General features: G+C 62.2%; 50 protein-coding genes, 1 tRNA gene and 1 pseudogene (2 of these 52 cut by a window edge). 25 read left to right on the top strand and 27 right to left on the bottom strand.

Annotated elements, in window-relative coordinates:
- On the bottom strand, positions 1-373 hold the beginning of the coding sequence (locus tag AC3YMN_RS08205; protein WP_489889642.1) for a glycine betaine ABC transporter substrate-binding protein. 653 nt of this gene lie to the left of the window's left edge; 373 of the gene's 1,026 nt are visible here — the first part of the coding sequence; its start codon is at positions 371-373; its stop codon lies beyond the left edge, outside the window.
- A 225-nt stretch (positions 374-598) separates the two neighbouring features.
- On the opposite strand from AC3YMN_RS08205, the gene AC3YMN_RS08200 reads away from it, so the two are divergent.
- Both AC3YMN_RS08200 and AC3YMN_RS08195 read left to right on the top strand, forming a co-directional pair.
- Positions 599-1,804, top strand: coding sequence for an ABC transporter substrate-binding protein (locus AC3YMN_RS08200; RefSeq protein ID WP_127754768.1), 1,206 nt, complete (start codon positions 599-601; stop codon positions 1,802-1,804).
- 136 nt (positions 1,805-1,940) lie between these two features.
- Entirely contained in the window at positions 1,941-2,870 is a 930-nt protein-coding gene (locus AC3YMN_RS08195) for an oxidoreductase (protein ID WP_489889641.1), read from the top strand.
- A 12-nt stretch (positions 2,871-2,882) separates the two neighbouring features.
- Here AC3YMN_RS08195 and AC3YMN_RS08190 read toward each other — a convergent pair whose 3' ends face one another.
- The 6 genes from AC3YMN_RS08190 to AC3YMN_RS08165 form a co-directional block, all read right to left on the bottom strand.
- Positions 2,883-3,764: an EamA family transporter gene (locus tag AC3YMN_RS08190; RefSeq protein WP_489889640.1), complete on the bottom strand. Its 882-nt coding sequence runs from the start codon at positions 3,762-3,764 to the stop codon at positions 2,883-2,885.
- Positions 3,765-3,791: 27 nt separating this feature from the next.
- Positions 3,792-5,078, bottom strand: coding sequence for a branched-chain amino acid ABC transporter permease (locus AC3YMN_RS08185; protein ID WP_489889639.1), 1,287 nt, complete (start codon positions 5,076-5,078; stop codon positions 3,792-3,794).
- A complete protein-coding gene (locus tag AC3YMN_RS08180; RefSeq protein ID WP_489889638.1) occupies positions 5,075-6,079 on the bottom strand; it encodes a branched-chain amino acid ABC transporter permease in 1,005 nt (334 codons plus the stop codon). Before AC3YMN_RS08180 ends, AC3YMN_RS08185 begins: the two co-directional genes overlap by 4 nt.
- Positions 6,080-6,145: 66 nt before the next feature.
- Positions 6,146-6,850, bottom strand: coding sequence for an ABC transporter ATP-binding protein (locus AC3YMN_RS08175; protein WP_127754773.1), 705 nt, complete (start codon positions 6,848-6,850; stop codon positions 6,146-6,148).
- A gap of 53 nt (positions 6,851-6,903) precedes the next feature.
- Complete coding sequence (locus AC3YMN_RS08170) at positions 6,904-7,686, bottom strand: ABC transporter ATP-binding protein (protein WP_489889637.1); 783 nt, start codon at positions 7,684-7,686, stop codon at positions 6,904-6,906.
- 106 nt (positions 7,687-7,792) lie between these two features.
- The gene (locus AC3YMN_RS08165; RefSeq protein ID WP_489889636.1) at positions 7,793-8,155 is read right to left on the bottom strand and encodes a methylglyoxal synthase; all 363 of its coding nucleotides are present in this window, start codon (positions 8,153-8,155) and stop codon (positions 7,793-7,795) included.
- 145 nt (positions 8,156-8,300) lie between these two features.
- On the opposite strand from AC3YMN_RS08165, the gene AC3YMN_RS08160 reads away from it, so the two are divergent.
- Positions 8,301-9,617 (top strand): NAD(P)H-dependent oxidoreductase, encoded by a 1,317-nt coding sequence (locus AC3YMN_RS08160; protein WP_489889635.1) that lies wholly within the window; start codon positions 8,301-8,303, stop codon positions 9,615-9,617.
- Here AC3YMN_RS08160 and AC3YMN_RS08155 read toward each other — a convergent pair.
- The gene (locus tag AC3YMN_RS08155; RefSeq protein WP_489889634.1) at positions 9,614-10,582 is read right to left on the bottom strand and encodes a zinc-binding dehydrogenase; all 969 of its coding nucleotides are present in this window, start codon (positions 10,580-10,582) and stop codon (positions 9,614-9,616) included. The two genes, AC3YMN_RS08160 and AC3YMN_RS08155, sit on opposite strands and share 4 nt — an antisense overlap.
- Before the next feature lie 119 nt (positions 10,583-10,701).
- Here AC3YMN_RS08155 and AC3YMN_RS08150 point away from each other — a divergent pair, with 119 nt between their 5' ends.
- The 8 genes from AC3YMN_RS08150 to AC3YMN_RS08115 all read left to right on the top strand — a co-directional run bounded on the left by AC3YMN_RS08150 (position 10,702) and on the right by AC3YMN_RS08115 (position 19,194).
- Positions 10,702-11,517: a siderophore-interacting protein gene (locus AC3YMN_RS08150; RefSeq protein ID WP_489889633.1), complete on the top strand. Its 816-nt coding sequence runs from the start codon at positions 10,702-10,704 to the stop codon at positions 11,515-11,517.
- A gap of 69 nt (positions 11,518-11,586) precedes the next feature.
- A tRNA-Ala gene (locus AC3YMN_RS08145) sits at positions 11,587-11,662 on the top strand.
- 94 nt (positions 11,663-11,756) lie between these two features.
- The gene (locus AC3YMN_RS08140) at positions 11,757-13,469 is read left to right on the top strand and encodes a DUF6538 domain-containing protein (RefSeq protein ID WP_489889632.1); all 1,713 of its coding nucleotides are present in this window, start codon (positions 11,757-11,759) and stop codon (positions 13,467-13,469) included.
- Between the two features lie 121 nt (positions 13,470-13,590).
- On the top strand, positions 13,591-14,577 hold the full coding sequence (locus AC3YMN_RS08135) for a hypothetical protein (RefSeq protein ID WP_489889631.1): 987 nt from the start codon (positions 13,591-13,593) through the stop codon (positions 14,575-14,577).
- A 76-nt stretch (positions 14,578-14,653) separates the two neighbouring features.
- Positions 14,654-15,343 carry a DUF488 domain-containing protein gene (locus tag AC3YMN_RS08130; RefSeq protein ID WP_489889630.1) on the top strand — a complete coding sequence of 230 codons (690 nt, stop codon included), beginning with the start codon at positions 14,654-14,656 and terminating at the stop codon, positions 15,341-15,343.
- Positions 15,340-16,473 (top strand): site-specific integrase, encoded by a 1,134-nt coding sequence (locus AC3YMN_RS08125; RefSeq protein ID WP_489889629.1) that lies wholly within the window; start codon positions 15,340-15,342, stop codon positions 16,471-16,473. The genes AC3YMN_RS08130 and AC3YMN_RS08125 overlap by 4 nt, the downstream gene beginning before the upstream one ends.
- Positions 16,474-16,576: 103 nt before the next feature.
- Positions 16,577-17,734 (top strand): DNA methyltransferase, encoded by a 1,158-nt coding sequence (locus AC3YMN_RS08120; protein ID WP_489889628.1) that lies wholly within the window; start codon positions 16,577-16,579, stop codon positions 17,732-17,734.
- Positions 17,731-19,194, top strand: coding sequence for a DNA methyltransferase (locus tag AC3YMN_RS08115; protein ID WP_489889627.1), 1,464 nt, complete (start codon positions 17,731-17,733; stop codon positions 19,192-19,194). Before AC3YMN_RS08120 ends, AC3YMN_RS08115 begins: the two co-directional genes overlap by 4 nt.
- A gap of 11 nt (positions 19,195-19,205) precedes the next feature.
- Here AC3YMN_RS08115 and AC3YMN_RS08110 read toward each other — a convergent pair whose 3' ends face one another.
- From AC3YMN_RS08110 to AC3YMN_RS08100, 3 genes are all read right to left on the bottom strand, one after another.
- The gene (locus tag AC3YMN_RS08110) at positions 19,206-20,582 is read right to left on the bottom strand and encodes a phospholipase D family protein (protein WP_489889626.1); all 1,377 of its coding nucleotides are present in this window, start codon (positions 20,580-20,582) and stop codon (positions 19,206-19,208) included.
- A 660-nt stretch (positions 20,583-21,242) separates the two neighbouring features.
- On the bottom strand, positions 21,243-22,304 hold the full coding sequence (locus AC3YMN_RS08105; RefSeq protein ID WP_489889625.1) for an SDR family oxidoreductase: 1,062 nt from the start codon (positions 22,302-22,304) through the stop codon (positions 21,243-21,245).
- A gap of 797 nt (positions 22,305-23,101) precedes the next feature.
- The gene (locus AC3YMN_RS08100) at positions 23,102-23,980 is read right to left on the bottom strand and encodes an AraC family transcriptional regulator (protein WP_489889624.1); all 879 of its coding nucleotides are present in this window, start codon (positions 23,978-23,980) and stop codon (positions 23,102-23,104) included.
- A gap of 133 nt (positions 23,981-24,113) precedes the next feature.
- On the opposite strand from AC3YMN_RS08100, the gene AC3YMN_RS08095 reads away from it, so the two are divergent.
- The 5 genes from AC3YMN_RS08095 (at position 24,114) to AC3YMN_RS08075 (ending at position 29,725) form a co-directional block, all read left to right on the top strand.
- Complete coding sequence (locus AC3YMN_RS08095; protein ID WP_489889623.1) at positions 24,114-25,079, top strand: aldo/keto reductase; 966 nt, start codon at positions 24,114-24,116, stop codon at positions 25,077-25,079.
- A gap of 794 nt (positions 25,080-25,873) precedes the next feature.
- On the top strand, positions 25,874-26,971 hold the full coding sequence (locus AC3YMN_RS08090) for a methionine ABC transporter ATP-binding protein (RefSeq protein ID WP_489889622.1): 1,098 nt from the start codon (positions 25,874-25,876) through the stop codon (positions 26,969-26,971).
- The gene (locus AC3YMN_RS08085; protein WP_489889621.1) at positions 26,961-27,638 is read left to right on the top strand and encodes a methionine ABC transporter permease; all 678 of its coding nucleotides are present in this window, start codon (positions 26,961-26,963) and stop codon (positions 27,636-27,638) included. The genes AC3YMN_RS08090 and AC3YMN_RS08085 overlap by 11 nt, the downstream gene beginning before the upstream one ends.
- A gap of 20 nt (positions 27,639-27,658) precedes the next feature.
- A complete protein-coding gene (locus AC3YMN_RS08080) occupies positions 27,659-28,441 on the top strand; it encodes a MetQ/NlpA family ABC transporter substrate-binding protein (protein ID WP_489889620.1) in 783 nt (260 codons plus the stop codon).
- A 126-nt stretch (positions 28,442-28,567) separates the two neighbouring features.
- Positions 28,568-29,725, top strand: a complete 1,158-nt coding sequence (locus AC3YMN_RS08075) for an aminotransferase (RefSeq protein WP_489889619.1) — start codon at positions 28,568-28,570, stop codon at positions 29,723-29,725.
- 99 nt (positions 29,726-29,824) lie between these two features.
- Here the strand turns inward: AC3YMN_RS08075 and AC3YMN_RS08070 are convergent, their stop codons facing one another.
- Positions 29,825-30,529 (bottom strand): hypothetical protein, encoded by a 705-nt coding sequence (locus AC3YMN_RS08070; RefSeq protein ID WP_489889618.1) that lies wholly within the window; start codon positions 30,527-30,529, stop codon positions 29,825-29,827.
- A 304-nt stretch (positions 30,530-30,833) separates the two neighbouring features.
- Complete coding sequence (locus AC3YMN_RS08065) at positions 30,834-31,406, bottom strand: host attachment family protein (protein ID WP_489889617.1); 573 nt, start codon at positions 31,404-31,406, stop codon at positions 30,834-30,836.
- Positions 31,407-31,409: 3 nt separating this feature from the next.
- On the opposite strand from AC3YMN_RS08065, the gene AC3YMN_RS08060 reads away from it, so the two are divergent.
- Positions 31,410-31,817 carry a VOC family protein gene (locus AC3YMN_RS08060; RefSeq protein ID WP_489889616.1) on the top strand — a complete coding sequence of 136 codons (408 nt, stop codon included), beginning with the start codon at positions 31,410-31,412 and terminating at the stop codon, positions 31,815-31,817.
- Between the two features lie 34 nt (positions 31,818-31,851).
- Here the strand turns inward: AC3YMN_RS08060 and AC3YMN_RS08055 are convergent.
- A pseudogene (locus AC3YMN_RS08055) lies at positions 31,852-32,841 on the bottom strand (linear amide C-N hydrolase); the annotation flags it as partial.
- Between the two features lie 371 nt (positions 32,842-33,212).
- Here AC3YMN_RS08055 and AC3YMN_RS08050 point away from each other — a divergent pair.
- On the top strand, positions 33,213-35,630 hold the full coding sequence (locus AC3YMN_RS08050) for a bifunctional diguanylate cyclase/phosphodiesterase (RefSeq protein WP_489889615.1): 2,418 nt from the start codon (positions 33,213-33,215) through the stop codon (positions 35,628-35,630).
- A gap of 60 nt (positions 35,631-35,690) precedes the next feature.
- On the opposite strand, the gene AC3YMN_RS08045 is transcribed toward AC3YMN_RS08050, so the two are convergent.
- Positions 35,691-35,900, bottom strand: a complete 210-nt coding sequence (locus AC3YMN_RS08045; RefSeq protein ID WP_489889614.1) for a DUF4334 domain-containing protein — start codon at positions 35,898-35,900, stop codon at positions 35,691-35,693.
- Between the two features lie 244 nt (positions 35,901-36,144).
- Positions 36,145-37,224 (bottom strand): AI-2E family transporter, encoded by a 1,080-nt coding sequence (locus AC3YMN_RS08040; RefSeq protein WP_489889613.1) that lies wholly within the window; start codon positions 37,222-37,224, stop codon positions 36,145-36,147.
- A 186-nt stretch (positions 37,225-37,410) separates the two neighbouring features.
- On the opposite strand from AC3YMN_RS08040, the gene AC3YMN_RS08035 reads away from it, so the two are divergent.
- On the top strand, positions 37,411-37,989 hold the full coding sequence (locus AC3YMN_RS08035; RefSeq protein ID WP_489889612.1) for an alpha-ketoglutarate-dependent dioxygenase AlkB: 579 nt from the start codon (positions 37,411-37,413) through the stop codon (positions 37,987-37,989).
- Between the two features lie 49 nt (positions 37,990-38,038).
- On the opposite strand, the gene AC3YMN_RS08030 is transcribed toward AC3YMN_RS08035, so the two are convergent.
- From AC3YMN_RS08030 to AC3YMN_RS08020, 3 genes are read right to left on the bottom strand one after another with little or no spacing between them, the layout of a single operon-like run.
- Positions 38,039-41,197 (bottom strand): multidrug efflux RND transporter permease subunit, encoded by a 3,159-nt coding sequence (locus AC3YMN_RS08030; RefSeq protein WP_489889611.1) that lies wholly within the window; start codon positions 41,195-41,197, stop codon positions 38,039-38,041.
- 8 nt (positions 41,198-41,205) lie between these two features.
- Positions 41,206-42,387, bottom strand: a complete 1,182-nt coding sequence (locus AC3YMN_RS08025; protein ID WP_164854919.1) for an efflux RND transporter periplasmic adaptor subunit — start codon at positions 42,385-42,387, stop codon at positions 41,206-41,208.
- A gap of 40 nt (positions 42,388-42,427) precedes the next feature.
- Positions 42,428-42,991, bottom strand: coding sequence for a TetR/AcrR family transcriptional regulator (locus AC3YMN_RS08020; protein WP_127754854.1), 564 nt, complete (start codon positions 42,989-42,991; stop codon positions 42,428-42,430).
- Positions 42,992-43,331: 340 nt separating this feature from the next.
- Between AC3YMN_RS08020 and AC3YMN_RS08015 the strand changes: the two genes are divergently transcribed.
- The 5 genes from AC3YMN_RS08015 to AC3YMN_RS07995 all read left to right on the top strand — a co-directional run bounded on the left by AC3YMN_RS08015 (position 43,332) and on the right by AC3YMN_RS07995 (position 49,180).
- Positions 43,332-43,526 (top strand): YtcA family lipoprotein, encoded by a 195-nt coding sequence (locus AC3YMN_RS08015; protein WP_489889610.1) that lies wholly within the window; start codon positions 43,332-43,334, stop codon positions 43,524-43,526.
- The gene (mdtN, locus tag AC3YMN_RS08010; RefSeq protein WP_172121602.1) at positions 43,526-44,572 is read left to right on the top strand and encodes a multidrug transporter subunit MdtN; all 1,047 of its coding nucleotides are present in this window, start codon (positions 43,526-43,528) and stop codon (positions 44,570-44,572) included. Before AC3YMN_RS08015 ends, mdtN begins: the two co-directional genes overlap by 1 nt.
- A 19-nt stretch (positions 44,573-44,591) precedes the next feature.
- Complete coding sequence (locus tag AC3YMN_RS08005) at positions 44,592-46,556, top strand: FUSC family protein (protein WP_489889609.1); 1,965 nt, start codon at positions 44,592-44,594, stop codon at positions 46,554-46,556.
- A complete protein-coding gene (locus AC3YMN_RS08000) occupies positions 46,556-48,088 on the top strand; it encodes a TolC family protein (RefSeq protein ID WP_489889608.1) in 1,533 nt (510 codons plus the stop codon). The genes AC3YMN_RS08005 and AC3YMN_RS08000 overlap by 1 nt, the downstream gene beginning before the upstream one ends.
- 159 nt (positions 48,089-48,247) lie before the next feature.
- Entirely contained in the window at positions 48,248-49,180 is a 933-nt protein-coding gene (locus tag AC3YMN_RS07995) for a manganese catalase family protein (RefSeq protein WP_127754859.1), read from the top strand.
- A gap of 39 nt (positions 49,181-49,219) precedes the next feature.
- On the opposite strand, the gene gst is transcribed toward AC3YMN_RS07995, so the two are convergent.
- Complete coding sequence (gst, locus tag AC3YMN_RS07990; RefSeq protein WP_172121605.1) at positions 49,220-49,921, bottom strand: glutathione transferase, Atu5508 family; 702 nt, start codon at positions 49,919-49,921, stop codon at positions 49,220-49,222.
- A 73-nt stretch (positions 49,922-49,994) separates the two neighbouring features.
- Positions 49,995-50,897, bottom strand: a complete 903-nt coding sequence (locus tag AC3YMN_RS07985) for a LysR family transcriptional regulator (RefSeq protein WP_489889607.1) — start codon at positions 50,895-50,897, stop codon at positions 49,995-49,997.
- Positions 50,898-50,988: 91 nt separating this feature from the next.
- Between AC3YMN_RS07985 and AC3YMN_RS07980 the strand changes: the two genes are divergently transcribed.
- On the top strand, positions 50,989-51,867 hold the full coding sequence (locus AC3YMN_RS07980) for an aldo/keto reductase family oxidoreductase (protein WP_489889606.1): 879 nt from the start codon (positions 50,989-50,991) through the stop codon (positions 51,865-51,867).
- Between the two features lie 60 nt (positions 51,868-51,927).
- Here AC3YMN_RS07980 and AC3YMN_RS07975 read toward each other — a convergent pair whose 3' ends face one another.
- The 6 genes from AC3YMN_RS07975 to AC3YMN_RS07950 all read right to left on the bottom strand — a co-directional run.
- The gene (locus AC3YMN_RS07975; protein ID WP_127754863.1) at positions 51,928-52,668 is read right to left on the bottom strand and encodes a ribonuclease activity regulator RraA; all 741 of its coding nucleotides are present in this window, start codon (positions 52,666-52,668) and stop codon (positions 51,928-51,930) included.
- Positions 52,669-52,696: 28 nt separating this feature from the next.
- Positions 52,697-53,857, bottom strand: coding sequence for a mandelate racemase/muconate lactonizing enzyme family protein (locus AC3YMN_RS07970; RefSeq protein ID WP_489889605.1), 1,161 nt, complete (start codon positions 53,855-53,857; stop codon positions 52,697-52,699).
- An 18-nt stretch (positions 53,858-53,875) separates the two neighbouring features.
- Positions 53,876-54,973 carry an ABC transporter ATP-binding protein gene (locus AC3YMN_RS07965; RefSeq protein ID WP_489889604.1) on the bottom strand — a complete coding sequence of 366 codons (1,098 nt, stop codon included), beginning with the start codon at positions 54,971-54,973 and terminating at the stop codon, positions 53,876-53,878.
- Between the two features lie 11 nt (positions 54,974-54,984).
- Positions 54,985-55,779, bottom strand: coding sequence for a carbohydrate ABC transporter permease (locus tag AC3YMN_RS07960; RefSeq protein ID WP_210258578.1), 795 nt, complete (start codon positions 55,777-55,779; stop codon positions 54,985-54,987).
- Positions 55,780-55,889: 110 nt separating this feature from the next.
- Entirely contained in the window at positions 55,890-56,849 is a 960-nt protein-coding gene (locus AC3YMN_RS07955) for a carbohydrate ABC transporter permease (protein WP_489889603.1), read from the bottom strand.
- Between the two features lie 80 nt (positions 56,850-56,929).
- Positions 56,930-57,072 carry the end of an ABC transporter substrate-binding protein gene (locus AC3YMN_RS07950; RefSeq protein ID WP_489889602.1) on the bottom strand. The gene runs 1,342 nt beyond the window's last position, so 143 of the gene's 1,485 nt are visible here — the last part of the coding sequence; its start codon lies beyond the right edge, outside the window; it ends in the stop codon at positions 56,930-56,932.

The raw sequence follows: 57,072 nt of genomic DNA, 5'->3' as shown, positions 1-57,072 counted from the left end.
CGCGCAGCTTTTGCGCCTCCAATCCGGTGTTCCACACTTCGGCGATGCGCGTGACCCACATCTCGGGCGCAATGGCCGGCTGCCCGGTTGAACCCATGGACGAGCCCACATTGGCCATGTCGCCGGGCAGCACCTGGGTTTGGCAGCCAAAGGCGTCGCGCAACACCCGCGCATGGATTTCGGCCAGCAGCGCCGCCGAAGGCCAGCTCATGCGGGCAATGGTCATGGGCTGGCTGCCGCAGGTTGATGGCGCTGGTGCCTGGGCGGATGCGGTCCCGCCTGGGGTCTCAAGCGTTGTGACCTGCGCTAATGCGGGATTGGTGCCCAACACCACCGTCGCCGCCAGGAGCGCACTCGTCCACCACTGTTTCATGCTGCTGTTTCTCCTGCGGCGCCCGCTTTTCTATGCGCAAGGGCCGCGCGTTAAGCAACACTTCGCAGGGGCTTGCCGCTTCACCAATTGCGGATGACTCGGGGCGGGCAGATGTGCAACAGTCGCGCCCGAGGGGCATGCTTTGTGCCCCCGATTGTCGTTGTTCCACCACAAAAAGCCGCCACCAAGGCTGCTGGGCGGCGCAACCCAAGCAGAGGGATCACAATGCAGAATTTCAAGAAGACCCTGACCCTGGCCGTGGCCGCTTCGACGCTCCTCGTTGCAGCGCCTGCCATTGCTCAGGAAACCGGCGCCAAGATCGGTTTCGTCGGCGGGTTCACGGGACCCATCGAAAGCCTGACCCCGCCAATTTTTGCCGGCGCCGAACTCGTGGTCAAGCAGGTCAACGAACAAGGCGGCATCCTGGACGGTGAACTGTCCCTCGTTTCGGCGGACGGCGCTTGCGACGCCACCGCTGCTGCCGGCGCCGCCGACCGCCTGATCAACACGGAAAACGTCGTTGGTGTCGTGGGCGCGTTGTGCACCGGCGAAACCATCGGCGCCTTCAATGGCTCGGGCCTGTCGGGCAATGTCGTGTTTATCTCGCCCGCGTCCTCCGCGCCGGCGCTGACCACGCTCGAGGACAACGACCTCGTGTTCCGCACCACCCCGTCGGACGCCATGCAGGGCGTCAAGATGGCCGACCTGCTGATTAGCAAGGGCATCAATGACATCGCCATCACCTATGTGAACAATGACTACGGCAAGGGCCTGGCCGACGCGCTTGCGGCCGCCTATACCGCCGCGGGCGGCACCGTTGCTGCCAACCTCGCCCATGAAGAAGGCAAGGCCGACTATCGCGCCGAGCTGGGCAATCTCGTCGCCTCGCAGAACCTCGTCGTGCTGGCCTATGCCAATGCTTCGGGCAACACCATCCTGCGCCAGGCCGTGGAATCGGGCAACTTTACGCTCTTCGTGGGCGGCGACGGCATGGTTGGCGACGACCTGCTGACCGGCATAGATGCCGGCTCGGTCGAGGGCATGATCGCCACCCGCGCCGGTGCTCCGGCCGGCGAAGCCACCACCACCTATGTGGACCTGGCGACCGCGGCAGGCCTCGAAGCCAACGCCACCTATGCTCCCCAGGCTTACGACGCCGCCTTCCTTTTGGCGCTCGCCATTGAAAAGAACGGCTCCACCGACCGCGAAGGCCTCGTGGGCGCGCTGCGCGAAGTGGCCTCCGCTCCTGGCGAAAAGATCCTCCCCGGCGAATGGGAAAAGGCCAAGGCGCTGATCGCCGAAGGCAAGGACATCGACTATGAAGGCGCCGGCGGCGCGCTCGATTTCGACGAAGCGGGCGACGTGGACGGCATCATCGTTGAACTGGCCGTCGAGAACGGCGCGTTCGTCGAAAAGGGCGAGATCGAGTAAGCTCGGTTTTCAGCGCTCCTTCCGAAGGCCCGGGATCACCCCCGGGCCTTTTTCTTTGGGAACCTGCCGACATCAAGCGGTTTCCTGTTGGCGAGACTGGCGCGCTTCCTGCCGCCCTGACCCCGGAGCACTCACGATGCAGATCAGCAGCGAAGCCGATATTCCGAGCCAAACGGGCAAGGTCGCCCTTGTCACCGGCGCCACGGGCGGTCTGGGGCTCGAAACCGCGCGCATGCTGGCCGGTGCCGGCGCGACGGTGATCATCGCAGGCCGCAACGGGGAAAAAGGCGCCGCGGCCATCCGCACCATCGCTGCCACGTCCCCCCGCGGCAAACTCGATTTCGAGCTGCTGGATCTGGCGGACCTTGCCAGCGTTGCCGCCTGCGCGGCACGGGTGCTAGCCCAATATGCCCGGCTCGATATTCTCATCAACAATGCCGGCGTGATGATGCCGCCCGAGCGGCAGACCACGGCGGACGGATTCGAACTGCAGTTCGGCACCAATCACCTCGGCCATTTCGCGCTGACCGGTCACCTGCTGCCGCTGTTGCTGAAAACCGATGGCGCGCGCGTTGTGGCGGTGTCCAGCAACGCCGCCCGGCACGCCAAGATGAATTTTGATGACCTGCAAAGCGAGCAGAACTACCAGCCCATGGCCGCTTACGGGCAATCCAAGCTGGCCAATCTTCTGTGGGCGCGCCATCTGCAAAAGCTGAGCGATAGCGAGGGCTGGAGCCTGCACCTTACGGTGGCTCATCCCGGCTTTGCCAATACCGGCCTCTTCGCCAATGTCACCGGCAAGCGCGGCATCGGCCGGGTCACGGGTCTCTTTACCGGCATTTTGAGCCAGTCGGCAGCCGCCGGTGCGCTCCCCAGCGTGGCCGCAGCGGTGGAAACCGATCTGCCGCCCCTGGCGTTTGTGGGCCCGGCGGGGCTGGGCGGCTGGCGCGGCAAGCCGGCGCTGGTGCAATGGCCCAAGCTTGCTGAAGACGAGGAAGCGGCCGAGCGCCTGTGGGCTGAATCGCAGAATGCCACCAATGTGGTCTATGGCTCGGGCACGCTCTAGGCGCGGGCGCCCCTAGCTGTTGAGCAGCAACAGCAGCAGCCCCACGACCAGCACCGCCATGCCCATGAGGTCCCGCCGCTCGGGCACGGCCCGGCTGGTAACCCAGGCAAAGGCTTGCGCAAACAAGATTTCCACCAAGGCCAGGGTGCGCACATTGGCGGCGCTCGTCAGCGCAAAGCCGATAAACCAGAACTGGGAAGCGGCGGCACCGGCAAAACCGGCCGGCAGCGACTTGCGCCAGGCACCGGCGACCTTGCGCAAGGTGGCGCGGTCAAACAGCAGCATCCAGCCCACCAGCAGCGCCGATTGCAGCCCCAGGCCTAGCACCAGCACGACGCTGGAGCGTAGCACCGGCGAGCCTGATGGCAGCTCGAGGATCGCGGCGCGGAACCCCACGGCGGAAAGCGCAAAGAACGCGGCGGCCAAAATCCCGGTCAGCACCGATTTGGGGCCCGCCGCTTGCGCCGCACCCAGCCGCGACAACAGCAGCACGCCGACGGTCGCGACGACAATCCCGAGCAGCGCCAGGGGCGGCAGCACTTCACCCAGGAGCAGCAGGCCCGCCAGCGCCACCAGCACTGGCTCGGTCTTGATGATGGCGGTGGTAACGGCAAAGGAGCGGCTTTTCATCGTCCACAGCATCAGCGCCGTGGCAAGAATCTGCGACAGCCCCGCGCCGAGGGCGAACAGCACGGCCCAGCCGCCGATCGCGGGCAGCGGCTCGCCTGTCCCCAGCGCCACGAGCAGCAGGAACAGGATGGCAAAGGGCAGGCCATAAAGGAAGCGCACATAGGTGGCTCCCATCGTGCCCAGCGTGCCGGTCAGGCCCCGCTGCACGCCATTGCGCACGGTCTGCAGGGCCGCAGCCGTCAGCGTCGCTGCAATCCAGAACACGCCGCTTCTCCCCTCGTCGCCGCCCGCCTAGGCGTCGCGGCGCACGGTTTCGGGGATCAGGCCCTTGGGCGCAAAGCGCAGGGCAACGGTGATCACGAGGCCAAGCACGAAGACGCGCATCTGCGCCGAACGCGACTCGATATCGGGGATGGCGCCCCAGCCGACCGAGCTCGACCAATAGCTGACAAAGTCGAACACGGCGCGCGCCAGGGGTTCGCTCACGACCCAGATGAGCCAGATCAGCACGGCGCCAAACAGCGCCCCCCAATTGTTGCCGGCGCCCCCCACGATCACCATCACCCAGATGAGGAAGGTGTGGTTGATGGGCTGGTAGGAGGAGGGATCAAAGATCTGCACGAAGGAGACGAGCATGGCCCCGCCAATGCCCATCAGCACCGAGCCCAGGATGAAGATCTCGAGCTGGCGCCCGGTGACATCCTTGCCCATGGAGGCGGCGGCAATATAGTTGTCGCGGATGGCGCGCATCATCCGGCCCCAGGGCCCGGCATAGGCGCGCGACACCAGCCACATGACGACGGCGAGCACGAGCAGCGCCAGCAGCAGGAAGCCACCGCGCGCCAGTAGCAGCGCCGACGTGCCGTCCCAGCCCTCAGCCTGGTAATATTGCGGCAGCGGCACCGGCCACGGAATGGGCGAGACGGTCAATGTGCCGCGCGTCAGCCAGTCCATGTTCTTGATCAGCGCGCGGATGATCTCGGAAATGCCGATGGTGGCGATGGCCAGGTAATCCGAGCGCAGGCCAAGGCAGATCTTGCCGATCACAAAGGCCACGCCCGCCGCCAGCACGCCACCAAAAGCCCAGCCGAGCACGGGATTGAGCCCTAGCCCGCCGACAAAGCCGTTGCCGGTCGCCTCGATATAGGCGGCGGCCGGATCGATCTGGCTGCGGTAAACGCAATAGGCCACGAACCAGGCGAGGACGATCAGCACCGTCTTGGCGCGACCCCTCACGCCCAGATGGTGCGACTGCTGCGCCCCGATGACGAGCAGCGCGCCCGCGGCAAAGGCGAGGAGCGCGCGCCCCAGCAGCATCGGCCCTTCGGAGGCCCAGAACGCCGGATCATGGGGATAGGAGATAAAGGTGACGGCAGCGCCCCCCAGCATCAGGAAGCCCATGATGCCGAAATTAAAGAGCCCGCCATAGCCCCACTGGATATTGAGCCCCAGCGCAATCAGCGCGTAGGCGGCCGCTTCCACGAGGCGGCTCGAGGTGAAGGGCGCACCCAGCACCCAGCCGACCAGCAGGATGAGGACAAAGAGCCCGCCAAACAGCGCAGCCGAACGCGCGATCATGAGGAAGCTCCCTTGAAGATACCGGTGGGGCGCACCAGCAGCGTAACCACGAGGATCACGAAGGCCACGGTCAGCTTGTATTCGGTGGGCACCAGCGCCAGCGTGGCGGGCAGCTGCAGCCAGTCGGGCAGGATGGCGTTGAGCGGGCGCAGCACCATGGTCCAGTTGAAAACGGCGAGCGTTTCGGCAAAGCCGATCAGCAAGCCCCCGGCAATGGCGCCGTAGGCCTGGCCCAGCCCGCCCACAATGGCGGCGGCAAAGATGGGCAGGATGATGTTGAAGGCGAGGTCGGGCTTGAGCGTCACATCGAGCGCCAGCATGGTGCCGGCCATGGTCGCCAGCGCCCCTGCTATCACCCAGGTCACCCGCACAACGAGCGCGGTGTTGATGCCCGAAACCTGCGCGAGATCCGCATTGTCGGCCATGGCGCGCATCGCCTTGCCGAGGCGCGAGCGAGTGAGGAACAGGTGCAGCGCAATCACCGAAATGGCAGTGACGACAATCATCAGCGCCTGCGGCTCGGTGATCACCAGCGGCCGCGTCGAGCCCAAACCCGACATGTCGATGCGGAAGACTTCCTTGGTTTCGGTTTCGAAAAAGGAATAGGAGCCGGCGCCGAAAAACAGCCGGATCAGGCCCTGCACCATCAGCGTCACACCGATGGAAGCGATCAGCAGCGTCACCGGCCGGGCCCCGCGCTTGCGCAGCGGCGCATAGAACCCCTTGTCGATCCCCAGCGCGAAGAGCGCCCCCAGCACCATGGCGATGGGCAGCACCACAAAGCCGGTGGGGATGGGCGTGACGATCCCCCAGGCGGCAAAGACCCCCGCCAGCAAGAAGGCGATAAAGGCCCCCGAGGTCATCAGCTCGGAATGGGCGAAATGGGCAAAGCGCAAAATGCCAAAGATCAGCGTGATGCCGATCGCCCCCAGCGCATAGATCGAGCCCAGCACCGCGCCGGCGATCACCACCTGGTTGATAAAGAAAACAAGTTCGGTCATGCGGGCTGCTAGCACTCGATGAAGGGGTGGATGGTGGAGCGATGATCGGCGAAGGAGAGGTCCATCTCAGCCCCCAAGGAAGCTTTTGGCGACTTCGGGATCGGCGATGAGTTCGGGGCCGGTGCCGCTGAAGCGGTTCTGCCCGCCCGCCAGCACAAAGCCTCTGGTGGCAAAGGCCAGCGCCTGGCGCGCATTCTGTTCCACCATCAAGATGCCGACGCCTTCCTTGTTGACGCGCACAATGGTCTCGAAGATCTCGATCACATAGCGCGGCGACAGGCCCGCCGAGGGCTCGTCGAGCATCAAGAGCTTGGGCTGGCTCATCAGCGCCCGGCCCATGGCCACCATCTGGCGCTGCCCGCCCGAAAGTTCGCCCGTCGGCTGGCGCCGCTTTTCGGCCAGCACCGGGAACATTCCGTAAACCCAGTCCATGGTGGAGCGGAAATCGTCGCGCCGAGTAAAGGCACCCATTTCGAGATTTTCCTCGACACTCATCGAGGTAAAGACGTTCTTTTCCTGGGGCACGAAGCTGAGCCCCTTGGGCACGAGCTTGTCGGGCAGGGAATTGGCGATGTTCTCGCCGCCAAATTCGATGCTGCCGCCCGTGACCTTCAAGAGGCCGAAAATGGCCTTGAGGGTCGTTGATTTGCCCGCCCCGTTGGGCCCGACAATGACGCCGATATCATGGGGCTCGATGCTCAGATCAACGCCGTTGAGGATCGGTGCGCCGCCATAGCCGCCCACCACATGCTTGAGTTCGATCAATGCCATAGCCGGCTCTCCCCGCGGGCTTGCAGCCGGGTATTCACACGCAAAAGCTCCATTCAAACCGCCTCCACCGGCGTGCCGAAATAGGCTTCCACGATCGCGGGATTGGCGCGGATCTCGGCCATCGGGCCTTCGGCGATCTTTTCGCCCTGCGCCATCACGATCACCGGATCGCACAGCCGCCCGATCAGATCCATGTCGTGCTCGATCACGAAAAAGGTGTAGTCGAGCTCGCGGTTCATGCGCTCGATATTGGCGGCTAGGTCGTTGAGCAGCGTCTTGTTGACCCCGGCTGCCACCTCGTCGAGCAGCACCACTTCGGCATCCACCATCATGGTGCGCCCAAGCTCGAGCAGCTTTTTCTGGCCGCCCGAAAGATTGCCGGCCAACTCGTTGCGCACATGCCCAAGCTTGAGGAAGTCGATCACATCGAGCGCCTTTTGGCGCACTTCCTGCTCGCGCGAGCGCACCAGGCCCGGGCGGAACCAACTATTGAGCAGGCTTTCGCCCGGCTGGTCGCCCGGCACCATCATCAGGTTTTCCAGCGCCGTCATTTGCCCAAATTCATGGGCAATCTGGAAGGTGCGCAACATGCCGGTGCGAAACAGCTGATGCGGCTTGAGGCCAGTGACATCGGCACCATCAAAGATCACCGAACCACTATCGGGGACAATATTGCCCGCCACGATATTGAACAGGGTCGACTTGCCCGCGCCATTGGGCCCGATCAGGCCCGTAATGGAGCCTCGCTCCACCTTGAGGGAGCAGTTTCTTACGGCCTGAAGGCCGCCAAAGCTTTTGGAGACGTTACGAACGTCAATCACTGCGTCAACGGACACGCGGTTCTGACCCTTGATCACTGGATAGCCAATTGCCCCGCGAACCGGGGCCGTTTGGCCGCATCTGCGCACAAGCTTGGGGACCGGTCAACCACACCGGGGCGCGCTAAAGCGCCGCCAGAACCGCGTCTGCGGTAGATTTATTGGGTGCAAAGGGAACATCGTAAAGCGTCGCCAACCGCGTCAGCGCCTTCACGTCCACGTCATGCGGCTGGGCCGAGAGCGGATCGATGAAAAAGATCAGCACATCGAGCTGGCCTTCGGCAATCATCGCGCCCAGCTGCTGATCGCCACCCAAGGGCCCGCTTTTGAGCAGTGCCACCGGCAAGCCGGTTTCCCGCATCACCCTTCCGCCCGTCGTGCCCGTACCCCAGAGCTCGTGCTGGCTGAGCTTGGCCCGGTGGGCATTGGCCCATGCGGCCATCTCGTCCTTTTTGTCGTCATGGGCCACCAAACCGATCCGCGCCATCGCCTTTGCCTCCAGTTGCCGGCCCACAAAGCATGATGCCGCCCTGCCAGCAAGCGCACGCGCTTCCGCACCCCGACGGGTCACCGCTGTTTCAAACTGCTCCTGCCGATGCTAGGGGAGATCAACACTTTTTGGACCCGAACCCATGACCGCTTCCATCACCCTCACCGGCATCGCCCGCGACCTGCAAGCGCGAGCCGAAACCGGCCAGCCCATCCGCGTCGGGGTGATCGGCTCGGGCGAAATGGGCACCGATCTGGTCACGCAAATGTCGCTGATGCAGGGCATCGAGATGGCGGCCATCGCCACCCGCCGCCCCCATACCGCGCTTGCCGCCATGCAGATCGCCTATGGCGACGACAGCAAGGGGCGCACCGCCGACAGCCCCGCCCAGGCGACCGCCGCCATCGAAGCGGGCAAGATCGCCATCACCTCGGCCGAAACCCTCGTCACCACGCCCAATATCGATGTGGTGATCGACGCCACTGGCAAACCGGGCGTGGCCGCGGACTACGACCTCTTGGCCATGGAGCATGGCAAGCATCTGGTGATGATGAATGTGGAAGCCGATGTCACCATTGGCCCCTATCTCAAGGCGCAGGCCGACCGGCTGGGCGTCGTGTATTCCGTGGGCGCAGGCGACGAGCCGTCCTCGTGCATGGAGCTGATCGAGTTCGTTTCCGCGCTCGGCCTGCCCATCGTCGCCGCCGGCAAGGGCAAGAACAATCCCCTCCGCCACGATGCCATCCCCGATGAATATCGGGAAGAAGCGGAACGCCGCAACATGAACCCGCGCATGCTCGTTGAGTTTGTCGATGGCTCCAAGACCATGGTGGAAATGTGCGCCATCGCCAATGCAACGGGCCTTGTGCCCGATGTGCCGGGCATGCACGGCCCCAAGGCCGACCGCGACGATATGGCCAAGGTGCTGATCCCGCGCGAAGACGGGGGGATCCTCAACAAGATGGGCGTTGTCGATTTCACCGTGGGCAAGGGCGTGGCGCCGGGGGTCTTCGTGATCGTCAAGGCCGAGCATCCCCGCATTATCGAGCGCATGGATGATCTCCATATCGGCCACGGCCCTTATTACAGCTTCTTCCGGCCTTATCACCTGACAAGCCTTGAAGTGCCGCTGACCTGCGCGCGCATCATGCTGCATGGCAAGCCCGACATGGTGCCCCTGCCCCAGCCCGTGGCCGAGGTTTGCGCCGTCGCCAAGCGGGACCTGGCCGTGGGCGAAACCTTCGATGCCATCGGGGAAACCTGCTACCGCTCCTTCACCATGACCATCACCGATAGCCGCGCCAAAGTGGCCGTGCCGGTGGGACTGCTCGAAGGCGGCAAGGTGACCGCGCCGGTCAAGAAGGGCGAGCTGCTGACTTCAGCCAACAGCCAGCCCGACACCTCCACCCGCCTGTTCGCACTGCGCCGCGAGCAGGACCGGATGCTGGGCCTCGTTTAAGGCCGCAGCACCACCTTGCCCTTGCGCCCGGGCTCGCCGCTGGCCTTGACCGCCGCGGCGATCTCCTCAAGCGGATAAATCCCATCCACCGGCAGGGTGAGCTTGCCGTTGGCGGCGTCGGCGACAAGCTCGCCGATCATCCGCGCGATCTCGGCCACCGGCGTCTTGGGCTTGGCCGCCCAGAACCCCTTGACCGTCATCTGCCGGAACAGCAACAACGCCGGGGTGATGCGCAGCGGCCGGCCGGTCATGGCGCCGAAATTAGTGATGGTGCCGCCATCGGCCATCACTTCGGCCAGCTGGGCCGGCCCATCGCCCCCCAGCGAATCGATGCCGTGCAGCGCCTTGCCTTCCCCGATCATCGCCTTGGCCTCGTCCTGCCAGCCTTCGCTCGCGGTTGAAACCGCATGCTCGATGCCCAGCGCCTTGAGTTCGGCCACCGCCTCGTCGCGCCGGACCAGGCTGATGACGCCAATCCCCTGCTCGGCCCCGAACCGCGCCACGAGCTTGCCCACCGCCCCATTGGCGGCATTCTGCACCAGCCACTCCCCGCGCTTAAGGCCCAGCTCATGGATGATCATCTTGGCTGAAAGCGGCATCGACACGAGCTGGCAGGCGGTTTCGTCATCGACACTGTCGGGCACCGGCACCAGCCGGGCCGCGTCGCCCAGAAAATACTCGGCCCAGGTCGCCTGCCCGCCCCCGGTGACGCGCTGCCCCACCTGCAGATTGGTGACGCCCTCCCCCAAGGCATCCACCACCCCAAGTGCCTCCGTGCCGCCTGTCGCGGGCAGTTCCGGCTTGAAGCCATAGCTCCCGGCCGCGGTCATCAGGTCGTGATTGTGGATGGGCGACAGCACCATGCGCAACCGCACCTGCCCGGGGCCCGGCTCGGGCTTGGGGCGATCGCCCAGTCGGAGCACCTGCTCGGGCACGCCAAAGCTTTCGTAGATGATGCTGCGCATGATGTTTCTCCTGCATCTGGGGGTGATCGAGACCACGTCTCCCCATCAGAACGGCGCAAGGCTTGCCCAGGGTTCCCGAGCGGAGTAAATCCTGACCGAACTATTCAGGAATGAATGCGATGTCCGACACTGCCCCCACCAGCGATCCCCGCGCCCCAATTCGTGTTCGCCACGAGACCAGGATGCGCCTGCTCGATGTGATTGGGGTCACCGACATCACCCCGCGCATGCGCCGGATTTCGCTACGCGGGGACCTGACCGGATTTGCTTCGCTTGGCCATGCCGATCACATCAAGGCGTTCTTTTTCCCGGACGGGGTCGAGCCCTACACCGCCCCGATCGGGGAGCGGGGTGCTGAATTCCTCCCGGGCAAGCGCCCTGAAATGCGCGACTACACCCCACGCTATTTCGACGTGGCGGCAGGCACGCTCGAGCTCGATTTCGTGCTCCATGGTGACGGCCCCGCCTCGAGCTGGGCCGCCAAGGTGAAGCTGGGCGACAAACTCGTGATCGGTGGCCCGCGCGGCTCTTTGGTCGTACCCGACGCCTTTGACTGGTATTTGCTGGTGGGCGATGAAACCGCCCTGCCCGCCCTTGGCCGCCGCATCGAAGAACTCCCTGCCGGCGCCCGGGTGATCGCGGTGATCGAAGTGGCCGACGCTGCCGAAGAGCAGCGCTTCACCACCCAGGCGGACCTGACCCTTCACTATCTGCATCGCAACGGCCAGCCCGCCGGCGCGACGAGCCTGCTGCTCGATGCCGTGGCGGCACTCGAATTCCCGGCCGGCGAGGCCTACGCCTATATCGCCTGCGAAAGCGGGATCAGCAAAGCCGTGCGCGCGCACCTCACCGAGGAGCGTGGCTGGAACCCCGAATATATCAAGGCCGCCGGCTATTGGCTCCTCGGCACCCCGGACGCCAGGGAGCCCCACTGAGCCGCTGCCGGGCCACGCAATCCTCTTGCTCTGCGTCCCGATCTTGGTGCATATCAACCCGGTCGGAACGGGGCTGTAGCTCAGTTGGGAGAGCGCGTCGTTCGCAATGACGAGGTCAGCGGTTCGATCCCGCTCAGCTCCACCATTCCGGTCTGACAGCCCTACAAACCCTTATATAGTAGGTCGTGCAGAGGCTTAGCTTTCTTGGTGTTGCACACATTTGTGCTATACATGTAAGCATGAGCGACGTGGCCGGAAATCACAATCTGATCCAAACTAAGGGGACGTGGTATTACAACCGCCGCGTTCCGAAGGCATTGGTGCCCCACTTCGGCAAACTGATCCGGCAAACCTTGTCCACGAAAGACAAGGCACAGGCGAAGAAACTGCGGACCATCAAGGACCTTGAATGGGACGCCAAGTTTGACGCAGCGTTGGCTCAGCCCAACGGCGGCACGGCCAGCCTGACGCCAATGTCGAAGGCGGTGCTGTCAAAGTTGGTTCGCGAGTACGTGGATCGGCAGACCGTTGCACTGGACGACCTTGCGCCACCGCCCGATGCTGATATCCGGCGAGAGCTTATTGATGAGGCAGATCAGACAATCGGTATCCTGCGCGACCCGTCTAATCCAGAGCTTGGCCCTTGGGTCACCCAAACCGTAAACAAGTTGCTTAACCACGCGAAGCTCTCAGGCCCATCCGACAGCGAAGAATACGCGCAGTTTGCGGCTATCGTGGTCAGAGGGCTGGTAGAGGTAGAACAGCGCCGACTTGCTAAGTATTCGGGCGATCATTCGCGAACGCACTTTGATCATCTCTTCGGCCCGCTGCACCGCGAAGAGGTTATTTTCCGCGACCTTGCAAACCAATACCTAAACCAGCGCATAGAAGAGGCCAAAGCGAACCGAAGGGGCCAAAAAACCATCGATAAGGTCGCCGCCGCCGTAGCTGCCATTTGCGAGCTAGTTGGGCAGGAGACCCCTGTGCATAACGTTGATTACGACGCCGTGCAGCGCGTCCGAACCATGATCGCTAAGATGCCGACGAACCGCTTCAAGGTTTTCGGTAAACTGCCGGTGGAGAAAGCTATCGAGCAAGCCGCGAAAGAAGGCCGATCAACTTTAGCGGCCCACACGCAAGGCATGTACATCTCCACCTTCAAAGCCATCATGGAACTCGCCGCCGAGAAGAGGCTCATTGGCCACAACCCCGCTGGCAAGCTCCGCGCCTTGACGCAGGAGAGCACCTCGGCTCAGGAAAAACGAGCACCGTGGTCATTGGAACAGGTAAAGACGTTCTTCACCTCCGAGTTCTATCACTCATGTGCGCCGGGCAGCGTGTCGCCGTACAAGCAGAAGGATCGAGACTGGCGCTTCTGGGTGCCACTCATTTGCTTGTTCATGGGAATGCGCCCCAATGAAGTCTGCCAGATGCTGGTATCCGACCTGCGTCAAACCGATGCTGGCGTCTGGTATCTCGACATCACGGACTTGGGAGAGAGCGGAACTAAGACCGTCAAAACAGCAGCGAGCCGCAGGAAGATGGCGTTGCATTCGGAACTGATCCGCATCGGGCTGCTCCAATATCACCAGAAACGATTGGCGGCTACCGGCAGTAACCGCCTGTTCATCGGGTGGAAGCCGGACAAATACGGCAACCACGCGAAGTATCCGCTGCAGCGGTTCAACGAAAAGTTCTTGCCCGAGGTCATCACCCTCGACGAGAACCAGTCGTTCTACGGCCTTCGCCATACGTTCCGCGACGCGCTACGGAGAGTGGATGCTTCACCGACCATGCTCAAGGCGTTGGGAGCGTGGGAGCACGGCACCTCGGTCAGCGATAATTACGGCAATCAGCACGATCTTGGCTTGCAAGTTGGGGGTATCGAAAAGGTGAGCTATCCCGGCCTCGACTTGACCTTCCTCCACCAGCCCGACGTGCCACTTACCTAGGGCGACAGCTTACTTGCGGTCAGCAGACAAGTATGGTTTGGTCTTGGCAGGATCGTAACTCATCCGAGCATAGCATCGCCTCGACACCGGCGATATGAACTGTGCAACGGGTGAGGTTGAGATGGCGCTAGTTCTGCTCAAAAATCCCAAGGGGCTTTCTAACAAGAACAAAACCCTCGGGAAAAGCACCGCATCCGTAGAGTACCCCTCCCCATTTATAGACAAGCTCAGCGTCACCCTAGACGTCGCCAAGACTGGTAAACCCCACGAGGTACATTCCACTCTCTGGACTGCCTTCAGCGAGCCCAGCGGCCCCTTCAAGTCGGCCAATGGCGGCAAGTGGGGTGACTACAAGGTCTCCAAGCGTATAGCGTTAGATGCAGTCCTAGACGCTTCCAAGTGGCCTCTGTTTCAGTACGGCTTCGACAAGGACGAGGGCGTGGCAACCAAGATGCGGATCGAGTTCGTGCCGGTTGACCTCGGCCCTCAGGGCATGATGGAGCTACATTCCACCTTGCAGATGATCCTACCTGATGGCTGGGGTTCTTTCGTGAAGCACGGGCGTGTCACTCGCCTTGACGTTGCTGTCGACTACCCAGCCGTGACCATGCACGACTTCCTGTTCCTTCCCCAGCAGCTCGCGACGACGACGACGTGGAAGGCTGACGGCACCCTTCAGACCTACCAGTCAGGGAAGTCCAGCGGCAACTCCACTTCGATCTACGACCGCGCCGCCAAGCGCAAGGCGCAGCATAAGGGATGGCAGAACAAAACCGGCGTCAGGATCGAGCGGCGTTTGCGAAACCTAGCACTGCCAGTCTTGGAACTACCTGCGCTGGGCAACGTCTTCGCGGGCTTATCGATGGTGCAGGCCCTCGTTGATCCACCTGTTGACGAGACCAAGCCGTACATCTGGTCTTTGTTCCTGTGCGCTGTCGAGAGCAAGGGGCTGGTGGCTGCGCTGGGTCTCCTTCCACCAGACAAGCGGACTTTGTACCGGGCATACTACGCAGCGCATTCCCACTCGTGGTGGGACGCAGCAGCAATCTGGAAGCGTTGGCCACAGATGCTTGATGAATTGGGTCTGATGTCGTGTGGCGCGGAATAAAACGGCTAAGCTATTGCAATCAATATCATTTTAGGCGGGAACGTGCTACTCTCTAGATCATAGAGAGTACCTTGCAATGCGTATTTTGACCCTTGGCCATTCCAACCACGACTGGCCCACTTTTGAGCGCCTCCTCGACCAGCACCGGATAGGAGCCATAGCTGATGTCAGGTCTCGACCTAGGTCTCGGCTTGCGCACTTCTCCGCCCCCTATCTCCGAGTGAACCTGAACCGTTGTGGTGTTGCCTACCTCTACTTGGGTGACCTCCTCGGCGGGATGCCACGCTCCGGGCCGGACCGATATGAGGAAATGGCCAAAACGGTAGAGTTCAGAACCGGCATAGCACGACTGCTGGAAGTAGGTCCCCGTACCCAGCTCGCCCTGCTTTGTGCCGAGGCCGAAAACCTGGACTGCCACCGATATTTGCTGGTGAGCCGCTATCTTGCCGCTGTCGGAGTTGACGTGGAGCACATCCATCGCGACGGCAGCGTCGAGACCCAAAAGGAAGCAGAGGAGCGGCTGATGATCAAGACCAAGGTCTCAGCTGACATGCTGATCAGCCCTGAAGCCGGGCTGGCGGAAGCGTATAGGCGGCAGGAACTGCGGGGAGAAACAAGCCACAAAGGGAGCAACAGATTGATGTGGGGAGTGGGCGATGTCCAATCCGTGAAGCAGGCACTAGTAGATACCGACAATGCGAACCAACCTCGGGAAGCAGAAGGCGATCTTGAACCTCAGCAGCGGTCATGCGGAGCTTGCAAATGATCGCGGAAGGTTGCCACGCGCCCAAAACGCAACATCGTTGGCGCGACATGAGGGGCCGAGAAGAATTGCAATTTATTGCGGAGGTGAGATCGTTCGCTACTCAGGCATCCAGCCCGCAGGCAGTTACGAATAGTGACTGTCTTCACAATCTAACTTCCGCCAAAACCCAACTATCGGAAACCACAGCGACCCCGAGACAATCCCCGTTAACCAGTTTTGCAATTAATTGCAAAGACGGCTTGACACCCTCGGTCATTGCTTTTCTCGAAGCAAGCATCTCTCCGAACACGCAAATAGCCTATCGTTCCGATCTCCGAACCTTTCAAGCCTGGGGAGGTGAGGTTCCGAGCACTGATGCTGCGGTCGCTTCGTTCATTGCAGTCCATGCAGAGAGCCATGCACCTGCAACGCTGGCGAGGTGGTTAGCTGCGATTTCAAAAGCTCACCGCGCCTTTGATCTGGATGACCCCACTAAGTCGGCACTGGTCAAGATGACACTGCGCGGCATCCAGCGCACCTACGGCACGGCGCAACGTCAAGCCAAAGCAATGATCCGGGAGGACCTGTTTGAATGCCTCGATGCGACGGGCGACGATCTCCGGTCATGCCGTGACAGGGCTTTATTGTTGGTGGGCTTCGCGGGCGGGTTCCGCAGGTCAGAGTTGGTCAGCTTAGACGTAAATGACAGTGACCATGTGCGGCAGGGCATAGTGCTAAACCTGCGGTTCTCAAAGACCGATCAGATCGGTGCTGGACGGCGGATTGGCATCCCTTATGGGCGCGGCAAACATTGTCCCGTCGCTGCGTTGGCCAATTGGCTCGACAGAGCCAGCATCAGGTCCGGCCCGATCTTTCGATCCGTTAACCGGCATGAGCAAGTGTCTGATCAAAGGCTCACCGGCAGAGCAGTGTCAATGATCGTGAAGGCCCGAGCCGGTGCAGCAGGGTTGGACCCAGAACACTTCTCGTCCCACAGCTTGCGAGCGGGGCTTGCCACCAGCGCTGCGCAGATGGGCGTACCAAACTGGAAGATCAGAGCTCAGACGGGCCACAGGTCTGATACGATGTTGGCTAAGTACGTCCGAGATGGCGAGCTGTTCGTGAATAACGCCGCAGGTGCACTCCTTTAGCGCAGCACTTACCCGTGGAGCGCAATTTCAGGGGATACAATGACGCTGGAAGGACGCGCACCGTTGACAGTGCTAAGAAGCGTTAGGAGTTATGTGAGAAACAATGTCTATTCAGTTTTCCTCTGCCAGCTTAGCGTTATCGGAATATCCCGAGATCAACAGAAAGCTGACCGAAATCGACTGGAGCTTCGCTGGCCGCAAAAGCGGGTCGAAGCTAGAGCGCATCCACCCCTACCCTGCTAAGTTCATTCCAGAGCTGCCTGCATCGCTCTTGAACGCGCTACCAATCGTCCGGGGCACCTGCGTTCTCGACCCCTTCGTTGGAAGCGGAACAACGCTTGTAGAGTGTCAGCGGCGCGGAATACCCTCCGTGGGGATCGACCTCAATCCCATCGCTTGCCTGCTTGCTAGGGTTAGAACGTCTCCCTCTCCGGGCGATCTTGTGCAGTCGGCCCTGCAAGCAGTCCAACGCGCAGCCAAAATCCGGTCACCGGCCATTCCCGCCATTCCCAACTTAGACCATTGGTTTCTGCCAGGGGTTCAGCATGAGGTTTCGGCCCTCGTTGCTGCAATCAGCTATGAGCCGGATGCCCTCAAAGACGCACTGCGATTGTCCCTATCGAGCATTCTCGTAAAGGTTTCAAATCAGGAAAGTGATACCCGCTATGCGGCGGTGCACAAATCCCTTGTTACTGGTGACGTGTATCGCCTGTTCATTAAGTCCGCTGGAAGTCTCGCTGCGGCCCTCCAAGAGCGTTCATATAGCCTTGCACCTGCTCAGGTGATCGAGATGGACGCCACAAAGTTATCAACAAAGGACGTGGCGTTTCCAGTGGGTGCGGTGATTACCTCGCCCCCTTACCCCAATGCATATGAGTACTGGCTATATCACAAGTACAGGATGTGGTGGTTGGGCCATGATCCTCTTGCGGTGAAGAAGGACGAGATTGGTGCTCGCGCCCACTTTTTTGGGGCTAACCCCCATACAACGCAGAACTTCACCAGCCAGATGGGGGAGCTTTTTGGCAGGTTTGAAGACGTCCTAATTCCGGGCGGCTTTGTTTGCTTCGTTGTTGGCCGATCTAAAATCCACGGCGAGATCGTTGACAACGGCAAGCTGATCGAGGGCATCGCGCACGAACGCGGCTATAGCACTGTGTTCCGCACGGAACGTGTCATCGCGGCCAATCGAAAGTCATTCAACCTGTCTCATGCAAATATCAAGACCGAAACAGTCCTGGTGCTAAGGAGTGGGTCTTGAAGCTCCAGTGGCACACCTACAAGTATTTTCCCTATGAGCGCGATCTTGGATTGCGCGAGGTCGCAGCACTGCTTTCACCTACTGAGTTTGTAAAGGAGGCCGATGGTCTACGGCTTGTAGGCCACAGGAATGAGGAAGACGTATCTCGACTGGTGTACTTTGCTCAAATCGAAGGTGAGGGCGGGCAGGCTGAGACGGTACAAGCTCAAATCGAGCGCTCGGTGGGCGGCAGCAAGAACCGCCAGGCTACTCGCTACTCAGTTCATGGCCTTCACGAGTACAAGGGCAAGTTCAACCCTCAGGTCGTAAAGGCTTTGCTGAACATATTCGGCTTCAAACAAGGCCAACGAGTTCTTGATCCATTTTGCGGCAGCGGTACCACCCTGGTAGAATGCTCACAGCTGGGCATTCATGGGCTCGGCACAGACTTGAACCCCCTTGCGGTGTTCATAGCCAATGCGAAGCTATTGGCACTGCAAACTCCCGCTGCGGACCTGGTCCGGGCGCTTGAAGAAGTTAGAGCTACCCTCGAGAGGGGGAGCTGGGATGTAGAGCTAGAAGACGCCAGGGGAACGTACCTATTGAAGTGGTTCGAGCCTGGCATTCTGAACCTGCTCGAAAGGCTTCGCATCTCAATTCACTCTGCAACCGGCAATCTCGCTCCCATCTTTGTTGTCATCGCCAGCAACATGCTCAGAGAATACTCGCTTCAAGAGCCTGCTGATCTCCGCATACGCCGCCGGACTACGCCGCTTCCCGCGTCGCCTTTTGAGCAGGAGTTTTTCAGAGCGGCTGAGAGCTTCATCGCTCGATTGAGCCGGTCTCAAGCTATAATGGGCACCGAAACTCCCTCTTGCGAGGCTGTACTAGGTGACGTGAGCACATTGGACACTTCCGTGTTCGATGGAGCACTCACAAGCCCCCCTTATGCCATGGCCCTTCCGTACATCGACACACAACGTCTTTCATTGGTCTGGGCAGGTCTTGCCGCGCCCGAGGCGATTGCCACGTTAGACGCGCAGCTTACCGGCAGCCGAGAACTCAGGGCTAGTTCACGCAGAGAGCTCGGGCGGGCTATGCTGGCCAATCTGGACGAATTACCCGACAATCAATTTACTCTTTGCCAGCGCCTTGAAGCCCGGCTGAGTGACGGCGACGGTTTCCGCCGAAGGGTGGTGCCAGTCCTTCTTTACAGATACTTCCGCGACATGAGGGCATCGTTCAAGGCGGTTCGCACCCGAATGAAACCAGATGCTCCCTATGCACTTATCGTGGGCCACAATCATACCACCCTTGGGGGAGTAAGGGAGGACATCGACACGCCCGTGCACCTCGCCGAATTGGCGGTGAGCGTTGGCTGGAGGATTGAAGAGCTTATCCCGCTGCAAACATACAAAAGGTTCGGCCTTCATGCGAGTAACGCTGTGAACGCCGAAACATTGGTCGTTCTTAGAAGTTAGTGGACCATTATTCACCAAGCTGGCGAGAGGGCCGGAGGCAGCCAGCAAGCGCCGCGGCCCACAGTCTGACGAGATGCACTCGCTGCGTCATAGTGTGTCTGTGCCCGCTGCTGAAATGTTGAACCAGGTTCAAGCAGCGAAATGCGGAAGACCGGGTCGCTAAGCGTCGGCCATTCAATCAAGCAAAGATGCCCAGGAGCAGGTTTTACTCTTCCGCCCACATCGATAGCTTCGCCTAAGTCGCGAGCTGGTCCGACCGGCACCACAAACCTAGTGTCCTTGTGGCCAGTGTCTGCTCCATATCCGTATGCCATAACATTAGTCTCACCTGGATCGACACGATATTCGCCACCCGAGAACAAGTACCGCAGTTCTAACCCGAACTCTGCTCTCGGACGGGACCCTGATCCCCTGGAGTATTCGCCAAATCTAATCGTGGGAATGGTCGCTACCGGGATACTGATGTTTGCGGTGCCTACCCTGCCCTGCCAATGGCGAGCACTGTCTCTGTTGAGCTGATAAACAAGACCCACCTGACCTCCGGGAAGGCCCGTTCCCGTAACAGCGTCAGCGCCTGATGTCGGGATTGTTACCCCCGGTGCAAACAGCATGTAGTCAGGGTACGGAGGGTTGCGTGGTACAGCTAGACCAGGCAGCGGCGGTGTTGCCGGTGCGGACAGCGGCGCAGCAAGACCGGCTGTGCTACCAACGGCTGAAGTTGATGGTAGAGCGGGAAGCGTAATCAAAGGTGCAAGTCGCGCCTTTGGGGGACTACTGCTTGCTGATGCGCCTGAACCCGTTGGAGGGCGTGGCGGCGGCGTGTTGCGAATAAAGCCATCAGTCAGCAAACGGTTCAGGTCGCTGACGCCACTGACCATTTCAAGACCGGGTCTGCCTCCCAAAAGCCAATCGTCCACCGCCGTAGCTATTTGGTCCAGTACAGATGCGGGATCGCCTGCGCGAGTATCCAAGACTAGACCAGCCTCCACATGAAGCGAGGCCACACCAGAGTGGCTCAAATTGGCTGATCCGACATAAGCTGCCGACGACTTATCCTTCCGCATGATGTGGTACGTTTTGGGATGAAAATAACCATGTGAGAAGCCGACTACTCCAAGCCGAGCGCCTGACCGGGGCAACCCCATCAGTTCCACGAGCAGTGCTAAGTGCCCGTAGAGCGTACCGCCGTCATTGGAGCCGACCAGGAACGTGGTTGTACCATTTGCAGCGTGGAGGCGCTTCAGGACGTCCACGAACGGCGGGAGCCCATCCGCACTAAAAAAACCTGTCTGTACTCTTAGTTGTTCAACGTCTTCATCAAGCGTCTGCAACAACCACGTGCCAAGTGCATCCGCTGGGTTTCTGCCACCAGCGTCCAAGTACCGCATGGCCTATCTCCTCCTTATTGACTTTGCCGCTTATAGGGCCTGTGGCTGACCAAATTGTTGAGTGTGGCTGAAAATAAGCACGTGAAAGCTGCACACGCGAAGCTAGGCTAGACTGGAGCCTTTTTGCGCCCTGAGTGAAGTCGCAACATCCAGATGAACCGGACGGCCCTTAAGGGGGCATCCAGCTCGAACTTGTTGCCGGAGTTGCACACAAGTGCTACACACACTGGCTAAGACAAACAGATGCTAAGCCGTTGGAATGTAACGAACTGAATTAGGGTAGCTCCTCTCCCGCTCAGCTCCACCATTTTCCGGCGACGCATGAAAGCCCTGCAACTTCAGGGAGTAGCAGGCCCGCAAATCAGTCGCGTACCCCATTTGCGTACCCCGTAGAATTAGCCCCAGTATCCATTTTCAGCACCAGGGACTGTGGCCCTTCCGGGTCGCTCATTTCCTGCGCTGATCGGCCGGCGCAAGATGCCTCTCGACCGAAATGTCGGGCAGTCGCCGGGAGCTCGCGCTAGGCCGCAATCCTTGCCCTGCGGTAAGCATGCCCGGCTCGGGGAGCGCTTCATGCATCAGTTCAGGGTCGAGAGCAGGTGGGGAGACATGCTTCTGCTCCTTGGCTGACCCCAAAACAGCAAATTGGTCCGGTGCCACCTATGGGATCAGGCGATCAGCGCGCAACTGGGTGAACAGGTCATAAAAGGCCTGATCGGTTGGCTGATAGCGGGTGAAGCCCAAACTGCGGCTCTTGCCCATGTCGGTGACGACCTCGATCGGGCGCCCCAAATCAGCGTCGGTATGCCAGGGTGAAGCCAGGCGCGAAAGCTCCGGCTCGACCAAGCCGTGGCGCTCGGCAAGCTGCTTCCAGATGGGGGCGTCGCCTTGCATCTGCTGCTCCAGCGTCAACACTGTGCCGTCGAACGGCGCGGGCTCCAGGCCGAACCACTCAGCAATCCGAGCCCACATCCAGCTCCACCGGAACACGTCACCATTGACAATGTTGAACGCCTGATTGGCGGCGGCCGGGGTGGTTGCGGCCCACAGCAGCTGGTGCGCGAGCTGGCGCGCATCCGTCATGTCCGTCAGTCCGTTCCATTGCGCCGCTGATCCCGGGAAGCGGAAAGGACGTCCGAGTTCGCGGCAAAGCGAGGCGTAAACAGCCAGGGTCGTTCCCATGTTCATGGCATTACCGACAGCTTTGCCGATGACGGTATGCGGGCGATGAACGCTCCAGGTGAACCCGTCGCGCGCGGCGGCGGCAAACACTTCATCTTCCTGTGCATAATAAAAATTAGCGACGTCGAGCCTGCCTTGATCTTCCCGGAACGGGGTTTGTGGCAGCACACCTTTGCCATAAGACTCAAAGGGGCCAAGATAGTGCTTGAGCCCGGTGACGAGCGCCACATGGCGGATACTGTTGCTTGACCGCAATCCGTCCAGCAGATTGCGCACCATGGCTGAATTGACGCGGATATTCTCCGCCTCGCTGTCTTGGCGCAGCCACGTGGTGATGAAAACCGCATCCACTTTGAGGTCTTTCAAGGCTGCCGCCGTCCCTCCGGCGTCCTGCAGATCCGCAGTAACGGGTGTAACCCCCGCCTGTGCAAGGGGACGCCGGGCCAGCCCGTAGACTGTCCAACCCTCCGAAACCAGCAGAGCGGTTGTCGCGCTTCCCACGATACCGCTTGCGCCAACCACCAATGCCGTTTTGGCCATAATCTTCTCCATCATGAAAGGTCGAATTCAGGTCGGGTGCAACTCCCCAGCACAAGCAATGGCGGTGCGAAGTGACCTTCGCACCCCTCTTTCTTCAAGCTGCGCCAGCGGATTGGTCGGTTAAGCCGTTGCTGTCCCAAGGAGCGGAACAAGGAACGCGATCAGCCAGGCGACCGAAATGCTCCGCTGTCAACTGCTGGTATCGCCGGTGCTTGTCCAAACCCACACGGCAAGGTTGGGGTTCCGAACTTCCTATGCTGTCCCAAAGGTGGTGGACCGCATTCTGCGCCGTTCGGCCGAGCAGCAGACCCGGCATGAAGTCCATCCGCCGCGCGACGAACGAGGCAGCTCTATGTGAGCCGCTCGAACGGGCACGGCGCGAAGGCCCTTGCCGGCAGCGCGCTAGCGCTTTGTGATGGTTGTCACGCAAGGCATGGCCGTGCAGGCAAAGTCGGGGGTCGAAAAGGGCCGCTCTCGATCTGGTTATCGACCATGATCTGACAACTTGGCCCGGGCAAGAGCAAGCGGGCCTGCCCGTCTCAAAGTAAAGACCGGGGGTTCGTCGTAACTGGCCTCAGGCTGCCCTGCCTGCGATGCGGCAGCTTGCCTGTCCTGGAACTCCGAAAGGGGGCGCCTATGGCGTCGCGCAACTCGCGAGAGCTTCCGGGGTCCCATGCAGCTGCAAATCCCTGTCCCGAGCAGAGCAGGAGGCGGGCCGGGTGGAGCGCTTTGACCGCGACACGGCTGTCGCCGCAGGCTGCACGCGAGGCGAACCCGACGTCGACCAGATCGTTGGCCTAACCGATCAACCCCTGCAATTGTTTGGCATCCTGGACCGGTGAGGCACCGAACAAGCGTTTGTATTCTCGGCTGAACTGGGAGGCGCTTTCATAGCCGATGGAGAAGGCCACACCGGCTGCGTCTAGCGGGGCCTGCGACAGTTGCCGGCGCGCCTCATGCAGTCGGATCTGCTTTTGGTACTGGATGGGGGACAGCGCCGTCACGTCCTTGAAGTGCTTGTGGAACACGGATGGGCTCATCCCAGCAAGAGCGGCCAGTTGCTCGACCCTGACCGGCTGGGCGTAGTGTTGGCGCAGCCAGGTCATTGCCTTGCGGATGCTGGAGAGCCGGTTGTCGCTCCCGGCAATCTGGCGCAGCAGAACGCCACTCGGGCCCTGCAGAAGCCGGAACAGGATTTCCCGCTCGATCATGGGGGCCAGCACTGCGGCCTCGTCGGGTCGGTCAAGGACACTCACCAGCCGTAGCCAGGCATCGAGCAGCTTGCTGTCGGCCGTGCTGGTGAAGAAGCCGGATGAGACCGGGGGCTCGATCCCCTTTGGCAAGTCCAGCAAGACGCCAGCGATAACCTGGGGGTCGAGCAGCAGGGTGAGTGCCAGATAGGGCTCATCCTTTGTCGCTGCCGAAATCCGGCCAAGCGCTGCTACCTCGGCTGCGGCGATGAAGTAATCGCCTTCGCCATAAGCCAAGACCTTTTCGCCGATTACGGCGCGCTTTGCTCCCTGCAGCACGAGACAAACAGCAGGCTCGTAAATCACCGGCTGCAAATCCGTGGGATGGTCCAGCCGCATGATTTCCAGCCGCGCGATCGACGTCGCCGTTTTGGGTTGCAGGGCGTATGGCTGGATCAGGCGCTTCAAGTCTGTGGTGGTGCTCATCTCGCGATACTAGTCCCGGCAAGCAGCCTTCCGCAACGCATCAGGAGGAATAGGCAAGCATTCAGGAGTTTTCGGCACGCAGTGGTGAGGCCAAGGCCCTAGCTATGAGGCCTGCAAGATGGAAGGAATTGTCATGAAAAAGCGTAACCTCGGTCTGAATGGTCCGGAAGTTTCGGCAATCGGCTATGGCGCCATGGGGGTCTCCGTTGCCTATGGGGACAGCGATGAAGCCCAGGGAATCGAGACGATCCGCTACGCTTTTGACCAGGGCGTCACCTTTTTCGATACGGCCGCCGTGTACGGTTGGGGCGAGAATGAAAAGATCCTCGGCCGCGCCGTCAAAGGATTTCGCGACGAGATCGTGATCGCCTCCAAGTTCGGCTTCACCGAGGATTGGGGTATCGACAGCCGTCCGGAGTTCATCCGCGAGCTCACCGACAGGAGCCTGCGCAATTTGGGTGTGGACCACATCGACATCATGTACCAGCACCGGGTCGATCCCAACGTGCCGATCGAAGATGTGGCCGGCGTGGTCAAAGACCTGATCATTGCCGGCAAGGTGAAGTTTTTCGGCCTGAGCGAAGCCGGCCCCGAAACCATCCGTCGCGCCCATGCCGTGCAGCCGGTCACCGTGCTGCAGACCGAATATTCGGTATTCGAACGGGAGGTTGAGGCGTTGTTCCCCACCTTGCGCGAACTGGGCATCGGCTTTGTGCCCTATTCTCCACTTGGTCGCGGTTTCCTCACCGCCGAGGTCAAGCCAGCTGCAGATTATGCCGAGAACGACCTGCGTCGCAGCGATCCACGTTGGCAACCCGGCAATTTCGAGAAGAACAAGGCCGCGGTCGAGCAGCTCACGGTGCTAGCAAAGTCAAAGGGCGTTACCGTGTCGCAACTGGCTCTCGCCTGGCTGCTGGCGCAGGGCCACGACATCGTTCCCATCCCGGGCACGCGCCGCAAGGAACGCCTAGCGGAGAATATCGGCTCGGCGGCGGTCCAGCTGACGGCAGAAGATCTGGCCCGGATCACGGCAATCCTGCCGGAGGGCGCTGCTGGCGCCCGCTACGCCATGCCGAGCATGATCCCCGAGTGGAAATGATGCCTCATCCTTTTGGTGGCTTGATCACCAAAGGGATACCAGACGATACCCTGCTCCACCGGTCTCGCTGAGCAATCCGCGTCGGCTTATCCGCTTCAGCCATCAATGGCCGCGCTCCGCACACCGGCTGGATTTCCCCAGTTAGGCCGATGCATTGCGCCGGCGTGATCGCTTGCGCCACCGTAATGCCACTGCTTCAAACAGTGTGAGTGGCTGAACTTCACTAGCCTCTTCAAGGCTCACTCGGCGGTTGGCAAGACCTCCATGCCGCGCTCGGCTCTTTGCCGTAGTTGAACCGAGCTATCGCCGAGCACGAGCGGGGTGTCCGCATCAACGGGCAACCCGTCGCAGCTTTGCTGTCACCAGCTGTAGCTCTCGGCCAGGGCTGAGCAAAGCGCAACCAGGCGGATGCTCTAGCCGCGCCCAATTGAGCGTGGCGCATATATTGCGATTTCCGCGCCACATTCGTGTGCTGCAAACTCAAGAGCTCGGGCGGTGCATAACTGAGGCCAAATTCGCTCAGGACCAAAGCCGGTGCATAGTCCAGAGAATTGCCCGCAAATCTTTGCTCGCCAGGAGCATGCCTGGTTATGCAAGCACGGGGGCAAACTCTGGTTGGCACAAGCCTGCGCAGCGCTATATGCACCAGAGCTGGACACAGCCGCAGGAATGCCGAACTAAGAATTAGGGCGTGGTGCCAACGAAGTTTTCCTGCCGGCTCGATGCAAAGCAAGCCTTGGCTCGACTCTGAGGTGCCAAGTCGCCAATCTACGCCCTGATTACCAGGATACCCAGTGAACCTTCATCTACACCTACAACCCGCCCCATCCGCTGCGGAAAACGCCACACCCCTTATTGCGCTGCGGGACGTCGAAAAGACCTATCCGGCGCGCTCCGGCGGCGGCGCCGTCAGTGCTCTGGAAGCCATTACGCTTGATGTTCCCAAAGGCTCCATCTTGGGCGTTATCGGGCGCTCGGGGGCCGGCAAATCGACATTGATCCGGCTGGTCAATGGGCTCGAACGGCCAAGCAGTGGCCGGGTCGTGGTGGATGGTGTCGAGATTTCCGCCCTGCCCGAACATGCCCTGCGCGAGCAGCGCCGCTCCATCGGCATGATCTTCCAGCATTTCAACCTGCTGGCGCGCCGCACCGCCTATGACAATATTGCGCTGCCCCTCGAGATTGCTGGCCTCCCCTCATCCCAGATCAAGGCGCGGATCACCCCCCTGCTCGAGCTTGTGGGTTTGGCCGACAAGGCGCGGCGCTATCCCGCCGAACTGTCGGGCGGCCAAAAGCAGCGCGTCGGCATTGCCCGTGCCCTCGCGACCAATCCCAAGGTGCTGCTGTCGGACGAAGCGACCTCGGCGCTTGACCCGGAAACCACCGAACAAATCCTGGCGCTGCTGCGCCGCGTCAATGCCGAACTGTCCCTGACCGTGCTGCTGATCACCCATGAAATGTCGGTCATCAAGTCTGTCGCGGACCGGGTGGCGGTGATCGATGGCGGCCGGATCGTGGAGGAAAGGTCGACCTTTGACCTCTTTACCCGGCCAAGGCACCCAACAACGCGCAACTTTGTCGCCAGCCTCACGGGCACGGAACTGCCGGCCCATCTTGCCAGCAAGCTTGCCTCAGATTCCGCTGGCGCGTCGCAGGCGCTGGTGCGCCTGACCTTTACCGGTGGCGACGCGGCACAGCCCTTTCTGTCCGTATTGACCCGGCAACTCGATCTGGATCTGGGGATCATCCAAGCCAAGGTCGATCACATCGCGGGGCAACCCTTTGGCACCTTGATCGTGGGGGTCCCGGCCGTTCCCACCCAGGTCGCGGCGCTGGGCGAAGCGGCGCAAAAGCTGGGTCTGGATGTGGAGGTGCTTGGCTATGTGGCCTGAAGTTTTTTCCCCCCAGATCCTCAAGCTGCTGTTCTCATCGGTTGGCCAAACCCTCTATATGGTGGGCGTGGCCGGGCTGATCGGCACCCTGATCGGCCTGCCGCTCGGCGTGTTCCTCGCCACCAGTCGGCGTGGCGAACTCTTTGCCGCCCCCGCGATCAACAACGCGATCGGGCTCGTGGTCAATGCCGCCCGTTCCACCCCCTTCATCATCCTCGTGGTCGCCATCGTTCCCCTGACGCGGCTGATTGCCGGCACTTCCATTGGCACCAGCGCCGCCATCGTGCCGCTGACCATTGCTGCCGCGCCCTTTATTGCCCGCGTCATCGAAGCGGCGATTCGCGGCGTTGATCAAGGTTTGATCGAGGCGGCCCGCGCCATGGGCGCCACGCCGCTCCAGATCGTGCAAAAGGTGCTGTTGCCCGAGGCGTTGCCGGCCATCGTCTCGGCCCTCACGCTCACCGTCGTCAGCCTGATCGGCTACTCGGCCATGGTTGGCGCGGTGGGCGGCGGGGGGCTTGGCGACCTCGGCATCCGCTTTGGCTACCAGCGCTTCATGCCCGACGTCATGCTCGTCGTGGTGCTGGTGCTGATCGTTCTCGTCCAGGGCGTGCAAAGCCTTGGCGACTTCCTCGCGCGCCGGCTCGACAAGCGCGCCCGCTTCTGACTTTCAACAAGGATGCCTCTATGACCAAGACCTTCCTGCCTGCCCTGGCGCTTGCCGTCACGCTCTCAGCTGCGCCAGCCTTTGCCGAAACCTACAAGATCGGCGTCACGCCGGGGCCGCACGCCCAGATCCTCGAAGCAGTTCAGGAAGTGCTGGCACCTAAAGGCATCGAACTCGAGATCACCGAGTTCTCCGACTATGTCGTGCCCAACGAAGCGCTCGCTTCGGGTGAACTGGATGCCAATTCGTTCCAGCACCAGCCCTATCTGGACAACCAGATCAAGGACCGAGGCTACGACATCGTTTCGGTCGCCACCACCGTGAACTTCCCCATCGGCATCTATTCCGAAAAGATCGACTCCATTGAGGATCTCCCCGAAGGCGGCTCGATCGCCATTCCCAACGATCCCACCAATGGCGGCCGTGTTCTGTTGCTGCTGCAGGAAAACGGGGTGATCAAGCTTAAGGACGGCGTCGGCACGGCCGCAAGCGTCGCCGACATCGTGGACAATCCCAAGAACCTCGAAATCCTCGAGATCGACGCCGCCCAATTGCCCCGCACCCTGCCCGACGTCGATGCCGCTGGCATCAACACCAACTATGCCGAACAGGCCGGGCTTGATCCGGTGAACGGCGCCATCCTGCGCGAAGGCCCTGAGGGCCCTTACGTCAACATCATCGCTGTCCGCAGCGAGGACAAGGACGCCGAATGGGTCAAGGCGCTGGTTGAAGCCTACCACTCCGATGAGATTAAAGAGTTCGTCGAGACCACCTTCAACGGCGCCGTCCTGGCGAGCTGGTAAGCCGAACAGGGGCCTCGCCGGGCTTGCTCGGCGACGGCCTCTTCCCCTTGCGGCCAAGCCGGCGTCCATGGCAGGGGTGCGCAGCGCCCCTTAACAGCCGCCGCACCCGGCATCCGGATCCCGCTCATGAACGAAGTCTTCTCCGAACTCGGCGTCTCCATTTTCGAGACCATGTCGCGCCTCGCGGCCGAGCATGACGCGATCAATCTTGGGCAAGGCTTTCCCGAAGACCTGGAGCCGCGCGAGGTGGTCGAGGCCGCCGCGCAGGCCATGCTGGCCGGCCCGCACCAATACCCGCCCATGCGGGGGCTCCCGGCACTGCGCCAGGCCGTGGCGGAGAACGCTAAGCGCCACTTCGGGCTCGAGGTCGATTGGCAGACCGAGGTGATCGTCACTTCAGGCGCCACTGAGGCCCTCGCCGCCGCCTTTCTTGCGCTGCTCAACCCGGGTGACGAGGTCATCCTGCTCGAGCCCGCCTACGACTCCTACCGCCCGCTGGTGCAGCGCGCCGGCGCCAATGTGGTGCCGGTCACCCTCGAAGCGCCGCACTGGACCTTGCCGCGCGAGGCGCTTGAAGCCGCCGTAACCGCCAAAACCCGCGCCATTGTGCTCAACACGCCGATGAACCCGACCGGCCACCTCATGGGGCTCGATGACCTCCAATTCATCAGCGAGCTGATCAACCGGCATGATCTAATTGCCATCTGTGACGAGGTCTACGAACACCTGACCTTCGATGGCCGCCGGCACATTCCACTCATGAGCTTGCCCGCAGCCCGCGCGCGCTGCGTGCGCATCGGCTCGGCCGGTAAGTCGTTTTCGGTCACCGGCTGGAAGGTCGGCTATGTCACCGCTGATGCTCGCCTGCTCGGCCCCATCGCCAGCGCCCACCAATACCTGACCTTCACCACCCCGCCCGCTTTGCAGACCGCCGTCGCTTACGGCCTGCGACTGGACGCCGACTATTTCGACGGATTGCGTAGCAAGCTGCAGCAGCGGCGTGACCTGATGGCCGGATCGCTCCGGCAAGCCGGTTTCAGCGTGCTGGATGCTCAGGGAACCTATTTCCTCAACATCGATATTTCGGCCTATGATCCCCCCGGGGACGATGTCGCATTCGCGCAACGGCTGGTGCGGGAAGCCGGCGTTGCCGCCATCCCGCTATCCGCCTTTCACGGCGACGGCCGCTCCAGCGGCCTCTTGCGCCTGTGCTTTGCCAAGACGCCGCAAACCATCCTCGCCGGCGTCGATCGCCTGCGTGATTGGCGCGCAAACAAGAACTGATCGACATCCCGGGCTGGCTGGTCCAAGCAAGCCAGTCCGCCTGCGCGTTTGGGGCCGTTCCAGTCCAGGCCGAAATCCCGGCAGAATGAGATCGGCTCGTCAAAGCCGGCCAGGAGGGTGACCTTGATTGCCCTCAAACTCGTCGTCTCCCCAGTCTCGGGGAGGACTGCTGCCAAGCTCGTCCCCTCTGTGACCAGCGCTCTCATCAACCATGGGAACAAACCCGGCGGCCAAGGCAAGCACGGTCCCCCATGGCGTCAAGACCTCGACGCTGTCGCGAGGCAGGCTGTGGGTGTCGCCGTAGCCCAGAAAAGACCAGGATTTCATTCCGGCACCCCAGATCAGGAACGGCTGCCCCTCGAGGGTTATCATTGTTCCTTGCGGCAGTGACGCAGCCGGCGCCCTGCGTGTAAGCTTTTGCCGCTTGGGCGAAACCCGTTCGGCATGGAGTTTGGCGTCCAGTTCCTTTGCGGTAGGCGGCTGGTCAAGGCCATGCCCCTTCGCCCAAGCTGCAAGGAAGCGCTTATAGTCTTTGTTGCGGCATTGCGCACAAGGTCGATGCCCGGCCGACAAGGCGGTCGCCTCATCCAGGAAAAAGAGCTCGGTATAGCTGTCGGGGGCCATCAGCTGACGGCGCCGAGTGCCAAAGCAAAGCACACAGGTGACCCAATTGGGGTGACGCCATCGTGCAGTCCCGAGTTCCCTGCCGTCCTTGTGCAGTATTCCACGGTTTCCCATCAAAGCACCCCTTGATGGATCATCGACGATTTCACCATAGGGCGTAACGCGGTTCTGAAGGGGCATGAGACTCCATGACCAATCGGCAGGGTTGAGGTCCTCGACGTCGGCCGCTAGCTCCGGAGGAGCCTGTGGACCTGCTCCATGGATACACTCAATGGAAAAACTCGTCTGCAGCGTCCGCCCGGCCGTTGCATTTTCACCCTAAGCCAATCGGGCAACGAGCCCGGCGTTGACGGCGAGCACATGGGGCGCGCACCTCGGCACGCACCCCTTCAGGAGCCTCAAACAACTCCGCTCCCGCCACTCCGTCCAACTTCGGCTCGCCCGCCAACGATTAATGCCGAAGCTGAACCAGGCGTCCTGGGGTCTAGTGAGCGCCCACAGCCGCTTCTACTTCCGCCAGACTGTGTCCGGTCAGGTCCTTGTCGAGTTCGCCGAGCAGGATGGCTGACAGGGACTTGTGGTATCGCTTGCGGAACTCGCCCAGGGAACGGGGAGCGGCAACAATAACCATGTTTTTGACGGCGCCACTCAGCGCCATGCCGTTGAGCACGTCGACAACGCCAGCGGAAAATCCGTCTTCTGCTTGCTGACCATTGTCTGGGTTGGACGAGCTGCTTTGATGTCCACCCGAACCGGAGCCGCTTGCATCCACGGACGCCTTTGGCTCGGCGGCCAGCTGCAGGCGGCCTTCATCTCCTGTGTTCCGGAACAGGTTCAGTTTTTCGCCGTCAGCAACGGCAACAATCGTGCCATGGGGCAACTGCATATTGTTCTCCTTGGGGTCCCACACTAACAGGTGAAACTGCATCCCGTTCCTTGCCCGTAGTAACTGGCCGGCCTCGTTCGTCATGGATTGCATGAGCAGACCATCGCGGACGGCACAGTCACATCCGTGTTCAGATGGCTTTGCTAAGGCCGTCACCGAAAGGAGGAACATGCCATGAAAGTCGTTGCCAACATTGATTTCGACGGGAATTGCCGAGAAGCCTTCACCGCCTATGCGAGCATTCTTGGTGGCGAGATCCGCGCCATGATCAGTCACCGCGACATGCCCGAACTTGCGCCGGGCATCTCCGAGGACCGTCTTGACCGGATCGTGCATGCATGGATCGAGATCGGCGATCAGGCTCTGATGGGCCAGGACATGCAGGATTTTTCAGGCCGCAGCGGCTACAGCGTCACCATTGCCGCCGATTCCGTCGAGCAAGCCCGCCGCATCTTTATGGCGCTGTCCGAGGGAGGAACGTCGCTCATGCCCTTCGAGCCGCAGCCATGGTCACCGGGCTTTGGCATGACGATGGATCGCTTTGGTGTCACCTGGGTCATCGACTCGCCGGCCGCAGACTGATCAGGCGCCCTGTACCCAGCCCCCTCGCAAGGGGCTAGGGAAGGCCAGCGAACTGAAACGGTTCGGCAGGCTGGAATTGATTGTTGGCCCTGTCCGAATAGATGTTCATCTCGTTGGGGCCCAGATCAAGCTTCATCACCTTGCCACTGGCTGAAAGATCGAGCTTGGCTATATCGACCCAGAAGATATTGGGCGTCATTGCCGATTCAAAGAAGTAGCGCTTGCGCTTGTGGTCCGAAACCGTGCGCCAGCGCGTGGAGGAAATATTGGGCTGATCGGGCGTGCTGATGCCAAAGGGCACCGACACATTGCGGATCACGCTGAAGGCAGCCGCGATGGTTTGCACCGGATCGTCGGTCTTGGGAATGGCCTGCACGTAAAAGGAAGCGCGCGCGAAGCGGTCCGACGCCCGGTTCGTGCCGGGCAGAAACACGGTGCCGCCGATCTGCTCCCAATATTCCTCCATCGCCAGCTGCTTTTCGAAGATCGGTGAATTGGTCATCACCTGATAATCGCGGCTGTGGTGGATGACCTGCTTGCCACCGACATATTCGATGATCGCGCTGTCCCCACTGGCATCCGACAAGGCCAGGTGCAGGGTGGCCATCCTGTCGTCGCCCGGCACTTTGTCCGTGACGATGACAAAGGGCTGTTGCGCCAGCGCCTCGACCGCTTCCTGCACCGACGCAAAATTGTCGAGCACATACTGCGTCCAGGCGGCGATAGTCAGGCCTGGCCGCGTGCCGTCATAATCGGGATAGGTGGATTCGGCCAGCCACAGCAGATTGGCAACGAGGCCCGCCTCGTTCATCCCGTCCGTAGTCGAGTTGTCATGGGCCGAAGCGACAACGCTGCCATAGCGGGAGGTCCACTGGATCGAATTGGGCCCTGCCTGGCCCGAGCGCTGCATTGCCTGCGGGAACGCCCAAAGATCGGTGGCGATATCGGTTTTCCAGTCCATGGAGCGTCCGGTCACGACCTGATCGTCTCCCCCCAGATAAACAAACCGCGTGCACATGCTGGCCTCCACACAGATGGAGCCGGTTCATTACGCCCGTGCCGTTTGACCACTCATAATCGCCGGCAAGCAAATCTACTCGATTGCCGGATACTTGCTTCCTTGATAGGCCCAAGCCGTCCGGCGGCTTCCCGGCATGGTTCCCTGTTGCGGACATCAGCACCTGTATCAGCAGTGTTGGTCCTGAATTGTTCACGTGAAACAGCAACAAGGTGACACGGGCAATCAACAAAATTACCGATAATATGTACGTTTTGTTCGTACATGGAGCCTACTGGGACAGCAGTCTCCGATTGGAAACGGCACCTCCCCTATAGGCGATGACCATGTCGACTGAGTTGAACGCTGAGCTGTCCGAAATTGCCGAAGCACAAAGGATGGCCAAGCTGGGCTTTTGGTCCTGGGAGCCTCACACCGGCAAGTTCTCCTGCTCGGAGGAGGTTTTTCACCTGCTGGGACGTGACCCCGCCACGTTCCAGGTCACGCTGCAAAGCAGTTTGGAGTGCATCCATCCCGATGACCGGGAGGCCGTCCGGGAGAACCTGCGGGCAACAATCGACAAACGGCAGCCGCACAGCACCCAGGCACGGGTTGTTCTGGGTGACGGTCAGTTCCTGCACTTGTGGTCCAGGACCCAACCTGTCCTGGGCACCAACGGAGAGGTCATCGAGGTCAAGGGGATCTGCCAGGACGTCACTGCCCGGGTGCTCGCCGAGGCTGCCCTGCGCGAAAGCGAGGACCATTACCGCCATGCGATTGAACTGAGCCCGCAAATCCCCTGGACCGCCGACGTTGACGGCAACCTGCTGGAAATCGGCCCCCGCTGGCCCAGACTCATTGGCATGACCCGCGAAGAAACGCTGGGGAAAGGCTGGTCCAGGGCACTTCACCCGGACGACGTGGACGCAGCGGTGGCATCCTGGCAGTCCGCAGTAACCTCAGGGCAACCGCTCGACATCGAGTATCGCGTCCGCCGCCGCGATGGCAACCACACCTGGATCCGCGTCCGGGCTGCCGCTCGGCGCGACTCGGAAGGTCGCGTGGTGCGTTGGTATGGTACCGCCGAAGATGTCCAGGCCTACAAGGCGGCGGCCAGCGCACTCAAGGAGAGCGAAGCGCGTCTCGCAGCATTGCTTGAAAGTACCGGCAACTGTGTGGTCGTTGTCGACGGGAACTGGCGTGTGACCTATCGCAACCAGCGGGCGCTCAATGCCACGGGTAAACCGGGAAACTTGCGGCTCGGCCAAACCCTGTGGAAGGCGCTGACGCTTGATCCTGACAGCGAGTTTCGCCAGCGCCTGCAAGCGGTAGCCGAGATCAGGCAGCCGGCGGAATTCGAGACCTTCGTTCCAGGGCTCAATGTCTGGTTCGAGGTCTATGTCAGCCCCTATGGGGACGGGCTGTCGATATTTTTCCGGGACATCACCGAGGTAAGGACAGCGAGGGACAGGATCGCCCATCTCGCCCACCACGACGCCCTCACTGGATTGTCGAACCGGGCGCATTTCCTGCAGCGCCTCGACCGCGACCTTGATGCTGCTGTCCGCAACGGCGGAAGCGTGGCTGTGGTTTATCTTGATCTCGACGACTTCAAGGACATCAACGACACCCTTGGGCATGCCGCGGGCGACGCTCTGCTCACGACCGTCGCCAAACGGCTTGAAGCCGTTGTTCCGGGATGCGTGGCTCGTATCGGTGGGGACGAATTTGCCGTTCTGCAAACCGCCGATGTCAGCGAGACTACCCTGGCGGAGTTGACCTTGAGGATGCGGGACGTGCTGGCAGAGCCCGTTTCCTACCTGGGGGCCGAACTGTCATGCAAAGCCAGCTTCGGCATTGCAATGTATCCCCAGAGCGACCCGCAGCCGGCCGAGCTGATGAAGAACGCCGACATGGCTTTGTATGACGCGAAAAATTCCGGCGGCAACCGCCTGGCTTTTTTCAACCCAGCCGCCAGGCACCGGCTCCAACGGCGTGTGTCGGCGCTGTCATGCGCCCGAGACGCGCTTGAGCGCGACGCCGTCTTCCCTTTTTATCAACCCAAGGTTTCGCTGAGTACCGGCGAGTTGTGCGGGTTCGAAGCCCTGCTGCGCTGGAGTTCGCCCCGCCACGGCGTCCAGCCACCGGGCCTGATCAAGGAAGCCTTCGACGATCCGCTGCTTTCGGTCGCCTTGGGCAAGCGCATGCTGCAGCGGGTCGTTGCCGATATGAAGCTCTGGCGGGATCAAGGCATCGATTTTGGCAGCGTCGCCATCAATGTTTCGGCCCAACAATTCTTCCGGATGGACCTGGCAACCACCATTCTGAAATCGCTCCAGACAGCTGGACTTCCGGCGAGTTGCTTTGAGATCGAAGTGACCGAAACGGTGTTCCTCGAAGACGACTCAGGGACAGTCGCTCGTTCCCTGCAGCGTCTGCAGGAAGGCGGCGTGAGCAGTTCTCTGGACGATTTCGGCACCGGATACGCGTCCCTGACCCATCTGAACAAGTTCCCGGTGAGCTGGCTCAAGATCGACCAGTCTTTTGTCAAAAATCTCGGCGTGGATCCCAACGCAACGGCCATCGTCAAGGCAGTCATCGGCTTGGCCCATGCGCTTGGCATCAAGGTCGTTGCCGAAGGCGTGGAAACGACTGAGCACTGGGACATCCTGCGCACCAACAGCTGTGATGTTGCTCAGGGATATTTGTTGGCAAGGCCGATGGCCGCGGAGCGCGTGCCCTATTACGTCAGGCACTTAGCAAGCTCCATGGAACTCGAAGCAACCTACGACCGCTCGAGTGCAAGTTCCGCCTGACCCTGCGCGAGTTGCACATGGGGTGTGGCCTATCGAGGAGGTAACGGGGTAACCCCGGTTTTACCGGGCCCCGACCCTGCCGCCCTTGTCCCGGTGCAACGCAAAAAACAGCGGCTCCAAGCCCCGGCAATCCATCATGCCGAGCAGGAGGTCCGGGGTGACCCTCCGGAACGAGTCGATAATGGGCTGCCGGTCATAGATCATCGACAAGGTAGGCACACCCCGGCAGGTAAGCGTCCGCAAGCGCGCACTGGGTTTATCCGTCGCCATGGCGCGATAGCCCAGCCGGAACAGCAACCGGACGGGGCCCAGCCGTTGCAGGCGGGCTGTAAGGCCGAGGGCAAGAATGTCCTGCTGTTGCGCGGCATTTCGGTCAACAGCCGCTGGTCATCGGCCGCGTGCTCGCCAGCACCACCGCTCCTGCACCCGCACTGATCCACTGGGATCGTTCCTTCCACAAGCTCGGCAGCTAAGGGCGGCAACCCCGTCCTGGGGTCGTCCATGTCGCCACCGCTCAAACCGTCTCGGCTGTGTCCTCGCTGCTCTCGCTCAGCCGATCATCGGTGAACTGCGACCACACGGCCATGAACAGCGCCGCAACCAGCGGTCCCAGCACAAAGCCGTTTGCCCCGAACAAGGACAAACCCCCGATCGTGGAAATCAGCACCACATAGTCGGGCAGCCTGGTTTCGCGGCCCACAAGCACGGGCCGCAGGAAGTTGTCGATCATGCTGATCACCAGCGCACCAACAAGAACGAGGATGATCGCCTTGGTGATCTCGCCGGTCAGGCCGAGATAAACAGCAAACGGCGCCCAAACCAGAAAGGCGCCAACCGCCGGCAGCAGCGACAGCACCGCCATCACCACGCCCCAAAGCAGCGGCGCTTCGATGCCAAGCAACCAGAACGTAACCCCACCAATCCCACCTTGGGCAAGGGCGATCAGCACATTGCCCCGCACCGTCGCCTTGACCACCGAAACGAACTTGGCGGCAATGTCGTCGGTCCGGGTGCGGTCAAGGGGAACTGAGTTGCGGATCATCAGCACCAGGGACCGGCCATCCCGGAACAAAAAGAACAACAGGTAAAGCATGATCGCGAGGCCAATAACGAACTGTAGCGTGCCTTGCCCGATGCCAAGGGCGCCGCTGGCAATGGTTTGGCCGGTGTTGGAAAGGGCTGAAAGCACGCCGTCCTGGATCTCGCGCAGATTGCCCAGATTCATGTCGGCCAGGGCCTTGTTGGCAAAATCCGGCAAAACCGCCTGTACCTGGGCCAAGGCATCGGCGAGGCTAAAATCGCTTTCTCGAAGCCGCCGGATCAAGGATGAGACTTCAATAGAGAAGGACGCAATGACCAGGCTGGCCGGGATCAAAACCACGCAGATACAGGCCAGTACGCTGACTACGGCCGCAAGGCTGCGCCGGCCGCCGAACCAAACGGTCAAGCGCCGCTGCAGCGGATTAAACAGGATCGCCAGGATCACCGCCCACAAAATGGCGCTGTAATAGGGCAGGAGCAGCCAAACAAAGGCTGCAGTGATCGCGACCACCAATGCCACGAAGCTGATGTTTTGAATGCCTTGTCTCGACATCGATGGAGCCCTTTTCGGTTCGCCTTCTGCAGCTGCTGCCAAGAGCGTGCGTACTGAACCCCCGAGGCGCCAGCTTCGATCCCCAGCAGTTGAGGTCCTTCACCGCGACCTGGGCGCGGGCCGTGCTCGCCCGCCCTCATTGTGGCTGCAATGGACGCACACCGCCGTTCCGGGTAGCCTCCGCCCATGATCTCGCAACCCGACCTTTTCGGCTCGCCTGGGCCGGTGCTCCCTGAGGGCTTCCGCTATTTTCCTGACGCCATCCCGCCTGCCATGCAGGAGGACGTCCTCGGGCAGGTGCGGCAACTGCCGTTCCAGGCCTTCGACTTCCATGGCTTTGAAGGCAAGCGCCGGGTGGTTTCCTTTGGCTGGCGCTATGATTTTTCGACCGAACGGCTGGCGCGGACTGACCCTGTTCCCCCTTTCCTTTTGCCGCTGCGCGATCAGGCGGCGGCCTTTGCCGGCATCGAGCCGGACCGGCTGCAACAGGTTCTCGTCACCGAATATGGGCCGGGTGCACCTATCGGCTGGCACAAGGACAAGGCCGTCTTTGGATCCATCGTGGGGGTATCGTTGCTGTCGGCCTGCACCTTCAGGCTCCGGCGCAAGGCGGGCGCCAAATGGGAGCGCGTCTCGATCACCGCCGAACCCGGCTCGGCCTATCTGCTCTCGGGCGCGGCCCGGACCGAATGGGAGCACTCCATTCCACCCGTGGAGCAAACCCGGTTTTCCCTCACCTTCCGCGAGCTGCGCAACCAGCCCTAGCAGCCCATCGCAACAACAAAGGGGCAGGTCTTGCCTGCCCCTTCCTGTCTTATTCGGCCGCAACAGCCGGCGCGCTGGCGGCGGCGGGCGCAATGGGCTCATCAACCCCGATGCGCTTGGGCTTGGCCCGCACCAGCTTCATGATGAACACGAACAGCACCGGCACAAACAGCACTGCCAGCAGCGTGGCGGCGATCATGCCGCCCAGCACCGTCGTGCCGATGGCGTTCTGGCTCGAGGAGCTGGCGCCCGTGGCGATCGCCAGGGGTACCACGCCAAGGGTAAAGGCCAGCGAGGTCATGATGATTGGCCGGAACCGCAGATGGGCCGCCTCGATCGTGGCCTCCAGCAACGGCTTGCCCTCGGCCCAGCTATCCTTGGCGAACTCGATGATCAGGATCGCGTTCTTGGCGGAAAGGCCGATAATGGTGATGAGGCCCACGGTGAAATACACGTCGCTCGCCATGCCGCGCAGCATCACGGCAAGCACCGACCCGATCACCCCCAGCGGCACCACCAGCATCACCGACAGCGGGATCGACCAGCTCTCATAGAGTGCGGCCAGCAGCAGGAACACAAAGGCCACGGTCAGGGCCATCAGGAACATGCTTTGCGAGCCCGACTGGATTTCCTGGAGGGTCTGGCCCGTCCATTCAAAACCAAAGCCGGCCGGCAACTGGGCGGCAAGCCGCTCCATCTCGGCAATGGCATCGCCCGAGGTAAAGCCCGGGGCCGCCGAGCCCGCGATGCGCACCGCCGGATAGCCATTATAGCCCACGATCTGCGCCGGCCCGAGCCGCCAATCGGCCTTGGCAAAGGTCGACAGCGGCACCATGCCCCCGTTGGAATTGCGCACGGTGAGGTTGAGCAGATCGCTCACATCCATGCGCTGCCCGGCATCGGCCTGCACCGTCACGCGCTGCATGCGCCCCGCATTGGGGAAGTCGTTCACATAGGCCGACCCCAGATTGGTGGAGATGGTCGAGCTGATATCGGCAAAGCTGACGCCAAAGGTATTGGCCTTTTCACGATCCACGATCAAATTGATCTGCGCCGTGTTGGGCATGCCCTCGACGCGCAATCCCCGCAGCACCGGGCTTTGCGACGCCAGCCCCATCAACTGCTGACCGGCGGCGGCAAGCGCCGCCTGTCCCTGCGATCCACGATCCTGCAAGCGGAAGGTGAACCCGTTTGAGGTCCCGAGCCCGGCAATGGGCGGGGGCGACAGCGCAAACGAGATGGAGTCGCGCAGGCCGAACAACTGACCATTGACCCGATTGGCGATGGCGTCGGCGGAGTTGTTTTCGTCGCGCTCCTTCCAATCCTTGAGCGTGATGAAAGCCAGGCCCGCATTGTCGCCGGCGCCCGAAAAGCTGAAGCCGTTGATGGCGATAATGTCTTCCACCGCGTCTTCGGCGAGGAAAATGCCTTCCACCTGCTTGGTGATCTCGGCCATGCGGTTATTGCTGGCCCCTGGAGGCGCCTGCATGTCCGCGATCAAAAAGCCCTGGTCTTCACTGGGCAAAAACGAGGTGGGCAATTGCATATAGGCCCAGCCCAGCCCGACAATCAGCGCCAGGTAGATCACCATGAACCGGCCGGTGCGCCGCACCATCCAACCCACGCCCTTGGAATAACCGCCCGTGGCGCGATTAAAGGTGCGGTTGAACCAGCCAAACGGCCCGCGCTTTTCGTGGTGCCCCGGCTTGATCGGCTTGAGCAGCGTCGCGCACAACGCCGGGGTGAGCGACAAGGCCAGAATGCCCGAAAAGATGATCGAGATCACCATGGTCAGGCTGAACTGCTGGTAGATCACGCCCACCGCGCCTGACGTAAACGCCAGCGGCACGAACACGGCCGACAGCACCAGCGTGATGCCGATAATGGCACCCGAGATCTGCTTCATCGCCTTGCGCGTGGCCTGGAGGGGCGGCAGCCCTTCCTCGGCCATGATGCGCTCGACATTTTCCACCACCACGATGGCGTCGTCGACGAGAATGCCGATGGCGAGCACCATGGCAAACATCGTCAGCACATTGATGGAAAAGCCCGCCGCCAGCATCACCGCGCAGGTGCCCGCCAGCGCCACCGGCACCACCAGGGTCGGGATCAGCGTGTAGCGGAAGCTTTGCAGGAAAATGAACATCACCACAAAGACCAGCGCCATGGCCTCGATCAGGGTGTGGATCACCTTCTCGATCGAGACTTCCACAAAGGGCGCGGTGTTGTAGGGAATGCGGTATTCGACCCCCGGCGGGAAGAACTGGGCGAGCTCCTCCATCTTGTGTTCCACCGCTTCAGCGGTCGCCATGGCATTGCCGCTGGGGGCCAACTGCACGGCAAAGGCCGCCGCCTGCTGGCCGTTGATACGGGTGGAAAAGCCATAGCTCTCCGCCCCGATCTCGATGCGCGCCACATCGCGCAACCGCACCGAAGAGCCATCAGGATTGGCGCGCAACACGATCGAGCCAAAAGCCTCGGGCGTCGATAATTGCCCGCTCACCAGGACGCTGGCGGAAATCTGCTGCGTCAGCGGATTGGGCTGCGCTCCGATCCGGCCGGCCGCCACCTGGGCGTTCTGGCTGGCAATCGCCGCGGTCACATCGGCCGAGGTCAGGTTCAACCCCAGCATTTTGTCAGGGTCGAGCCAAACGCGCATGGCGCGCTGCGAAGCAAACACCTGCGCCCGGCCAACGCCCTCGATGCGGGCGATTTCGCTGGTCACATTGCGGCTGAGATAATCGCCCAGCCCCACGGCATCCATCTTGCCGTCGGTGGACACGAGCGCCACCATCATCAAAAAGCCCGAACTGGCTTCCTGCACCTGCACGCCCAGCCGGGTCACGATCTGGGGCAGCCGGGATTCCACCCGCCGCACCGCGTTCTGCACGTCAATCGACGCGTTGGCCAGCTCGGTGCCGGTCTCGAAAGTGGCATTGATCGTGATCATGCCCGACGCATCGGACGTCGATTCAAAATAGATCAGTCCCTCGACGCCATTGAGCTCGTCCTCGAGCGGGCGCGTTACGCTCTGGTAGATTTCTTCCGGCGAAGCGCCGGGATAGGTGGCGTAAACCGAGACCTGGGGCGGCGCCACATTGGGATATTGCGCCACTGGCAGATTGGGGATGGCGAGCACGCCGGCCACCACGATGAAAATCGCGACGACCCAGGCGAAAACCGGCCGCTCAATAAAAAACCCAGCCATATCAGTCCTCAGTTCGCCTTGGCGGCGTCAGCCACTGGCGCTTGCCATTCTTGCGGGTTGACCGTCGCGCCCGGCCCGATCTTCTGGAAGCCCTCCACCACGACCTTGTCGCCGACCTCAAGACCCTGCGCGATGAGGTAGCGGTTGCCGAGCGAGCGGCCGACCTGCACCACCCGCAGCTGCGCAACATTGTCTTCGCCCACCACGTAAACCTGCGAATTGCCACCGGCATCGCGCAGCAGCGATTGCTGCGGCACGGTGATCGCATCCTGGTCGAACGCCTGTTCGATCAGCACGCGCACATAAAGCCCTGGCAACAGATCGCCATCGGGATTGGGTATCTCGGCCCGCATCGTCACCTGGCCAGTGCTGGCATCCACCGCCGCTTCCTGGAACAGCAGCTTGCCCTCATGGGGATATTGGCTGCCATCATCGAGCTTGAGCGTGACCCTGGCTGCGTCCTCGCCGGCGCTGACCAGCGTGCCATCTTCCAGCGCACGGCGCAGGGCGATGAGTTCGCCCGAGGACTGGGTGAAATCGGCATAAACCGGATCGAACTGCTGGATGGTCGCGAGGCTCTCGGGGCTATTGGCCGTGACCAGCGCCCCTTCGGTGATCAAGGCCCGCCCGATGCGCCCACTGATCGGCGCCCGCACTTCGGTATATTCGAGATTAAGCCGTGCCCCCGCCAGATTGGCTTCGGCCGCCGCCACATTGGCATTGGCCTGCGCCAGGGCAGCCGTTGCGCTTTCCAGCACCTGCTGGCTGGCCACATTTCGCTCGCGCAGCGTATTTTGCCGCTCGGCCTGCTGGCTCGCCTGCAACTGCCCCGCCTTGGCGCTGGCCAGGTTGGCCTCGGCACTCGCGACCTGCACCGCAAAGCTGGCCGGATCGATGCGGTACAGCACATCGCCCCGCTCCACCTGGCTGCCCTGCTCGAACACCCGCTCCACGACAATTCCCGACACCCGCGGCCGCACCTCGGCGATCCGGGTGGGCACGATGCGGCCCGGCAACTCATTGACCAGCGCCACCCGCTCGGGCTTGACCGTCAAAACGCTCACCCCGGCCGGCGGCATCGCCGGCGGAGCCGCCGCTTCAGATTGTCCATCAGCATCGCTGCAAGCGGCAAGAACGGCTACCAGCCCGATGGCCAAGGCGGCCCCGGATACGCGTTTCACAAAGTTCACGGGAGTTGTAGTCCTGGTTGGTCAGAAGATGGTGGTGGGTTCAGTGGGGGTCGAGATCGTCCAGCTGCGCCAGCTTGCCGATCTCGGCGAGCAGCTCCTGCCGCTCGCCATCGGGCCAGCTATGGGTGCCAAACCATTCGAGCGAGCGCATGCCCTCAAGCGCGAGGAATGCCAGCCGCGCGCCCGCCGTGGCGCCGGGGGCTGAAACCGCCTGAATCTCGCGTTCATAGTGTTCGCTGATGACCTTGGTGAGCTCAAGATCATTGGTAAGCGAGGCGCAAAGATTGCGCGCCACGGCCCGCTGTTCTTGCGGCAGGGCGGCCATTGTCAGTTCCACATGGGCGGCAATGCGCCCTGAGGCGCCCTGGACCGGCTGATCCAGTTCGGCTTGGTCGAGCATGCGCTGCCATTCGTTGAAACGGCGTTTGACAATGAGGCGGATCAGGTCCTGCTTGCTGCCGCAATCGCGCACGACGCTGCCCTTGCTGATCCCCGCCTCAACCGCGACGTCCTCAAGGGTGAAATTGGCCGCGCCATTCTGGGCGATGACGCGCTCGGCCGCGTCGAGGATGGTGTTTTCCTCGATAGTCCTGTGGCGCGCCATGACCAACCCCGATTAATTCCTGAACAGTCAGCTATTATTGCTGGCGGACCCTGTCAAGCGTAGCGCGGCGCGGTCGGTTACCGCGGGCAAAGCAGCGCCACACCACCCCGCCACCGCTACCAAGCCCGCACCCGCATTCGCTCCGGCGCTTGATATCCGTCAGCCGCGCCGCTCGCCCTATTGCTAGAAATGAACTGGAATTGGCGTGGTCCGGCCGCTTCCGGCCGTCCTCACCGCGAGCGGAACACGGGAGCTTGGGGTGCAATCGAGGGGGTGGGGCACAGCTGTCTTTTTAGCCGTTGCCCTCCCCGGCTGCGCCCGCGTCCCTCACGCCCCATCCGTGCCCATTTTCGGCTCCTATTTTCCCGCCTGGGTAATCTGCGCCGTAGCCGGCATCATCATTGCGGTGATGATCCGCGCGCTCTTCATCCTGCTCCATATCGATCAAAACCTGCCCGCCCCGCCCCTGGCTTATCTCTGCTTGTCGATCAGCGCCGGCATCGGCTGCTGGCTCCTCTGGTCGGGATATCTGTGATGCTGGCAAAGATCTTCGGCAGATTGGTCGGCTATGCCATCTTCATCCTCACCGCCGGGATGATCTATCTGGCCTGGAGCGAGGGTGCCGCCAATCCCAGCTCGGATTTCGCCGAGATCGATGCGCCCCTCGTGCAGATTTCCCCCAATGTGCCGGGCCGCATCATCGAGATCCCGGTCAGCAACAACGCCGCCGTCAGCAAAGGCGATACCCTGTTCCAGATCGATCCGGAGCCTTACCGGTTGCGACTTGAACAAGCCCAGGCCGAGCTGCGCGCCACTCAATCCGAACTCGCCCAGGGCGAGCGCAACATTTCGGCCGAACAAGCCAATGCCGATGTCACCCAAAAACAGATCGAGCGCGCCCAGTACAATTCGGACCTCGCCAAGCAGACCCTTGACCGGCTCGAGCCCCTGCTCAAGCGCGGCTTTGTCACGGCCCAGCAGGTCGATGAAGCCCGCACCGCCTACAACGATTCCCTGGTGAGCCTCGAGCAGGCACTTCAGCAATCCCAAGGCGCCACCGAGGTGATCGGCACGGTGGAAACGCGGCAAGCCCAGGTCGAAACCGCCACCGCCACCGTGGCCCTGGCGGAACGGGACCTCGCCAACACCACCGTGCGCGCGCCCATCGACGGCATCATCTCGGGCCTCACCATGGCGCCAGGCGAATATGTGCTGACCGGCGTGCCCGCCTTTGCCATGATCGACACCTCCAAATGGGAAGCGGTGGCGTTTTTCCGCGAAACCGAACTGCCCAATATCTCTCTCGGCGATGAGGCCGATGTCTACATCATGGCCGATGCCGAGTTGAGTGTGCGCGCCACGGTCACGGCGATCGGTTGGGGCGTCCGCTCCACCGATGAAACCACCATTCTGGGGCTACCCGTGCTGGCCAATTCACTCAATTGGGTAAAGGTGGCCAAGCGTTTCCCGGTTTATCTGGAAATGCATGAGCCGCCCTCCTCACTGCTGCGCGTCGGGGCGTCGGCAGTTGTTGTCGTGGACAGACCTTCGGATCGCCGCGATGCTCCCCGTCAGCCCTAGGCCCAGGCTTGGCGACGTCTTGATCGAAGAACTGCGCCCCCATCAAGGGCGGCTTGGCGCGTCCCTGCGCACCGCGCTCTGCTGCGTGATCGTCGTGGTGCTCTCCATGAGCCAACAGGTGCCCGAAGCGGCCTTGTCCTGCTATCTCGTGTTCTTTGCCAGCCGCAACAATGCTGCCAGCGGCATCGCTATTGCCTTGGCCCTCATCATGGCCGCAAGCGTCGGCATCGCGCTCGGCGTCCTGGTGCTCGATATCGCGGCCGACGAACCTATGGTGCGCCTCGCGCTCGTTGCCGCCTTCACCTTTGGCGGCATGTATTTCTCCGTCGCCACCTCCGCCGGCTCCATTGCTGCCACGGTCGGCTTCGTCTTCGCTTTTGTGCTCACCCTTAACGATTTCGTGCCCATTCCGGGCCTGCTGGTCCGCGGGCTGAGCTGGATGTGGGTTGTGGTGTTCTTCCCCATGGCGACCCTGGTTCTGGTCAATGCTCTGATCGGTCCCAATCCCAACACCATGGTGCGCCACGCCATTGGCAAGCGCCTGCGCACCGGCGCCAGGGCGCTGCGCGGCGAGGCCGGGGCGGGCGCTGCGGCCCTTGCTCTTCTGTCCGAAGAACCCGAGGAAGGCGATGAACTGGCTTCCCCCATCCAGCTGGCTGCCCTGCTCGGCTATGCCAGCAGGGGTGAAGCCGCGCGCCTTGGTGCGACCCTTCCCGCCAGCGAAACCCTGCTCCTCGCCACGCTCGATGCGCCCCGCGATCCCGCGCTCGCCGCCGATCTCGAGCGCCTCGCGGTCCTGATCGAAGAACGAGCCCCCCACCGGGGCGGCTGGCAACCCAGGGCCTCCTCCCCCGCAACCCAGCCGCTGGCCGAAGCGGCCGACCGGCTGGCCGATCTCTGGAGCGGACGCACGCCCCTGCCGCCCAGCCCCGATCCCAGCCTTGAGCTAACGGGCGGCGACACCTTTACCAACCCCGCCTATCTGCAGTTCGCCCTCAAGACCACGCTCGCGGTTTTTATCACCTACGCCATCTACACCGCCCGCGACTGGTTCGAAGTGCATACCGCCATGATCACCTGCTTTTACGTAGCGCTCGGCACCACCGGCGAAACCCTCCACAAAGCCACCCTGCGCATCATCGGCTGCCTCATTGGCGCGGTCATGGGCGTCGGCAGCATCCTCTTTCTCATGCCGCACATGACCGATATCGGCCAGCTCATGCTGCTGGTGGGCGTCTGCAGCTTCATTGCCGCCTGGGTCGCCAATGGCTCGAGCCTCATTCAATATGCCGGCTGGCAGATGGCGCTGGCCTTTTTCCTCTGCACCCTGCACGGCTTTGGCCCCTCGCTCGATGTCGGGGTCGCCACCAACCGCGTGCTCGGCATCCTGATCGGCAATGTGGTGGTGGCCATTGTTTTTCTGTCCTTCTGGCCCACCAGCGTTGCCGGCGTCATCGCCGGCCATCTCTCCCATGCCCTCCAAAGCCTCGCCACGGCCCTCCGGCGCCCCACGCCCGGCGCGGCCGAGCCGGCCACCGAGATTGCCGAAGCCCACCGCCTCACCCTGATCTCGGTGTTCGAGCCCGAATGGCTGCGCCTCAGCTCGCCCGTCCTGCCCCATGTAGCCACCATCCTCGAAGCCAGCCAGCGCGCCGTACCCGAGATCGCGCGTCTGCAGCTGCTGCGCCAGACCGGGTGCTTCCTGCATGGCGCCCCGCGCAGTGTCAAAGCAGCAACGCTGGCGCAGGAAGCGTCTGTGGGCGGGTTTTTAAAGACTGCCGCCGATGCTATCCTCGAGCCTGCCCCGGAGGCCCGGACCATGCTCGACCAGTCGTTGCATCAAGCCTTCCAGTCGCTGCATCGCCTCGAGCGGCTGGAGCGCAAGGCGCCTCGCCGGGCCCGCTGGCGCGCCGACCTGGAGGGCGCCATCCACTCCTATCAGAAATTGCTGCTCGGTTTTGCTCGAACGCTCGAGGCAATCTAATGCTTGTGCACCGGCTCCCCCACGTCCTGGCTGTTCTGCTGATGGGGGTGGGGCTGGCCAGCTGCTCCCCCTCCTCCCTCAATCTCGCGCCTGCCAGCGCCACCACGCCTTATAATGGCGTTGCGGGCATGCCGGCGCTGGACAAGGGCACGCGGAACTTCGCGGCGGCGCCCGACCCCAGCATGCCCATCGTGGTGACGACGCCCACGCTCAATTCCTCCACCACCTACAGCCTGCCCCAGCTCATCAACATCGCCCAGCTCGCCAGCCCCGCCACCCGCGCCGCCTGGCAGCGGGCGCGCGAAGCGGCCGCCGCCACCGGGGTGGCCGAAGCCACCTATCTGCCCGTGCTGTCAGCCGATGTTTTAGCCGGCTTTGCCGCCACCTCCACTACCGCCCCGGGCCTGCAAACCGAGATCCTCGACGTCCCCATCGACATCCCCAACGGCACCATCACCACTTCGGGCGTGCAAGTGGTGCCCGCGCTCGCCATCGAATGGCTCCTGTTCGACTTCGGCTCGCGCGACGCAGCGCTGGCCAGCGCGCAACAGCTGTCCTTTGCCGCCAATCTGGGCTTCACCCTCGCCCACCAGAAGCTGATCTACGATGTCAGCAACGCTTATTACCAATACAACGCCGCCAGGGCGCAGACGCGGATCAATCGCGAAGCCCTCGACAATGTCAAAGTTGTCCTCGCCGCCGCCGAGGCCAAGCTGAAACAGGGCCTCGCCACCACAATGGAGGTCGCTCAGGCCAAGCAGCAGGTGGCCCAGGCCGAGTTCGACCTCACCCAGGCCGTCGGCCAGGAGCGGAGCACGCAATCCATGTTGCTGGGGGCCATGGGCGTGTCGCCCCTCACCAACATCAAGGTGCAGGACATCAGCAACAAGCCGCTGCCGAGCAAGCTGCCCGCCAATCTTGACCGGCTGATCATCGCGTCCCTGCAGCGCCGCCCCGATGTCCAGGCAGCCTTTGCCCAGATGAAAGCCAGCGAACAGGGCATCCTCGCCGCCCAAGCCAATTTCATGCCCAAAGTGGCGCTGACCGGCAATCTCAGCGCCGTTCTCGGCAGCTATTCGGTCGATGACAGCCGCTTTGATGCCGATGCCTCGCTCACCGTCGCCCAACCCAATGCCGCCGTGCTGCTGGGCCTCAGCCTGCCCATCTTCGATGGCGGCCTGCGCGACAGCCAACTCCAATCGGCGCAAGCCAATGCCGCCGCTTCCGCAGCCGATTTCAACCGCCTGCAAAGCACCGCCGCCCAGGAGATCGTTGTCGCCTATGACGTGCTGCGCACCAGCCTTTCGGGCTATGCCGCGGCAACTCAGCTCGTCAACGCCGCCCGCACCAACAACGACGCCGCGGTGGAATATTACAGCACCGGCATCGGCACCCTGCCCGAAACCAGCGTGTCACAGGCGGGGCTGCTCAAGGCGCAATACGCCCAGGCCCAGGCGCGCAGCAATGCGTTTTCCGCGGCCGCGGCCCTCGCCTTTGCCACGGGAACCTTGACCAGCGCGCATGGTCTTTAATGCCGGCGCTGCGCGCTGCCCCGCCTGGCGGCGGCCGCTAAAATAAACGACGATTACTCATGCTGTGCCCAAGCAATCGGCAAGACTATTTCCCCTTTATCGGAACGTCCCCGCGGGGCCACCGTTGCTTCTGCTTGGCTAACACAAGGAGTGCCAAGCATGTTCATGCGCGTCGATCGCCTCATAACCGAGCTGCCGCCCCCCAAAAAGCAGGATCCCAATGCTGCGGCCGCACTGCAGGAACTGCTGGGTGGCAAATATGGCGAAATGTCCACCCTTGGGAACTACATGTTCCAAAGCTTCAACTTCCGCAGCAAGGACAAGCTGCGCCCCTTTTATAGCCTTGTCGCCTCGATCACCGCCGAAGAACTCGCCCATGTGGAGCTCGTGAGCAATGGCGTGGCCATGCTCAACAACGGCCCCGAAAAGCCGGGCGGCGATGCCGGCCCCGGTGGCGATATTTCCAAGTCGCCCTTCGAAGCCATGCAGGATATCCGCCTTGCGGCGGCGTTCCTTTCCAATGGCGGTGGCGCCACGCCGGTCAACTCCAATGGCGTCAGCTGGAACAATGATTTCATCACCACCACCGGCAATCTGATCTTTGATCTCTTGCACAATTTCCATCTCGAATGCGGCGCGCGCCTCCACAAGCTGCGCGTATACGAAACCCTGAGCGCTGACGACGCCACGGGCCGGGAAGTGTGCGGCTATCTGCTGGTGCGCGGTTCGGTGCACGCTCATTCCTATGCGCTGGCGCTCAAGAAGCTCACCGGCGTCGAGATCGAAAAGATGCTGCCAACGCCCAATATCCCGTTGGCCAAGATCCCGGAATGCCAGAAATACCTGGACGAAGGCTCACATCGCCGCCTCTACACCTGGAGCCAGAACGACTACAAGGACATCTCGGGCATCTGGTCCAATGACGAAGTCGCCCTGCCCGGCGATCCTCCCGGCCCGCTTGAGGTCGTTGAAGGCATGCCCAATGGCGGCAAGATGCAGCAGCTCCAGGGCGTCCCATCGGCTTTCACCCCCGATTATGCCCCCGAGGAATTCTACGAAATCGCCGCCAAGCTCTACCAGGCTTCGCGCTGATCCCATCGGGGCGGCTTCGGCCGCCCCGCTCCCCGCCCCTCAGCCATTGAGTATCTTGGCCATGGATTGGCCGATCTGCCCGCCGGCATAAGCATCGCCGTAATCGGCCCGCGCCTTTTCCGCCAGCGCCGCCAGACTGGGCTCCGCCGCCACCCGCCGCGACAGCGCCAACGTCCGCGGCGCCGTCTCTGCCAACAGCGCCTCGATCCGGCTGAACCGGTCCGCTACCGTGGTCCAGAGCGTTGCCGTGATCACATCGGCAATCCCCGGCCCCGCCTCTCCCAGCAGAAAGCCGGCATCCTCGGTCAGGCCATGGCGGCTGCCCAGTTCCTCCCACAGCGTCATCCACTTGGCAAAGCGCGGCACATGCTCCTTCCAGCGCGCTTCGTTCCACATCTCCATGCCCCCTTGCAGGGTCAGCTCGTCGATCACGTCATTGGCGTCGTTGACCACTTTCATGGTCAGGGCGCGCAGTTCGGCCGTCGGCGGCATCAGCCCGAGCGTTTCCCCGAGATAAAGAACAATTGCGGGCATCTGCGACACGGCAAACCCATTGCCATTGTCGATCAACACCGGCGGCCCCATGAACGGCACCGGCATGGCGCTGACCGGCCCCCCCATCAGCCCCGCAATCGCGCCATCATCGGTTTCTGTCCAGCTCTTGCCGGCAAAGGCCAGCACTGCTCGCACGAACTGGCCGCGAAACGGCACTGACCAGTATAGGAGCTCATAATCGGCCACGATCCCTCTCCTCATGCTTGGGAAGGAACCAACGAAGCCGTGCCCGGCGGCGTTCCCGTTTGACCGATCGCCCCTAAAACTTGCCCGACTTGATGAAATCCACAAAAGCGCGCAGCGGCGCTGGCACCAGCCGACGGCCGGGATAATACAAAAACGGCCCGCTAAAGCTCGACCACCATGGCTCCAGCACCGGCACCAATTCGCCCCGCTCGAAATGGGGCCGCAACCAATCCTCGAACAGCGCGACGATGCCCATGCCCGCAATCGCAGTATCGATCGCCAGCTCCATCGCTGCCCCGGCCTGCACGATCAGCGGACCCTTGGGCTCGATGCTGACCCGCTCCCCATCGCGCTCGAAATCCCAGGCAGACAGCGCCCCACTCGGAAATCGGCCCTGGAAACACGCATGTTCGAGCAACTCGCGCGGATGGCCGGGCGTGCCCCGTTGCGCGAGATAAGCCGGCGCGGCTCCCAGGCCAAAGCGCTGCACCCGCGGCCCGATCGGCACCGCGATCATGTCCTGAGCCAGCTTTTCCTCATAGCGGATGCCGGCATCGCACCCGGTTGCCAGAAGGTCCACAAAGCTTTCATCGGCCACGATCTCGACCCGGATCTCGGGATAGGCAGCCAGGAACGGGGGGATGATGGCGGGCAGCACCGTGCGCGTGGCGCTGACCGGCACATTGAGCCGCAGCGTGCCCATCGGGCGCTCGCGATGCACGTTGACCACGTCTACCGCCAGCGCAATCTCCTGCAGCGCGGGCGCAAGCCGCGCCAGCAGGTCGCGCCCCGCTTCGGTGGGTCCGACGCTGCGGGTGGTGCGATTAAGCAGCCGCACGCCCATTTGCGTTTCGAGGCGCCGCACCGCGTCGCTCAGCCCCGAAGGGCTGCGGCCCAGCTCCCGCGCAGCATCACGAAAGCCTCCGGCGCGCGCCACTACCGCAAAGGCACTGAGGTCATTGAGGTCGAAATCCACTGTTCGCCCTTCCGCACAGCCCGTGCGAATTGTGGGGCGTTATCACGCCAATCGGCAAGCCCTATCTTGGTGCGACAACTGGAGAATGATCATGTCCACAATCGAAACCGCCGGCACCTATCCCCTTGCCGACCGTCCCGTAAAGCGCCTCGGCTATGGCGCCATGCAACTCGCCGGCCCGCATGTATTCGGCCCCCCGCGTGATCCCGACGCCGCCCGGGCTGTTCTGCGCGAAGCCATTGCGGCCGGGGTCAACCACATCGACACCAGCGACTTCTATGGCCCCCATGTCACCAACCAGCTGATCCGGGAGGCGCTCGTGCCCTACCCTGCCGACCTCGTCATCACCACCAAGATCGGCGCGGTGCGCGGCGCCGATGCCTCCTGGTTGCCGGCATTCTCGGCCACCGACCTCGCCCAGGCGGTGGACGACAACCGGCGCAATCTCGGGCTCGATGTGCTCGACGTGGTCAATTTGCGCATCATGTTCGGCATGGGCCCGACTGAAGGCTCGATCGAAGCTCCACTGACCGCTCTGCTCGAGCTGCAAAGCCGTGGCCTCGTGCGGCATGTCGGGCTGAGCAATGTCACCGCGACCCAGGTTGCCGAAGGGCGCAAGCTCGCGTCCATTGTTTGCGTGCAGAACCAGTACAATCTGGCCCACCGCGAGGACGATGCGCTGATCGACGAGCTCGCCGCTGCTGGCATCGCTTATGTGCCGTTCTTTCCGCTAGGCGGCATTTCCCCGCTGCAGTCGGCGACGCTGTCGAACGTGGCGGAGCGCCTCGGCGCCACCCCGATGCAGGTGGCCCTCGCCTGGCTGCTCCGCCGCTCACCCAATATTTTGTTGATCCCCGGCACGTCCTCGGTGGCCCATCTCCGGGAAAATCTCGCCACCGCGCAAGTTGAGCTCTCCGCTCCCGATATGGAGGAACTCAACAGCATCGCCGCTCCCGCTGCAGCGTCGTAACCGGCTTTGCAGCCTTGGCCGGCCCTGCGCTCCTCAAACGCAGGGCGGGCCGGCAGGGCCCTAGCGCAGCGGGTTCTCGCGCCGCCAGGCCTCGTATTCTTCCTGGGCATCGGGATGGAGCGGGTAATAGCGCTGCAGCGATTCCCCGGCCATCAGCTTCATGCGCGAGAATTCCTCCCATTCGGCATGCTTCTGGCCGTCCTCGATCACCTGCTGGGCCATCGACACCGGCACCACCACCGCGCCATCGTCATCGGCCACGATGATATCGCCGGGCACCACGGTCACCCCGCCACAGGCAATGGTGACATTGACCGCATAGGGATAGATATCGGTCTGCACATGGTAATTGGGCGACCAGCCCTTGAGCCAGAGTGCGAGGTCGAGCTTTTCCACATTGGGCCGGTCGCGCATCACCCCGTCGATGATGATGCCCGCGCCCCCGCGGCCCTTGAAATAGGTGGACATCATGTCCCCGAAAATGCCCGAGCGCATGTCGCCGCGCGCATCCACCACCACCACATCACCATCCTGCACATGATAGAGCACATGCCGGTGCAGCTGCGTTTCGGGATCGGCATATTCGCCTTCGCTAAAGAGGTCGGGCCGCTGCGGCAGGCATTGCAGCGTCAGGGCCGGCCCGCAGATCACCTTGCCCTTGGTCTGGGGCAGGATGCCGGTCATATGCGGGTTGCGGAACCCCATATGCCCGAGCGTGCCGGCAATGGTCGCCGCGCCCAGCCCGCGCAAGCCCTCGATCAATTCCTTTGCCGGCCGTTGAATCTCGGCGCCACTCGTCATTCGTCTTTCCTCCACTTTGGCCGGCCGCCTACCAATTGGTCACCGAACCATCTCGGCGCCGCAGATGCGGCGCTTCCCAGAACTCAAAACTCTGCCGCGCCAGGAGGTCTTCATTGACCTCCACCCCCAGCCCCGGCGCATCGCTGACCCGGTAAACCGCGCCCTCCAGCTGCGGCTGCACCGGAAAGAAGTCGGCGTTGTTGAAGCCCAGCCCGCGTTCGGGCTCCCGCGTCTCGAGCCAGGCGAAATTGGGCACAGCCGCCGCGAAGTGCACGGTCGCGGCCGTGCAGACCGGCCCCAGCGGGTTATGCGGCATCAGGTCGACATAATGGGCCTCGCTCCAGCCAGCGACCTTCATCGCCTCGGTCAGCCCACCGACATTGCACACATCGAGCCGATTAAACTGGTGAATGCCCCGCTCGATATAGGGCAGGAACTGCCACTTGCTGGAAAACTCCTCGCCAATGGCAAAGGGAATATCAGTCATCCCGCGCAGCGATTCGTAGGCTTCGGGCGTCTCGTCGCGGATGGGCTCCTCGAGAAAATCGAGCACGCCCTTGTCGAGCTTGTTGCAAAAGCTCGCCGCCTCCGCGACCGACAGGCGGTGGTGATAATCGATCCCCAGCACCACGGCGTCGCCCAAGGCCTCGCGCGCCCGGTTAAGCAGGCGCGCCGTGCTGGCAATGGACTCGCGCGGCTCAAAGATGTCGCGGCTATCCTGGCCGATGGGGAAAAAGCGGATCGCGTCGAACCCCATTTCCATCAGCTCAACGGCCCGCTCGATCGCGCCCTCCCCCGCACTGTCACCGGTGGAGGCAAAAGTGGGGATCACGTCGCGCTGCTTGCCCCCCAGCAACTGGTAGACCGGCACGCCCAGCGCCTTGCCCTTGATGTCATGGAGCGCAATGTCGATGGCCGAGATCGCGGCCTGCAGCACCCGCCCGCCCTCGAAATACTGGCTGCGATACATTTCCTGCCAGATCCGGCCGATCTGCATCGCGTCCTGCCCGATGAGGAACTCGCGGTAGTGCTCGACGGCCCCGGCCACCGCCTTTTCGCGCCCGGTGAGGCCACTTTCGCCCCAGCCAAAGATCCCGCCATCGGTTTCGATCTTGAGCAGGAACTGGTTGCGGATACCCACGCGCACGGCAAAGGGCGTAATGGCAGTGATCTTGAGCTGGAACGGCATGAGCAGGGGTAATCCGGATTATGCCGAGCGCAGCGCCATTTCGGTTTCGCCATCGAACAGATGCATGCGCTCCTGGTCGAATTCGAGCCAGACCTGCTCGTCGGGCGCGACCTGCACCGTGGGTGGCAGGCTGATATTGACGATCGAGCTCGCGACGAACGCCTGCACAAAGGTGATGTCGCCGGTGGGCTCCACCGTATAGACCCGCGCCGGCACCGCCCCGTCCACCGCCGATTTGTGCAGCCGGATGGTCGAGTGCCGCGCCCCCAGCACCACTTTGCGCGAACTGGCGCCCGCAACCTTGCGCGCATTGGCCTCCGAAAGCGGCATGTGCCAGCCCTCGGCGCTGGTCAGCACCGTTTGCCCATTGGCACTGCTGGCTTCCAGCGGCACCAGACTCATGGCCGGGCTGCCGATAAAGCTCGCGACGAACATATTGACGGGGTGGGCAAAAACCTGCGCCGGCGTATCATATTGCTGCAGCAGCCCCCCATTCATGACAGCCATCTTGTCGGCCATGGTCACGGCTTCGAGCTGGTCATGGGTCACATAAATGATGGTCGCCCCCAGATCCTGGTGGAAGCGCTTGATCTCGGAGCGCATCTGCACGCGCAGCTTGGCATCGAGATTGGACAGCGGCTCGTCCATCAGGAACACCGCCGGGTCGCGCACCAGCGCCCGCCCCAGCGCCACCCGCTGCTGCTGCCCGCCCGACAGTTCGCGCGGCTTGCGCTCGAGGAGGTGGGTGATGTCGAGCACCTTGGCCGCCGCATTGACCTTGGCCTCGATCTCGGCCTTGGGGAGCTTTCTCATCTGCAGCGGGAAGGCGAGGTTCTGGAACACGCTTTTTTGCGGATAAAGCGCATAGTTCTGGAACACCATGGCGATGTCCCGGTCCTTGGGGTCGAGATCGTTGACCACCCGGTCCCCGATCACGATGTCCCCCGAGGTGATCGGAATCAGCCCCGCCACGAGATTGAGCGTCGTCGTCTTGCCGCAACCGGACGGGCCGACCAGGGCGACGAACTCGCCATCATTAACTGTCAGGGACACGTCCTTGGCCGCGTAAACCGAGCCATAGGTCTTGACGAGATCCTTGAGAACCACCTGAGCCATGGGGCAACTTTCTAGTGTTTGACCGCGCCTTCGGTGAGCGCACGCACGAAATATTTCTGGAGCACGAGGAACAGCACCACCACCGGCACGCTCATCATGAAGCTTGCCGCCATCAGGCCCGGGAAATCGGTGGTGTTTTCCGAAAAGAACCGCTGGATGCCGACGGGCAGGGTCAGCTGGTCGTTCCGGGTGAGGAAGGTCGCGGCATAGATGTATTCGTTCCACGCCCCGATAAAGGAATAGATTGCGGTGGCGATGATCCCCGGCGCCGAAAGGGGCATGACGATCAGGAGAAACGCCTGGAAGCGCGTGGCCCCGTCGATCCGCGCCGCCTGCTCGAGCTGGACGGGGATGTTGTCGTAAAACCCCTTGAGCAGCCAGATCGCCAGCGGCAGCCCGAAGGTCAGGTAAGTCAGGATCAGCGAGCCATGGGTGTTCACCAGCCCCAGCACCCGCATCAGGATGAAGAGGGGCACGAGGAAAATCACCGCCGGGAACATGTTGCGCAGCAGCACCGCAAAAAACAGGAATTTGCGGCCGGGAAAGCTGAAGCGCGAGAAGGCATAAGCCGCGGGCACCGCCACCACCACCGCCATGATCGTGGTGCAGACCGAAACAAAGAGGCTATTCCAGAAAAAGCGCAGGAAATCCTGCCCCACGCTGTTTTGCGGGTCGAGCAGCTTCTGGTAGCTCGCCAGCGTCGGCTCGCTCGGCCACCATTGCGGCGGGAACTGCATGGCGGCAAAGCCCGATTTGATCGAGGTCAGCAGCATCCAGATCATGGGCAGCGCTGTGTAAACCAGCATGAAGCCGAGAAAGATGCGCCCTGCCCAGCGCCAGCCATCGATCTTCTTGCGCCCACGCCGGGCGGTAATTGCGGTGCGGCCCGATGAGGCAGCGGTTTGGGTGATGCTGGTCACGCGCCGTGCTCCTTTTTCTCGTTGCCGCTGAGCGCGCGGACATAGAAGTAGCCCAGCGCCATCAGGATGATGAACAGCAGCACCGAATAAGCCGAAGCCACGCCCCAGCGCTGCCGCCCGAAGGCCAGCTCATAGATATGGGTGATCCAGATATGGGAGGCATTGGATGGCCCGCCGCCCGTCATGATCCAGGGGATAATGAAGGAATTGAAGTTCGCCACTGCCAAGAGCAGGATGGTGACCGTCGACACTCCGCTCAGATAGGGAAAGGTCACGTGCCAGAACCGCTGCCAGGTCGAGGCGCCATCCACCTTGGCGGCGCGCAGCAATTGCTCGGGCACGGTCTGCAGTCCGGCCATGATCATGATCATGGCAAAGGGGAACTCGCGCCAGATATTGACCACGATCAGCGAGGGCAAGACGGTGTGGACATTGTCGATGAAGTTGGGCTGCTGGTCCACCAGCCCCATTTGCACCATCACCGCGCCCAGGATGCCGAAGTCGGAATGGTACATCCACTTCCAGATATAGGATGCGGCCACCGCGCTGATCACCCAGGGAATGATGAGGATCGCGCGCAGCACGGCCCGGCCGGCAAAATCGCGGTGCAGCGCCAGCGCCGCGGCATAGCCCAGCACAAAGGCAATCAGGGTCGAGGCAAAGGTCCAGATCACGGTGTTGAGGGTGACGCGCCAGAACACATTGCTTGAGAGGATCGTGGCGTAGTTCTCGACCCCCACAAAGTTCTTGTCGCGCAGCTGCAGACCGGGGGGCGTTTCAAAGAACGACAGGTCGATCGTGTAATAGATGGGATAAGCGATGACGATCAGCATGACGATGATCGCGGGCAGCACATAGAGATAGTCGGCCCGGCTGGCCCATATCTGCTGCAACACACTGGGGCGAACAATGCGCGCCTGGGCAGGGGCGCTGGCAAACCCGATCTGGGTGGTCATTGTGGCTCTCGTGGTGAGAGAAAAACTAACCGGCAGCGGCGCAGGGCTGCCGCCGGTCGCGTCTTCTGTGCCGGCTGGGCCTAGAGCCCGCCGCCGCCCGTCAGGTCGCGCACCTTTTGCGCCGCATCATCGGCCGCTTCATCGACCGTCATCGCCCCGGTCAGTGCGTTTTGCAGCATGTCGGGAATAATGATGTTCATGATCTCGGGCGTCACCGGCAAGG

This window comes from Devosia sp. Z11_6 (assembly GCF_058133665.1).
Note: the sequence above shows the minus strand (reverse complement) of the source record. Positions and strands in the feature narration are given on the sequence as shown.

What these genes read in the sequence shown, in the direction of transcription:
- AC3YMN_RS08200 (WP_127754768.1), top strand. Translation starts at nt 599, where the DNA reads ATGCAGAATTTCAAGAAGACCCTGACCCTGGCCGTGGCCGCTTCGACG.
- AC3YMN_RS08195 (WP_489889641.1), top strand. Translation starts at nt 1,941, where the DNA reads ATGCAGATCAGCAGCGAAGCCGATATTCCGAGCCAAACGGGCAAGGTC.
- AC3YMN_RS08185 (WP_489889639.1), bottom strand. Translation starts at nt 5,078, where the DNA reads ATGATCGCGCGTTCGGCTGCGCTGTTTGGCGGGCTCTTTGTCCTCATC.
- AC3YMN_RS08180 (WP_489889638.1), bottom strand. Translation starts at nt 6,079, where the DNA reads ATGACCGAACTTGTTTTCTTTATCAACCAGGTGGTGATCGCCGGCGCG.
- AC3YMN_RS08175 (WP_127754773.1), bottom strand. Translation starts at nt 6,850, where the DNA reads ATGGCATTGATCGAACTCAAGCATGTGGTGGGCGGCTATGGCGGCGCA.
- AC3YMN_RS08165 (WP_489889636.1), bottom strand. Translation starts at nt 8,155, where the DNA reads ATGGCGCGGATCGGTTTGGTGGCCCATGACGACAAAAAGGACGAGATG.
- AC3YMN_RS08160 (WP_489889635.1), top strand. Translation starts at nt 8,301, where the DNA reads ATGACCGCTTCCATCACCCTCACCGGCATCGCCCGCGACCTGCAAGCG.
- AC3YMN_RS08155 (WP_489889634.1), bottom strand. Translation starts at nt 10,582, where the DNA reads ATGCGCAGCATCATCTACGAAAGCTTTGGCGTGCCCGAGCAGGTGCTC.
- AC3YMN_RS08150 (WP_489889633.1), top strand. Translation starts at nt 10,702, where the DNA reads ATGTCCGACACTGCCCCCACCAGCGATCCCCGCGCCCCAATTCGTGTT.
- AC3YMN_RS08140 (WP_489889632.1), top strand. Translation starts at nt 11,757, where the DNA reads ATGAGCGACGTGGCCGGAAATCACAATCTGATCCAAACTAAGGGGACG.
- AC3YMN_RS08135 (WP_489889631.1), top strand. Translation starts at nt 13,591, where the DNA reads ATGGCGCTAGTTCTGCTCAAAAATCCCAAGGGGCTTTCTAACAAGAAC.
- AC3YMN_RS08130 (WP_489889630.1), top strand. Translation starts at nt 14,654, where the DNA reads ATGCGTATTTTGACCCTTGGCCATTCCAACCACGACTGGCCCACTTTT.
- AC3YMN_RS08125 (WP_489889629.1), top strand. Translation starts at nt 15,340, where the DNA reads ATGATCGCGGAAGGTTGCCACGCGCCCAAAACGCAACATCGTTGGCGC.
- AC3YMN_RS08120 (WP_489889628.1), top strand. Translation starts at nt 16,577, where the DNA reads ATGTCTATTCAGTTTTCCTCTGCCAGCTTAGCGTTATCGGAATATCCC.
- AC3YMN_RS08110 (WP_489889626.1), bottom strand. Translation starts at nt 20,582, where the DNA reads ATGCGGTACTTGGACGCTGGTGGCAGAAACCCAGCGGATGCACTTGGC.
- AC3YMN_RS08105 (WP_489889625.1), bottom strand. Translation starts at nt 22,304, where the DNA reads ATGGCCAAAACGGCATTGGTGGTTGGCGCAAGCGGTATCGTGGGAAGC.
- AC3YMN_RS08100 (WP_489889624.1), bottom strand. Translation starts at nt 23,980, where the DNA reads ATGAGCACCACCACAGACTTGAAGCGCCTGATCCAGCCATACGCCCTG.
- AC3YMN_RS08095 (WP_489889623.1), top strand. Translation starts at nt 24,114, where the DNA reads ATGAAAAAGCGTAACCTCGGTCTGAATGGTCCGGAAGTTTCGGCAATC.
- AC3YMN_RS08085 (WP_489889621.1), top strand. Translation starts at nt 26,961, where the DNA reads ATGTGGCCTGAAGTTTTTTCCCCCCAGATCCTCAAGCTGCTGTTCTCA.
- AC3YMN_RS08080 (WP_489889620.1), top strand. Translation starts at nt 27,659, where the DNA reads ATGACCAAGACCTTCCTGCCTGCCCTGGCGCTTGCCGTCACGCTCTCA.
- AC3YMN_RS08075 (WP_489889619.1), top strand. Translation starts at nt 28,568, where the DNA reads ATGAACGAAGTCTTCTCCGAACTCGGCGTCTCCATTTTCGAGACCATG.
- AC3YMN_RS08070 (WP_489889618.1), bottom strand. Translation starts at nt 30,529, where the DNA reads ATGCCCCTTCAGAACCGCGTTACGCCCTATGGTGAAATCGTCGATGAT.
- AC3YMN_RS08065 (WP_489889617.1), bottom strand. Translation starts at nt 31,406, where the DNA reads ATGTTCCTCCTTTCGGTGACGGCCTTAGCAAAGCCATCTGAACACGGA.
- AC3YMN_RS08060 (WP_489889616.1), top strand. Translation starts at nt 31,410, where the DNA reads ATGAAAGTCGTTGCCAACATTGATTTCGACGGGAATTGCCGAGAAGCC.
- AC3YMN_RS08050 (WP_489889615.1), top strand. Translation starts at nt 33,213, where the DNA reads ATGGCCAAGCTGGGCTTTTGGTCCTGGGAGCCTCACACCGGCAAGTTC.
- AC3YMN_RS08045 (WP_489889614.1), bottom strand. Translation starts at nt 35,900, where the DNA reads ATGGCGACGGATAAACCCAGTGCGCGCTTGCGGACGCTTACCTGCCGG.
- AC3YMN_RS08040 (WP_489889613.1), bottom strand. Translation starts at nt 37,224, where the DNA reads ATGTCGAGACAAGGCATTCAAAACATCAGCTTCGTGGCATTGGTGGTC.
- AC3YMN_RS08035 (WP_489889612.1), top strand. Translation starts at nt 37,411, where the DNA reads ATGATCTCGCAACCCGACCTTTTCGGCTCGCCTGGGCCGGTGCTCCCT.
- AC3YMN_RS08030 (WP_489889611.1), bottom strand. Translation starts at nt 41,197, where the DNA reads ATGGCTGGGTTTTTTATTGAGCGGCCGGTTTTCGCCTGGGTCGTCGCG.
- AC3YMN_RS08020 (WP_127754854.1), bottom strand. Translation starts at nt 42,991, where the DNA reads ATGGCGCGCCACAGGACTATCGAGGAAAACACCATCCTCGACGCGGCC.
- mdtN (WP_172121602.1), top strand. Translation starts at nt 43,526, where the DNA reads ATGCTGGCAAAGATCTTCGGCAGATTGGTCGGCTATGCCATCTTCATC.
- AC3YMN_RS08000 (WP_489889608.1), top strand. Translation starts at nt 46,556, where the DNA reads ATGCTTGTGCACCGGCTCCCCCACGTCCTGGCTGTTCTGCTGATGGGG.
- AC3YMN_RS07995 (WP_127754859.1), top strand. Translation starts at nt 48,248, where the DNA reads ATGTTCATGCGCGTCGATCGCCTCATAACCGAGCTGCCGCCCCCCAAA.
- AC3YMN_RS07980 (WP_489889606.1), top strand. Translation starts at nt 50,989, where the DNA reads ATGTCCACAATCGAAACCGCCGGCACCTATCCCCTTGCCGACCGTCCC.
- AC3YMN_RS07975 (WP_127754863.1), bottom strand. Translation starts at nt 52,668, where the DNA reads ATGACGAGTGGCGCCGAGATTCAACGGCCGGCAAAGGAATTGATCGAG.
- AC3YMN_RS07970 (WP_489889605.1), bottom strand. Translation starts at nt 53,857, where the DNA reads ATGCCGTTCCAGCTCAAGATCACTGCCATTACGCCCTTTGCCGTGCGC.
- AC3YMN_RS07965 (WP_489889604.1), bottom strand. Translation starts at nt 54,973, where the DNA reads ATGGCTCAGGTGGTTCTCAAGGATCTCGTCAAGACCTATGGCTCGGTT.
- AC3YMN_RS07960 (WP_210258578.1), bottom strand. Translation starts at nt 55,779, where the DNA reads ATGCTGGTTTACACAGCGCTGCCCATGATCTGGATGCTGCTGACCTCG.
- AC3YMN_RS07955 (WP_489889603.1), bottom strand. Translation starts at nt 56,849, where the DNA reads ATGACCACCCAGATCGGGTTTGCCAGCGCCCCTGCCCAGGCGCGCATT.